This window comes from uncultured Nocardioides sp. (assembly GCF_947489365.1).
GTDB lineage: Bacteria > Actinomycetota > Actinomycetes > Propionibacteriales > Nocardioidaceae > Nocardioides.
On sequence record NZ_CANLDB010000003.1, the window covers coordinates 332,357 to 387,695 of the forward strand.

Below are 55,339 nucleotides of genomic sequence, written 5' to 3' on the forward strand. Positions count from 1 at the left end.
GCTTGCTCGAGAAGGACGCCGAGCTGGCCAACGCACTGCTCCTCGCGCTCTGCAGCAGGCTGCGCGAGGCCGAGGCCCGCCGCTAGGAGGCGGCGGTCACCGCATTCACGCTGACCGCCTGCAGCACGGCCTTGACCTGGTAGGGCGCCAGCCACGGGTGCTTGCTGCGCAGCAGCGCGACCATCCCCGCCACGTGAGGCGCGGCGAAGCTGTTGCCGGTCGCCACGATCGAGGTCTCGCCGTCGCCGCTCCAGGCCACCTCGACGTCGATGCCGCGGGCACCGAACTCGACGGGTGGGCGCGGGTTGCAGGCGAGGCCCCAGGGGTCGTCACCGGGCCGGGCCGCGACGGAGACGACCGAGGCGAACTGCGACGGGTACGTCGGCCCGGGCACGTTGTTGGCGGCACAGACCAGCGTGCTGCCGGCGAAGTAGGCGTCGTCCGCGACCTCGTGGAGGGTCGCGAACATCGCCCGGCTCTTGCTCGACAGGCTCAGGTTCAGCACCTCGACGCCCCGCTCGACGGCCCAGTCGACCCCCGCGACCAGCAACCCGCCCTGCCCCTTCAGGTTGGCTCCGAGCACGCGTACCGACCACAGCTCCGCCTCGGGGGCGAACAGGCGGATGATGCCCGCGCAGGCGGTGCCGTGCCCGACGAGGTCGTCGTGGGGGCCCTCGTCGAAGCGGATTCCGTCGTCCCCCTCGGGCGGGTCGGGGACCCGGCGGACGGCGACGCTGCGGGCCACCTCGCCGACGGCCGGGTGGGCGGCGTCGACACCGGAGTCGACGACCGCGACCCGGACCCCGGCGCCGGTCGCGCCGTCGAAGGCCCACTCCCGGACGTCGGCCAGGGGCAGCGCGCGGACCGCCGACACGCCGTCGAAGGCGTCCGCCCAGGCGGGGGGGTCGTCGAGGTCCGCGGGTGCGTCGCTCACGAGCGCTCGACCAGAGCCTCGAGCAGCGCCCGGGCGAGCGGCGCCTGGTCCGGACGCACGCGGCGGACGACGGCGGCCAGAGCGGGGTCCACGCCCTCGTCGTCGGTGCTCGCGGTGTGACGGACGACGGCCTCGAGCTGGCTGGCCACGACGGCCAGCACCGCCAGGCCGAGGTGCTCCGCCGTGGGGTCGAGCACCTCGACCACCCCCACGACCTCGCCGTCCGGGTCGACCATGGGCACAGCGAGCAGCGAGGTGGGCACGTAGGAGGTGGCCTCGGCGACGTCGCGGGCGAAGCGGGCGTCGCGGGCCACGTCGGCGATCCCGGTGGGCTGGCCGGACAGGGCGACCCACCCCGCGACGCCACGGTCGACGGGCAGCGTGACGCCGCGGACGGCCTCGGCGCCGGCCCCGTCCGCGGCGACGAAGGTGAGCCCGGTGCCGTCGTCGTCCACGAGTGCGCAGGAGCAGGCCGCCGCCGCGTACAGGGTGCGGGTGCTCGCCAGGATCCTGGTCAGGTCGGGCGGGGGGTTCGCGCTCACTGCTCGGCTCCGGTCCTGGGGGTGAGGGTGGCGGTGGGGTGGGTGCGACGCAGCCGCAGCGCGGCGCCGTCGAGCGTGGCCGCAGAGGGACGGTACGAGGTCAGGGCGTCGAGGAACGCCTCGCCCGGCACGCGCAGCAGCCGGGTGGGCTCGACGGCGAAGACGGTGGCGGTGCGCGTCGAGCGCTGCAGCAGCCCGATCTCGCCGACGTGGTCGCCGGCGTGGAGGTCGGGGACGACGACGTCCCGCCCCTCGTCGTCACGGTTGACCACCGCGAGGCGGCCGTCGAGGACGACGTAGAACGCGTCGGCCTCCTCACCCTGCCGGACGACGACCTGGCCCGCGGCGACGTCCTCGGTCGTCGCCGTGCCGGCCAGCTCGATCAGGTCGCCCTCGCCGACGTGCTCGAACAGGTCGCCGGCCTCGAGCAGGGCGACGTACGGCGCGAGCTCCGCGCGTCGGGCCGCGGCGGCCCGGTCGGCGCGCAGGAGGCGGGGCAGGCCCAGCAGGCTGACCGCGAAGGTGCCGGCGCCGCTGATCCAGACCGTCGCCTCCGTGCCGAGGGCGGCCAGGGACCAGGAGGTGAGGCCGGAGGCGACGAGGATCGCACAGATCATCAGGGTGTCGAAGGCCCCGAAGACCCGACCGAGGACGTCGGTGGGCAGGGCCCGCTGCAGGGCGGTCACGGCGAGGACGTCGACGACCAGGGTGCCGGCGCCGCGGACGACCTGCGCGGCGAACGCGACGGCGGGCTCGCCGCTGACGAGCACGACGAGCATCGGGAGGCAGAAGGCCGCCATCCCGCCGACGATGACCGGCGCCAGCCGCGGCAGCGCCTCGGCGCGGGTCACCAGGGGAGCGGCGAGCAGGCCGCCCACCCCGAGGCCGACGAGGAGGTAGCCGTAGCCGTCGGGGCCGGTGCCGAGCAGGTCGTCGGACACCGCGACGAACAGGATGGTGTCGATGCCGAAGATCGCGGTGGCGAGCACCGAGTAGCCCACGAGGACGGCGCTCGCGGGCTCGGCGAGGATCGTCCGGAGGCCGGTGGTGAGCTGTGCGAGCGCGCCGAGCTCACCGCCCGCGGAGGTGTCGACGGTGCTGCTGCGGGTGCGGACCAGCGACAGCATCACGGCCGAGACGGCGAAGCTCGCTGCATTGGCCCACACGGCGTTCTGCGGTGGCCCGAGGAGGAGCAGCAGGGCCCCGAGGGCGGGCCCGGCGATGACCGTGAGGTCGTCGACGGTGTTGCGCAGGGCGTTGGCGGAGGCGAGGTGGCGCTCCGGCACGACCTGGGGGGTGAGACTCGCGGCGGCGGGCTCGAACGTCGTCCCCAACGTCGAGCCGGCGGCGGCGAGGGCGAGGACGACCCAGACCGACGACTCGAGGGTCATCGCGACCGCGGTCGCGGCCGTGACCGCGAGCAGCAGGAGGTCGACGGTCCGCAGCACGCGGGCCTTGTCGCGCCGCTCGACGAGGACGCCGGCCCAGGCGCTGAACAGCAGCGCGGGCCCGAAGCGGCAGGCGGTGGCCACGGCGAGCCAGGACACCGAGCCGGTCACGTCGACGATCCAGACCGCCACCGCGACGGTGGAGGCCCAGTTGCCGATGTCCGAGAGGGTGAAGGCGCCCAGCATCAGCCGGTAGTCGCGGTGGCGCAGGGCAGCGGTCAGGCCGCGATCACGAGCCATGACGGGTCAGGCCCGGTCCTCGAGGTCGTGCGCGGGTGCGGTGGACGTCGAGCCGGGTTGCTCGTCGCCGGGCAGGTCCCGGCGGCCGTGGCCCTCGACGTCGTCGAGATCGGCGGCGGCGGGGTCGTCCTCGCGGACCCGCTTCTCGCGGTCGGGCATGGCGTTCTCCTCCGAAGCTGCGGCGGATCGGGTCGACCGGGGCGGTGCCGGTCGGGCGGACGTCACGACGCGCCCGCCCGACCGGCGGTCCTCAGCCCCGGATGGAGCGGCGCTTGTGGCCCTCGACGTCGTCGTCGTCGCCGTCGTCGGTCTCGTCGGCCACGAACAGGTTGCGGCGCTTGTGGCCCTCGACGTCGTCGGTCTCGGGCTGGGGGTTTTCGTCGGTCATGGTCTGCTCCTTCGTCGGTGTGCGGCTGTCGGAGGGAACTCTCGTGCGGCCGTGCGTCCGGGTCTGTCGGCGGGCCGACACAGCCGGCGTCGGTCCGCGGACCCTGCGTCCGAGCCGCCACAGGAGACTCCGGGAGCCATGGGGCCGCCACGATGTCCGGGCCGCGGTCTAGACCACGGTGCTCCCGGCACGCCCCGTTTGCTTCACTGCCCGCATGGGGAACGTGGGGGGCGCGGTGCTGCCGACCGGCACGGTGACGTTGGTGTTCTCGGACATCGAGGCGTCGACCGCGATGGTGCACGCCCTGGGTGACGACTGGGCCCGGGTGCTGGAGCAGCAGCGGCGGTTGTGCCGTCGCGCGTGGTCGCGTCACGGCGGCCACGAGCTCGCGACCGAGGGTGACTCGTTCATGGTCGTCTTCGCCTCCCCGCGGGACGCGGTGGCGGCGGGGCTGCGGGTGCAGGCGTCGATCGCCCAGGCGACCTGGCCCGAGGGTGCGCGGGTGCGCGTCCGGGTCGGGGTGCACACGGGGACGCCGACGCGCCACGCGGACGGGTACGTCGGCATGGACGTCCACCGGGCCGCCCGGGTGGCCGCGGCGGCGCACGGCGGGCAGCTGCTGGTCTCGGAGTCGACGATGCGGCTGGTGGCCGAGGCGCTGCCGGACTCGGTCGTGACGCGGGACCTGGGTGAGCACCAGCTGAAGGACATCCCGACGCGGACGCGGCTGTTCCAGCTGTCACCGGCGGGCGCGGACGCCGACTTCCCGCCGCTGCGGACCCTGGGCGGGGCGGGCAGCCTCTCGACCTCGGTCCGCGAGGGGACCGGCTCGCTGGTGGGCCGGGACGGCGAGGTGGCGGAGCTCGTCGCGGCCCTCGACGGGGGCGCCCGGCTGGTGACCCTGACGGGACCGGGCGGGGTGGGCAAGTCGACCCTGGCGACGGCGGTCTCCACGGCTGTCGCCGAAGGGTTCGCGGACGGGGTGTTCGTGGTGCCGATGTCCGGGGTGAGCGCGGCGGTGGGGATGTGGGCGGCGCTGTCCCAGGTGCTCGACGCGCCGCCGGAGGCGCAGGTGCCGCCGGCGTTCCTCGACCACGTGCGCCACCGCCGACTGCTGCTGCTGCTCGACAACCTGGAGCAGATCGCGGACGCCGACCAGGTCGTCGCCGACCTGCTCGACGCCGCGCCCGGCGTCAGCGTCGTCGCCACGTCGCGTCGTCCGCTGCACCTGGCCGCCGAGCACGAGCACGCCGTCCTGGGTCTGGAGCCGGAGGACGCCGAGTCGCTCTTCGCCGCACGGGCGGCGAGGGCCCGCCGCGGCTTCGTGGTGGACGATGGCAACCGGGCGGAGGTCCGTGCGCTCTGCACGGCGCTGGACCGGCTGCCGCTGGCCATCGAGATCGCCGCGGCCCGGGTGCGGGTTCTCTCGCCGCAGGCGATGCTGGCGCGGCTCGACTCCAGCCTCGACCTGACGTCCGCACAGCGGTTGCGTGAGGGCCGGCAGGCCAGCCTGCGCGACACGATCGCCTGGTCCTTCGACCTGCTCGACCCGACGCGCCGTCGGGTGCTGGTGCACCTGGGGGTCTTCGTCGGCGGTGCCTCGCTGAACGCCGTGGCGGCCGTGGTCCCGCCCGACGCCCTGGACGGGGAGGACCTGCTCGACGTCCTCTTCGACCTCGTCGACTGCTCGATGGTCGTCGCCGGCGACACCGACGACGGCGAGCCCCGCTTCGGCCTGATGGAGACGGTGCGCCGCTTCGCCCTGGACCGGCTCGAGGAGGGCGGCGGGCGACCGGAGGCCGAGCGCCGGCACGGCCAGCACCACCTCGACCTCGTGCGACGTCTGCACGCCGACCTGGCCGCCGGTGACTATCGCGGGACCCGCGCGACGTTCGTGCGCGAGCTCGCCAACGTCGACGCCACCCTGGCCAGGCCGCACGTGAGGCTCGTCTGGGACGGCACGGACGTGCCGCCTGCGCACCGGTACGCGTTGGCAGGCTCCCTCGCCCTGGAGCTGCGGTTCGTCGAGGACGCCCGCCAGTGGCTGGGGAGCGGCTTGGCGCTCGCCCGTGACGACCGGCTGGCGGAAGCCTGGTTGCACAGCGAGCTGGGGCGCATCGACTCCCGCCACGGGGACGCGGCCCGGGCACTGGAACGAGCGGACAGGGCGCTGCCCCTGGTGGAGGGGGAGGTGCTCGACGGGACCTCGCCCCCGTGGCGCTCCGGAGCGCTGGTCGCGGTGGAGGCCGCCTACCTCGGTGCCCTGAGCGCCGTCGACCTGGGCCTGGTCGACCGCGCACGGGCGGACCACCAGCGCATGGCGGCGTTCGCGGAGGGTCGGCCGGACCCGTTGCTGGCGTCCCTCGTCGCGGAGATGGGCGCCTACCTCGCCGAGGAGGACGGCGACCTGCCCGCGATGCGCGAGCAACGGGTGACGTCGCAGCGGCTCCGGCGCGAGGCGGGGCTCCCGCCCCGTGTCCACGACCCGAACAACCTCGCCGACGTCGACAACCGGCTCGGGCGCCATGACCGCGCCCACGCCCTGCTCGCCGAGCACGTCGACCTTCCCCTCGAGCGCGGCGACCCCTACCTGCTCGGGGTGTACGCCGAGACGATGGCGGAGGCCGTCGGCCAGGACCACCCGGCGCTGTGCGTGCGGGTGTACGCCGCGTCGGCTGCCCTGCGTGAGGTCGTGGGCCTCGGCGAGGACGACTACGGGATGGCCGAGACCGAGCGTGTGCTGGACGGCGTCCGGCCGCTGATGACGTCCGAGGAGTACGACGCCGCATGGCGGCGCGGCACGACGGAGCCCCTCGACGACCTGCTGCGGGAGATGGCGGCGCTCCCCACCGTTGCACCGGGACCCGGCGCCCCTCAGTAGCGGCAGTACCGGGCGAGGGCCGCGGTGTCGAGAACCTCGACCCGGCCCCGCCCGAGGGTGATCACGCCCTCCTTCACGAGCCGCTGGAGCGCCAGGTTGACCGAGGGCCGGGTGCCGCCGGTGAGCTCGGCGAGCTGCGCCTGGGTGAGCGGGACGACGACGGGCCCGGCTCCGGAGCGGGACTCCTCGCCGTAGCTGCGGGCCAGGCGGTCCAGTCGGCGGTAGACCCGGCGGTCGAGGCCGACGTACAGCAGCTCGAGCACGTCGTGGCTGAGGCTGTCGACCCGGTCGGCGAGCAGCACGCTGAGTGATCGGTGCACGGCGGGGTGCTGCTCGCAGAGCCGGCGGAACCCGGTCTCGGTGACCACCAGCGTGCGGGCCCGCTCGAGCGCGGTGACGGTCGCCGTCCGCCGGCCGTCGGGGCGCAGGAGCGCGAGCTCGCCGAAGCAGTCGCCCGGCCCGAGGTGGTTGACCATGACCGCGTCGCCCGACGGCAGCGACACCCGGACGGCGAAGTGTCCGTCGGCGACCAGGTGCAGGGAGTCGGCGGGGTCGCCCTCGTGGCAGACGATGTCGCCTTTCGCGAAGCTGCGCGTACGGGCCACCGAGAGCAGCTCGGCCCGCTGGGACTCGGCCAGGGACGAGAGCAGCGGCCAGCCGGTGGTCACCGCGGCAGCGTACCGGCGGGCGAGACGCTCAGGACCCGTCGAGCTGGCAGTGCCGGCGGAGCGCCTCCAGGTCGTGCACCGTGATGAGGCCGCGGGCCAGGGACACCGTCCCGTCGGAGACCAGCCGTCGCAGCGCCCGGTTGACCGACGGCCGGGTGCCGCCGGTCAGCTCCGCGAGCTGCGCCTGGGTGAGCGGGACGACGACCGGCGCGCCGGCGTCCGTGCCGGTCGGCGTCCCCAGCGCGAGCTCGAGCAGCCGGCGGTAGACCCGCTCGTCGAGGCTGACGCGCATCAGCTCCAGGACGGTGCGGCTCAGGGCGTCGACCCGGCCCGCCAGCAGCTCCGCGAGCGTGCGGTAGATCGCCGGGTGCTCAGCGCAGAGCAGGCGGAAGGCCGAGGCGGTCACGACCAGGGTCCGGGCCGGCTCGATCGCGCTGACGGTCGCCGTCCGGCGCCGGTCCGTCCGCAGCAGCGCCAGCTCGCCGAAGTAGTCGCCCGGGCCGAGCAGGTTGACCATGCCGGTGTCGCCGGTGGCCAGCGAGACGTGGACGGTGAAGCGCCCGTCGGCGACCAGGTGCATCGAGTCGGCCGGGTCGCCCTCGTGGCAGGCGACCTCGCCGCGCTCGAACGACCGCGGGCGGGCCACCGCCAGGATCGCGTCCCGCTCCAGGTCGCCCAGCGACGCCAGCAGCGGCGAGGAGGACGGGACCGGACGACCCGGTCCCGGCCACCCCCATGGGTGACCGGGTTCCGAGCCGCTCGGGACCTGCGGAGGTCCGTCGGACCGGTCGTGGCGTCCTGGGGGTGCCCCCCGGCACCCCGGACGACGACCGTCGACGAGGTCGTCCGGCAGGTCGTCCCCGAGCTCGTCGTCCATGCTGCCCGAGTCTGTCCTGCCGGAGTGTGCGCTGCACGACACATCGACTGTGTTTCACTGCGCGCGTGACTCGGGACCTGCCCAGCGGTGAGGTCACCCTCCTCTTCTCCGACATCGAGCGGTCCACCCAGATGGTCCACGCGCTCGGCGAGGCATGGCCCCTGGTGCTGGAGATCCAGCGTCAGGCGTGCCGGGAGGCGTGGCAGCGGCACGGCGGGTTCGAGCTGGGCACGCAGGGCGACTCGTCCTTCGTCGTCTTCGACTCCGCCGCGGACGCCGTCGCCGCCGCGGTGGGCGCCCAGCGGTCGCTGGCCGAGGCGGCCTGGCCGGACGACGCCCGGGTGCGCGTGCGGATGGGCCTCCACACCGGCACACCGAGCCGGCACGCCGACGGCTACGTCGGGATGGACGTCCACCGCGCCGCGCGACTCGCCGCGGCCGGTCACGGCGGCCAGCTGCTGGTGTCCGGGGCGACCATGGAGCGGGTGGCCGACGCGCTCCCTGAGGGAGTCACCGCCACCGACCTGGGGGAGCACCGGCTGCGGGACATCCCGACCCGCACCCGCATCCATCAGCTCACGCCGGCCGGGCTGGACGACGACCACCCGCCGCTGCGCGCCCTCGGCGGGGCCGGCAGTCTGCCGACCGCCCTGCGCGAGGGGCTCCGCGAGGTCGTCGGCCGTGACGGCGAGGTCGCCGAGCTGGCCGCGCTGGTCCGGGGCGGCGCCCGCCTGGTCACGCTCACCGGGCCGGGCGGCGTCGGCAAGACGACCCTGGCGAACGCGGTGGCGGCCTCCGTGGCCCCCCTCTTCGGCGACGGCGTGTTCGTGGTGCCGATGGTGGGCGCGACGTCCGCCACCGGGATGTGGACGACCACCGCGCAGGTGCTCGGCGTCCCGCCCGAGGGGCAGGTGCCGCCGGGCCTCTTCGACCACCTGAGCGGTCGCCGGATGCTCCTCGTCCTCGACAACCTCGAGCACCTCGACGAGGCCGACCAGGTCGTCAGGTCCCTGCTCGACGGGGCCGGGGACGTCACCGTCGTCGCCACCTCGCGTCGTCCGCTGCACGTGGCCGGGGAGCACGAGCACGTGGTGCCGGCCCTCGAGCCCGACGACGCGGTGACGATGTTCGCGAGGCACGCCGCGCGGGCCCGCCGCGGCTTCGCGGTGGACGCGTCGAACCGGGCGGAGGTGGAGGAGCTGTGCGCCGTCCTCGACCGGCTCCCGCTGGCCCTGGAGATCGCCGCGGCCCGCGTCAAGGTCCTCTCGCCCCGGGCCGTGCTCGCCCGCGTCGACGGGACCCTCGACCTGCGCCACGGCCGCCGGGACACCGACGACCGGCAGACCTCGCTGCGGGCGACCATCGCCTGGAGCCACGACCTGCTCGACGGCCCCCGGCGGTCCGTCCTGGACCACCTGGGGGTGTTCCTCGGGGGAGCTTCGCTGCCCGGCGTCGCGGCCGTCGTCCCCGGTCCCGACCTCGACGGGGAGGACCTGCTGGACGTGCTGTTCGACCTGGTCGACCAGTCGATGGTGGTGGTCACGGACACCGCCGACGGCGAGCCCCGCTTCCACCTGCTCGAGACGGTGCGGCGCTTCGCGCTGGACCGGCTCGCCGAGCGCGGCGTGCGCGCGGAGGCCGAGCGCCGCCACGCCCAGTTCCACCTGGACCTCGCCCGCGACCTGCACCCCCTCCACCGGCCTGTCGACCTGCGCACGGCCCGGGCGACGATCGTGCTCGAGGTCGCCAACATCGGTGCGGCGCTCGCCCGACCCGACGCCGACGTGGTCTGGGACGGCCACCCGATGCCCTGGCCGCACCGGTGCGCCCTCGCCGCCGACGTCGCCCTGGAGTACCGCCTGCCCGGGGACGCCCGACGGTGGTGCGCGGCCGGCCTCGACGCGCTCGGCCCGGGCACCTCGGACGACGTCCTGGCCCGGCTGGGGCGCGCGTGGCTGCTCGCCGTCGAGGCCCGCCGCGAGGGCATGCACGGGGACGGGGCACGGGCGCTCCTCCGGGCCCGGGAGGCCGCACCCCTGGTGGGCTGGGAGGCGACGGCGGACGACCCGCCGTGGCGGTCGCCGACCCGGGTGATGGCCGAGGTCGCGAACGCCGTCGGCTGGAGCGCGACCGAGCCGGCCGACGTCGAGGAGGCCTGGCGGTGGCAGCGCCAGCTGGCCCAGGTGGCCGCCACGGACCCGGACCCGATGGTCGCCGTCCTGGCGGTGCAGAACGAGTCCTACCTGTCCTACACCTGCGGCGACTTCGACCGGACGCGCGTGGCCATCCTCGAGCTGAAGCGGCTGTTCGCCGCCCGCGGCTGGCCGCTCGAGCTGATCCGCGAGAACGACCTGGCCGACCTGGACGTACGCCGGGGGCGCGAGGACCTGGCGCACGCGCGCCTGGCCGAGCACGCCGGCCTGTTCGCGGAGCACGGGGACCCGCTGCAGAAGTACGCCTTCGCCCAGACCATGGCTGGGACGGTGGCCGTCGCCCACCCGCGCCACTGCGTCCGCATCATCGGCAGCCTGTCGGTCTTCCGCGAGGTGGAGGGGCTGGGGTACTCGGACCGGTTCGGCGAGGACGAGGAGCGCATCCTGGCCCGCAGCCGCCCGCTGCTCCACGTCGCCGAGTGGGACGCGGCGTGGGCCCAGGGGCTCGGGGAGTCATCGGCCGACCTGGTCCGCGAGATCGCCGCCCTGCCGACGCCTCCCCCGACCGCGGCCGTCGGCGGGGCCGGCGCCTGAACGACGAACGCCCCGGCCCCGCCGCCACGAGGGCGGGGGACCGGGGCGACCGGTGTGGCTCGGTGGCGCGGTGCCTGCGTCAGGCGTTGACCTTCTTGCGGCCGGCGAGGCCCTCGGCCACGCCGATCAGCAGGACGGCGGCGACGACCGCGATGACGAACCCGATGACGTTGAGCTCACCGATGCTGCCGGAGCCGATCGCGCTGGCGATGAGACCGCCGATGACGGACCCGGCGATGCCCAGCAGCAGCGTCCACAGGATGCTGAGGTTCTGCTTGCCGGGCTTGATGAGACGGGCGAGGGCGCCGATGATGAGGCCCGCGACGAGGAATCCGATGATGCCCATGGTGTGCTCCTTCTGAGCCGTGGTGCGCGCGAGGCGCAAGTGCTTGGGGAACCCTCGAGGGCCCTCCGGTATTCCTGTGGCGCACGCACCGACCCCGGGCGTCCGGTGGCCGGACCTCGCCCGCTGCGGGTAGACAGTCCCTGTGCCAGCCCCGGAGACCCCCTCGCGGCGCATCGGCGGGTTCCGCCTGCTCCGCGGGCTCGGCGCCGGCGGCATGGGGGTCGTCCACGTCGCCTGGGACGAGGCCCTGCAGCGGGAGGTGGCCCTGAAGGTGCTGGCCCCGCACCTGTCCGCGGACGACGAGTTCCGGCGCCGGTTCGCCCGCGAGGCCCGCACGCAGGCGGGTCTCGACTCCGACCACGTCCTGCCCGTGCTCGCGACCGGCGAGGACGCCGGTCGGCTGTGGATCGCGACGCCCCTCGTCCGGGACGGGGACCTCGGATCGCTGGTCGAGAAGCAGGGCCCGCTGCCCCCGGCGCTGGCCCTCGACGTCGTCTCCCAGGTGGCGGAGGGCCTCGAGGACGCCCACCGCGCGGGCCTGCTGCACCGCGACATCAAGCCCGCCAACGTCCTCGTCCGACGTCGCGGTGACGCCCTGCACGCCTACCTCGCCGACTTCGGGATCGCCCGCGGCGTCGACGACCGGTTCACCCGCACCGGCGTGCTGGTCGGCAGCCCGACGTACATGGCCCCCGAGCTGCACCGCGGCGAGGTCGCCGGTGTGGGCTCCGACGTGTACGCCGTGGGGCTGCTGCTGTGGATCCTGCTCGTCGGGTCGCCACCCTGGACCGGCACCGACTACGAGGTCGCCCGCGGCCACGTCGAGGGGGCCGTGCCGCGGCTCGCCGGGCGGGGTCCGCTGGTCGAGGGTCTCAACCGGCTGCTCGGCCGTGCCCTCGCGAAGTCCCCGGCCGACCGGCACCCCGACGTGGGCGCGCTCCGCGCCGACCTGCGCGAGGTGACCGCCCTCGTCGCCGAGGGGACCCCGACCGCGGCGCCCGCCCCGCGGCCCGTCGTCCGCCCGGAGCCCCGAGGTCCCCGCCGCGGCCGGAGGGCGGCGCTGGTGGTCGCCGCGGTCCTCGTGGTCGTGGTGGTGGCGGCGACCGGGGTCGCGCTGTGGCCGTCCGACGACGGCGAGCCGGGCGGGGAGGCCGGCCCCTCCGACGGCTCCCCGAGCGCCACCGACGCCCCGACGTCCGACCTGACCGCCGCCGGCGAGGACCCCGCGCGGCGGCAGCAGGCGATCGACAACCTCACCGCCGCGTTCGAGACCGAGACCGGCGACGAGAGCACCGCCCGGTGCACCGCCGAGCAGTGGGTCGACGACGTCGGCGTCGACCGGCTGGTCGAGAACGACGCCCTCGACGACGACCTGCAGCCCACCGACACCGACGTCTCCGAGTACGACGCCGATGTCCGCAGCTCCCTCACCCTCGCCGGGATCGGCTGCGGCCTCAGCGGGTGAGCGGTCGCTCCGGGGCGCCGGGCCCGTGGGCGCGCAGCAGCGCCGCGACGCCCGGGGCGACGTCGTCCAGCGCGGCGGCCGCCCGGTCGAGCTCCTCGGGCGACGCCGCGGCACGCAGGAGCGCGGTCAACGTCTCCGCCGGCGTCCGCGCCGTCACGGTCGTCGCCGCGGTCACCGGCCGCTCCCGGGTGGTGAGGTCCGCGTTGGCGCGGCCGATCTCGGCGAGGCGCCCCGCGAGCGTGCGCCGGGTGAGCCGTGGCGACTCCTCGGCGAGGTCCAGCAGCAGCCGGAGGCGGTGCAGCACCCGGGGGTTCCCGATCCTCACCCGGTGGCCGGTGACGAGCTGCGACAGCATCGCGGGGCTCAGCCCCAGGATCCGGGCGACGGCGGCCTGCGACAGGCCGAGCGGACGGGTGACGCCCGCGAGCAGCTCGCCCACGCCGGCGCCGTACAGGGCGGTCTGCTCGGCGAGGTTGTCGCGCAGCCTGGCCTCGTCCACCCGGTGCCCGCCCCCGCCCCGCCCTCGTCACGGCGTTCGCGATCGCGAACGCGCGGACGATACCCGCCCCGGAGGGGTTGAAACCGGCGAGGACGGGTAGACACTTCCTCCGTGGAGGGCGGATTCCCGGAGGACGGCGAGTCGATCGGCCCGTTCACCGTGCGCCGACGACTGGGCGCCGGGGGGATGGGCGTCGTGTACGCCGCGTGGGACGACGGGCTGCAGCGCGAGGTCGCGCTGAAGGTGCTCGCGCCCGGGATGGCCGAGGACGAGGCGTTCCGCACCCGGTTCACCCGCGAGGCCCGCACCCAGGCGGGTCTCGACTCGAGCAACGTCGTCCACGTCTACTCCTACGGCCAGGAGGAGGGGCGGCTCTACATCGCCACCCAGCTCGTTCCGGACGGCGACCTCGGCGGGCTGCTGCGCGCCGACGGTGCTCCGCCGCTGGCGACGGCGCTCGACATCGTCGCCCAGGTCGCCGCCGGCGTCTCCGACGCCCACGAGGCCGGGCTGATCCACCGCGACATCAAGCCCGCGAACGTGCTGGTGCGACGGCGGTCCGACGGCGTCCGGGCGTACGTCGCGGACTTCGGCATCGCGCGGATCGTGGACGCCGAGGTCACCTCCTCGGGCGGCCAGATCGGCACACCGGCGTACATGGCGCCCGAGCTGCACCTCGGCGCGGACGCGGGCGTCGCGTCCGACGTGTACTCGGTCGGCTGCCTGCTCTGGGCGACCCTCGTCGGCCAGTCGCCGTACGGCGGGACGAGCGAGTACCAGGTCATCCGCGGCCACATCGAGCAGCCCGTGCGGCAGCTGGCGGCCACGGAGCCGATCCTGGAGACCACCAACCGGGTCCTGCTCAAGGCGATGGCCAAGCAGCCCCAGTTCCGCCACCCGAGCGCCGCCGCGCTCCGCGACGAGCTGCGCCGGCTGGCGGAGTGGGCGCGCAAGACGTCGGAGCCGATCGTGGTCCCCATCGGCCCCGACGGCACCGTCCCCGCGGGCCAGCCGAGCGGCCCGAGCGGCCCGAGCGGCCCGAGCGGCCCGAGCGGGTTCGGCGGGCCGAGCGCGCCGCCGAGCGGCCCGAGCGGTCCCGGGGGCCTCGGGGCGCCGAGCGGTCCCGCCGGGATGGGTGCGCCGTCCGGCCCCGCCGGGATGGCGGGTCCGAGCGGACCCAGCACCCCGACCCCGCAGTACGGCGTGCCCCCGGGGCCCCCGCGGGGTCCGATGGGTCCGATGGGCCCGACGGGTCCGCCGGTGGGACCCCCGCGGAAGCCGTCGTCGGGCTCGGGGATCAGCACCGGGACCTGGCTCGCGATCGCCGGTGGCGCCGTCCTCGTCGCCCTCGCGATTCTCCTCGGCGTGCTCGCCGGCACGAGCGGCAGCAGCAGCGGCAGCGGCACGGGCACCGAGGAGGAGGCCTCGCAGGAGGTCGCGGCGCCGTACGACAGCCCCGCGGAGCGGCAGCTCGCGATCGACAACCTCACGGCCTACTTCGAGGAGTCGTCCGAGGACGACCCGAGCACGGACGCCGACGACGAGATCTCCTCCTGCACCGCCGAGACCTGGGTCGACGACGTCGGGGTGGACGCCCTCGTCGAGGGCGGCGTGCTCTTCGACGACCTGACCGTCGACGCCGACAACACCGAGGCCGACGACCCGGAGATGAACAACGCCGGCGTCGGCGCCGCGTTCAGCTGCGGCCTCGACGGGCTCGACCTGCCCTGACGTCTCCCGGAGATCGAGGTGCGAGGGCCGCCAGGCCCGAGCCACGAGATCCCCGCACCTGGCCGACCTCCTTCCACCGGGTCTCGTCGATGCGTCGACCGCCTCAGGTCAGTGCGGCGAGCAGCGCGCGTTCCTCCTCGCGGGTGAGGCCCTCGGGCGGTGACGGATCCGGCTGCGTGGCGAGCCACGCCGCGGTGTCCGCCGCGGTCTGCTCGGGTGGGCGGGTGCGGAGGCCGGCGGCGCGGGCGGGCTCGGGGTCGTGCGCCATCAGCCCGGCGTACTGGGGCAGCGGGAGCCACAGCGGCAGCGACCGAGGGCCGGCCCAGGGGGCGACGTCGTGGGCGAGCAGGGTGTCCTGGTCGACCCGGGTCCACCGGACGTCGGCACCGACGCCGCGGGCGATCGCGGCCAGGGCCTCGCCGCGGCCGACCACCGGCCCGACGCCGTCGACGACGCCGGTGCGACGCTGCTCGGCGCCGTCGACCAGCCACTCCGCGAGGTCGCGGACGTCGATCACCTGCACCGGGTCGTCGGGGTGTCCGGGGGCGAGCACCTCCTCGCCGGGTGCCGCGTCGACGAGGCGTCGTACCCACCACGGATAGCGCTGCGAGCCGTCGCCCGGGCCCACGATCAGCCCGGGCCGCACCACCCAGCTGCTCGCCGCCGCGCCGACGGCGAGCTCGCAGCCGACCTTGAGGGCGCCGTACGCTTCCGCCTCCGCCTCGCCTTCGTCCGGGACGTCGTGCAGCGGCTCGTGCAGCGACAGCGCCGACGGGCCGCCGCCGGGCGTGGAGGTGTCGGGGTAGACGTTGATCGTCGAGACGAGCACGTGGTGCGCCGACGGCGTCGCCGCCACCGACGACCGCACCCAGGCGGGGTCGCGGGCGACGTCCACGACGGCGTCGAAACCGTCGTCCAGCACCGCGCCGGCGCCGGTGGTCGACCGGTCCAGCACGACGTGGCGGACGCCGTCGGGCAGCGACCCGCTGGCGCCCCGGCAGGCGCAGGTCACGTCGTGGCCCCGTCGTACGGCGGCCTCGGCGACCGCACGGGAGAGGAAGACGGTCCCGCCCAACACCAGCAGCCTCATGGGCTCCACCCCAGCCCCCCGGCACCGGACGGCGCAAGAGGGGTCCGCCGACAGCGGTCAGGTCAGCGGCGGCGGGTCCGGCAGCGGGACGGGGTCGAACCGCGGCAGCTCCCGGTCGCCGAGCCAGGTGTCGAAGAACGCCGGCAGGTCGGTGTCGGTGTCGCCGGCGAGGCGGTCGACGAGCCAGGCGAGGTACTCCTCGCGGTCCGCGCTCGGACCACCCTCCGCCGGCCACGCCCGGACCGCGGACCAGAAGGCGTCCTCGCCGACGTCGGCGCGCAGCGTGTGCCACATGAGCGCGGGGCCGTAGTAGACGGTGGAGCTGCCGTACTGGCGCGGGTCCGGGTCGCCCGGCGGCCCGGCGAGCGCGCGGCTGTCGCGGGCGTACTGCTGCGCCTCGCCGAGCACCGCGCGCCACGAGCGGCCGGTGACCTCCACCTCCCAGCACAGCTGCAGGTAGGTCGTCATCCCCTCGCTCATCCACAGGTCGCGCCAGTCGGTCGGCGTGACCGCGTCGCCGTACCACTGGTGCACCAGCTCGTGGAGGACGACGAGCTCCGAGCGGGTGTACTCGGTGTCGCCGTACGTCGGCAGGGTCTGGGTCTCCATCGCGCTGTCGGCGTCGACCAGCACGCCGCCGACGGTGGCGAACGGGTAGGGGCCGAGGGTGTCCTCGATCCAGTCGACCGCCTCCGCCGAGAAGGCGAGGTCGGCCGCGGCGGCCCGGTCACCGCGAGGAGTCCAGGTGGTCACCGGCAGCCCGGACGCCGTCTCGCGCTCGGTCGCCACGTAGTCGCCGACCGCGAGGGTGGTCAGGTACGCCGCCGCCGGCTCGTCGAGCTCCCACGTCGTGACGCGGCGGCTCCCCGAGTCGCCGCGGACGACCTCGGACGAGACGAGCGCGCCGCCCGAGACGCCCGTCCACGGCGCCGGGACGTCGACGCGGACGTCGTACAACGCCCGGTCGGAGGGCTGGTCGTGGACCGGGAACCACGTGAAGGCGCCGTACGGCGACTGCAGCGTCCACAACCACCCGTCGGCGGTGACGCGCATCCCGGCCTCGGCGAGGTCCGTCCGGGCGCTGGGCGCCGGCACCGGGGCGGGGGTGCCGGCGTAGGTGACGACGAGGCGGTGGACCTCGTCCGCGCGGACGCCGCCGAGCCCGGACGCGTCGACGACGAGGTCGCGCCGCAGCTGGGTGTACGGCGCCGCCTGCCCGTCGAGGGTGACCTCCTGGACCCCCATGGCACGGGCGAGGTCGAGCCGGACCTCGTCGGCGTCGGCGGTCGCGCGGAAGGTGACCGCGGCGGTGCCGGACAGCTCCCGGTCCTCCGGCGCCCAGCGGAGGTCGAGGCCGTAGTGCAGGGCGTCGACGACCGGGTCGCCGACGCCGGGGTAGAAGCTGTCGCGCCGGGGGTCGTCCTCGGCCGCGGCGAGCTCGTCGGCACCCGGGGCGGCGAGGGGGTCCGCGGTCGGGGCCGGGGTCGGGCTCGCCGCGGGGGTCGGGGCCGAGGCCTCGCCCGTGCACGCGGACAGCGGCACGACGAGGAGCAGCGCCGCGAGGCCGCGCCGCCCGGTCATGGTGTCGGTCAGGCCCGGCCGCGGCGCGGCAGCTCGAGCGCCATCAGCTGCACGCGCTTGCCGTCGGCGCTGGGGTAGTCCGACACCGGACGGAACGCGCGACCGCGGTGGAACGCCAGCGACGGCTCGTTCGGCGGGTCGAGGTTGACCTCCAGCACCAGCCGCCCGTACGGCGTCGCGGTCAGCTCGATCTCGTCGTACGCCGCCGCCGCCACGCCGCGTCGGCGGAAGCGGTCGTCCACGACGATGCGGTCGAGGTAGTAGAAGTCGTTCCCGAAGTGCTCCGCGTGGGCGCGGTAGTGGGTCGAGTCGTAGTCCGTGCCCGGCGCCATGGTGAGCACGAAGCCCGCGAACTCGCCGTCCAGCTCGATGACCTCGGCGCGGTCCGACCAGGCCAGCAGCCGGTCGAGGCGCTCCTCGTCCATCGGCGACAGCAGGTCGACGTTGCGCTCGTTGAGCTCGAGGACGGCGGCGTGGTCGCGTCGCTGGACGGGACGGAGGACGGTGCCGAGACCGGGCAGCACGGTGTCGGACATGATCTCTACCCTCCCACAGCGCTCCTCATACGTGGTCGTAGCGTGCGGCCCATGGCGATGATGCTGCTGCGCGACGTCCGGCTGGTGCCGCTCGCCGCGCGTCGGACCGGACGCTGGGGTGCACCGGTCCCGCCGGCCCCCGTCGCGGCCGACCCGGTCGACGTGCTCGTGCGCGACGGTCTGGTCGTGGACGTCGGTCCCGGACTCCGTCCGGGGGTGCTGGCGCCGACCATCGACGCCGGCGGCCGCTGGCTCGTCCCGGGTCTGTGGGACCAGCACGTGCACCTCGGGCAGTGGACCGTCACCGCCGCCCGCCTCGACCTCTCGGGCGCCCGGTCGGCCGAGGAGGCCGTGCGGATGGTCGCCGAGCGCATCGCCGAGGGACCCGAGGGCGCCGTCATCGGGTGGGGCCACCGCTCCGCCCACTGGCCCGACGAGCCGCTCGTGCCGCTGCTCGACGCCGTCGCCCCGCACACCCCGGTGATCCTCATCTCCGGCGACGCCCACCACGCGTGGATGAACACCACCGCGCTGATGTGGCTGGCGCTGCCGGTCCGCGAGGCCGTCGTCCGGGAGGCCGAGTGGTTCCGCGCCTACGGCCGGCTGATGACGATGTTCGGCGACGACTCCACCTCGCCCGCGGCGTACCGCCGCACGATGGAGGCCAGCGCCGAGCGCGGCGTGGTCGGCCTGGTGGACTTCGAGTTCGGCGGCGGGCCCGGCGACTGGACCGACCGGTACGACGGCGGCGCCGACCTGCTGCGCGTCCGCGCGGCGACGTACGCCGACGGCCTCGAGGACGCCATCGGTGCCGGCCTGCGCACCGCTGACCCCCTCCCGGGTTGCGACGGCATGGTCACGATGGGGCCGCTGAAGATCATCTCCGACGGCTCGCTGAACACCCGGACGGCGTGGTGCTGCGCGCCGTACGCCGACGCGCACCGCCTGGAGTACCCGGCGGGCCAGCCCAACCTCGACTACGGCGAGCTGCGCGCGCTCCTGGCCCGCGCCGACGCCCACGGCCTCGAGGTCGCCACCCACGCCATCGGCGACGCGGCCGTCGAGGCCGCGCTGCGGGCGTACGCCGAGACCGGCGCCGCGGGCGCCATCGAGCACGCCCAGCTGGTCGCCCGCGCCGACGTACGACGGATGGCCGAGCTCGGCCTGCGCGCCAGCGTCCAGCCCGCGCACCTGCTCGACGACCGCGACCTCACCGAGCGGGTCTGGCCCGACCGGACCGAGGGCTGCTTCGCGTGGCGCTGGTTCGCCGACGCCGGCGTCGACCTGCGCTTCGGCTCCGACGCCCCCGTCGCGCCGCTCGACCCGTGGCTCGCGATGGCCGCCGCCGTGCACCGCAGCGCCGACGACCGCCCGGTGTGGCACCCCGAGCACACCCTCACACCCGCCGAGGCCCTGGCCGCCTCCGTCGACGGGCTCGGCACGGTCGCCCCCGGCCACCCCGCCGACCTGGTCCTGCTCGACGCCGACCCGCTCGCCCTCGGCCCCGCCGACGGCGCCCCGATGGTCGACGACGGCGGCGAGGTCACCTGGGACACCGCCGCAGCCGCCACCGCGCTCCGCGACATGCCCGTCGCGCTGACGATGGTCGACGGCCGGGTCGTCCACCCGGTCTGAGCCACTCCGGGCCCGCCCCGGGCCCGCCCCGGGCCGGACCCGCGCCGGGTCATGTAACGCGGTGTTGTTGCCACTGAACACGTCCCTGGCGGGCCGTTTCGCACCACCAGACCGCGGTAGATCCACGAGACCGCGGTAGACGGCCCCGGTGAGGGGCCGCCGGCTCGATCGCGGGATCTCGTGGCTCGGCCGTGGCCGGCCTCGCACCTCGATCTCCGGTCCGAGCTCAGGGGGTGGCCGCCTCCACGACCAGTGCCGCCACCTCTTCCTGGCCCCGCGCGAACGGGTGCAGTGCGAGCGCCTCACCCGGCACCGTGGTGGTCCCCGCGACCCATGGCCGCTCGCCGCAGATGTCGTGGCCGGCCGAGGCGGCGTACGCGTCGACGAAGCCGACACCCGCGTCGTCCGCGGCCGCCCGCAGGGTCGTGTCGAGGTCGTCCGCGAGGCCGCGGGCGTACGCGACGTCCTCCGCCGCGAGCGGCACGAGCGCGTCGCAGGTGCCCCGAGGCGGCGCGGTCTGCGGGTAGCCGACGAGCAGCACCTCGGCCTGCGGGGCCAGCCGCCCGATCCGACGCAGCGCGTCACCCAGGTCGGTGCGCAGCGCGGCCAGCCTCGCGGCGGAGTCCGAGCGGGGGAGGTCGGCACAGGTCCCGCCGACGAGGCACCCGCCCAGCAGCGGACCGAGGACGTCGTTGCCGCCGATGCCCACCGTCACCAGGTCCGTACGGCGATCCAGCGGCGCCGTCTGCGCCGGCACCTCGCCCCCGCGCACGGTCTGCGGCGCGAAAAGGTCGGCCACGTCCGCCTCCACGCAGCTGCGGTCGACGACCCGCACCGGCGTCCCGTCCTCCGTCAGGGCCTCGGCCACGATCGCCGGGTAGTTGCCCGTCGAGCGCACGCACGGCCCGCTCGCCCCGTCGACCCGCGGGACCAGTGGCGCGGCCGTGTAGGAGTCGCCGAGCGCGACGTAGCGCAGCGGCCGGGGGGACGGCTCGGCCGAGGTCGCACCGGTCCCGGGCTCGGCGTCCGGAGCTGGCGGGCCTGAGCACCCCATGATCAGCAGGGCCGCGAGCAGGACGGGCAGGACACGGCGCAGCACTCCGTCACCGTAGGCAGGCGGTCCCGCCCGAGCGCCTCAGGCCAGCGCCAGCGTCAGCTCCAGGACGGTGCGCGGGTCGTCGAGGGCGTCGCCGTACAGCTCGCGCAGCCGGCCCATCCGGTAGCGCACGGTCTGGGGGTGGCAGAAGAGGTCCGCGGCCACGGCGTCGCGCCGGCCCTGGTGCAGCAGCCAGGACCGCAGGGTGTCCTGCAGCTTCTCGGCGGTGTCGCCGCGGACCCCGGCCAGCGGCGCGAGGGCGCGCGCCCGCAGGTCGCCCAGCGCGACGGGGTCGGCGTGCAGCACGAGCTCGGCGAGGTGCTCCTCGGTGTCGACCAGCCCGTCCGCGAGCCCGAGCCCCAGCGCACGCGCGGCCCGGTCCCACGACGCGCGCACCTCGAGCGCCGGGCGGGCGGGCCCGACGACGGCGTCGCGCCCCGCCAGCGCCTCGAGCAGCGTCGTACGACGGGCCCCGGCGGCGTCGGGCACGAGCAGCAGCGCCCGCCCCTCCAGCCCGGGCAGGTCGTCGACCGGCTGGAGCGTCGCGGGGCTGACGACCCCGAGCACGGCGCGGCGCTGCGAGTCCGGGACGACGACCGCGGTCAGCGTCTCGGGCACCACCCACTCGACCCGCTCGGCGGCGGCGAGCACCTGCTCGCGCGACGCCCCGGCGAGCAGCAGCCCGCCGAGGCGTTCCAGGAACCGGCGGCGGACCCGGCCCGACGTCGCGAGCTCGTCGGTGTGGCCGGCGGCGCTGGAGGCGGACAGCTCGTCGATGTAGGCGAACACCAGCCCCGCGAAGTCGCCGAGGGTCCCGGCGTCGATGCCGCTCGCGACCGCGGCCGACGACATCTCGCGCCACGACGCGCGCGCCCCGATCCGGTACGCCGCCAGCAGCGCCTCCATGGAGCGTCCGGCGCGGGCCTCGCCGCGGCCGAGCTGGTAGGCGCCGTCCACGGCGGGGGCGGTCGGCGTCCGCGGTGCCTCGCGGGTGCGGGCGGCCAGCGAGATGAAGCCGCCGAGCGCGAGCTGCACGGCCTGGCGGATCTTCTCGCCCATGGGGCCGCTCAGCGCGCCGGCGTAGCTGGGGACCTCGGAGATGATGGCGTCGACGGTCCGCTCGGCGACCAGGGCGAGGCGGCCCCGCATCTCGGACAGGACGTCCGCGGGCAGCACCAGATCGGGTGGCTCCAGCGCCGGCGAGTCGCTCATCGGGTCCCGTCCCTTGTTCGCAGTGAACAACTTGCGGCGCTCGATTCACGTCCGCTGGTCAGGAAGTTACTCGCTCGAGCCAGCATGATGGAAGCATGTCGAGTGCTGCACTCCCCGTACGACGCGTCGCCTCCCGCTCCGGTGAGGCCGGCGGTTGGCGCGACTCCCTGCGCCGCCGCGCCCGGTCCGTGGCCGACGCCGCCGTGACCCCCCTCGACCTCGACGACGTCCTCGACGTCTTCCACCCGCTCCGCCGCGGTCGCGACGGCCTCCAGGGCCGCATCGTGGCGATCCAGCCCGAGACGACCGAGTCCGCGACCGTCGTCGTGAAGCCCGGCCGTGACTGGGACGGCCACCTGCCCGGCCAGTACGTCCGCGTCGGGGTCGACGTCGACGGCGTCCGGCTGTGGCGCACCTACTCCCTCACGCACGGCCCCCGCGCCGACGGCTGCATCAGCCTCACCGTGAAGGCCATCCCCGGCGGCGTCGTGTCGAACCACCTGGTGCACGCCGCCGAGCCCGGCCAGATGATCCAGCTCGCGCAGGCCGAGGGCGAGTTCACCCTGCCCCAGCCGCTGCCCGAGAAGCTGCTGCTCGTCACCGCCGGCTCCGGGATCACCCCGGTCATCGGGATGCTCCGCAACCTCTTCTCGCGCGCCGAGCCGGTCACCACCGACATCGTGCTGGTCCACGTGAACGTGAACGCGGACACCGCGATCTTCCGCGACGAGCTCCGTGCCCACGCCCGCGACGGCCACATCACGCTCCTGGAGCGGTACGACGAGGTGCACGGCCTCCTCGACGTGAACCAGCTCGTCGACCTCGTGCCCGACCTCGACGACCGCCTGGCCTACGCCTGCGGCCCCGCCGGGCTGCTCGACGCCCTCGAGGCGCACCACGCCGACCGCGGCCTGGTGCTGACCACCGAGCGCTTCCGCGCCACCACCGTCGAGCCCGGCGAGGGCGGCACGGTGACCTTCGGCTCCGGCACGGTCGTGGTCGAGGCCGACGGCGCCACCCCGATCCTGGACGCCGCCGAGTCGGCCGGCGTCCTCATGCCCAGCGGCTGCCGCATGGGCATCTGCATGGGGTGCGTCCTCCCGATGCGCTCCGGCGCCGTGCGCGACCTGCGCAACGGCGCGATCACGACGGCCGTCCCCGGCGAGACCGACCCGGGCGGCGTCCCCATCCAGACCTGCATCAGTGCTGCTGCCGGCGCCTGCGACATCGACCACGCCACAGCCTGACCCCGAGCTCTTCCCATCCCCCCGCACGCTCCCCTGACGCACAGCCCAGGAGGCACCGCATGACCACGATCACCAAGAAGCCCGAGAACCCCACCGCGCACCTCACCGAGGCGGACATCGAGGCCATCGGCGTCGAGCTCGACGCGATCCGCCAGGACGTCATCGACGACCGCGGCGAGAAGGACGCGGCGTACATCCGCAAGGTCGTCGACGTGCAGCGCAAGCTCGAGCTCGGCTCGCGTGCGGTGCTCCTCGGCTCCGCGCTGCCGCCGCTCTGGGTGCTCGGCACCGTCGGCCTCAGCATCGCCAAGATCCTCGAGAACATGGAGATCGGGCACAACGTCATGCACGGCCAGTGGGACTGGATGCGTGACCCGAAGATCCACTCGACCACGTGGGAGTGGGACAACGCCTCCACCGCCGAGGGCTGGAAGCACTCGCACAACGAGATCCACCACACGTACACGAACATCGTCGGCCAGGACAACGACCTCGGCTACGGCATCATGCGCGTCGACGAGGACCAGAAGTGGGTCCCGCTCTACCTCGCGCAGCCGGTGTGGAACTTCATCAACGCCTGCTTCTTCGAGTACGGCATCGCGGCCTACGACCTCGAGCTCGGCAAGAACCTTCGCACGCCGAAGGAGAAGCGCAGCGAGGAGTTCACCCGCCGCGCCAAGAACACGATCCGCAAGATCCGCAAGCAGGCGACCAAGGACTACGTCGTCAACCCGGCCCTGGCGCTGCCGTTCGGCGCGTTCCTGCCGGCGCTGGCCGCGAACTTCACCGCCAACCTCGTGCGCAACGTGTGGTCGCACTCCGTGATCATGTGCGGCCACTTCCCCGAGGGCGTTGAGACCTTCGAGCGCAACGCGATCCCCGAGAAGGAGACGCGCGGCGAGTGGTACGTCCGCCAGATGCTCGGCTCGGCCAACATCTCGGGCTCGAAGTTCATGCACCTGATGACCGGCAACCTGTCGCACCAGATCGAGCACCACCTGTTCCCCGACCTGCCGTCGAGCCGGTACGCCGAGATCGCGCCGAAGGTGAAGGCGCTGTTCGACAAGTACGAGCTGAACTACCACTCGGCCCCGCTGCCGCAGCAGGTCGGGAGCGCGTGGCACAAGGTCGTCCGGCTCTCGCTGCCGAACAACTTCCTCGCGACGACCCACAAGGGCAACCTCGTGGAGCAGGGCAAGATGCTGTGGGCGATGACGACGGGCGACCGTCGTACCCGCCGCGTGGCGCAGGCCCGCCTCAACCAGATGGCCGCCCGCGCCAAGCGCGAGCAGTCCGAGGTCACGAAGGCCGCCTGACCGACGCCCGCTGACCGCGACCGACGCCGGTCGAGCAGCGCGAGCGCGCATGGTCGAGACCCGGTGAGGGGCAAGATGCCCCTCACCGGGTCTCGTCACGTCCGGGCGACCGCCCTTCCTGAGGAGGTCGAGCAACCGCGCCGGCGACGACTGCGTCGAGGCCGCCGGTCGGTGGGGAGCACCGCGACCATGGCTCCCGACCACCTCAGCGCGGCGTCACGAGCGATACCCGGGCTTCACGGAAGCGCCAGGCCACGAAGGTGCCGCAACCGATCTCAGCTGGTGCGGTCCAGGATCAAGCGCGTCGCTTCACGCGGCGAGTCCCACTGCGGGAAGTGACCGCACCGCTCGAACCAGTGCAGCACCGCGTCGGGGAACAGCTCCGTGGCGCGTGTGGCCTGTCTCGGCAAGGTCACCAGGTCACGTCGACCCCAGCCGATCGTGACCCGCCCGGGCACGGTGCCCGCCGGGGCGCCCTCCTGCTTGGGGCCCTTCGTCAGAGCGTCCAGAGCGTCGCCCGTGGACGGGGAGTCCGCCAGCCCGAGCACGTCCGGCAGCACCGTGTCGCGGGAGAGAGCCCAGGGCCGCGCTGACAGCTGCGCCAGCAGAAGAGTCCTGCCGGCCGGGTTGCCGAGCAGCGTGGGGAGCGCGCCCCGAAGCGCACGGACCAGGGCGATCGACGGCCGCAGCGTCGCACTGAAGACAGCCTGCTCGCGGTCGCTCCAGAAGCCGCCCGGGTCCAGAGCCACGGTGTCGCCGCCGACTCCGCGCCGCGCGAGCTCGAGCACGATGCGGCCACCCATCGACTGGCCCACGGTGGAGACGCCGTCCAGCCCCTGCTCGCGGATGAAGTCCGCCACGGAATCGGTGAGGGTTGCGACGGTGACGTCGCCGGTCAGTGCCGGTGTCTCGCCGAACCCCGGCAGGTCGACAGCGATGACCTCGCGGTGCTCGGCCAGGTCCTCGACGAGGGGAGCCCAGGACCGCGACCCTGCGCCCAGACCGTGCACCATCAGCAAGGGACTGCCGCTCCCGCGTCGAACACTGTTCAAGGTCATGTCCTCGACGCTACCCGTGGGGGGGTTCGGCGGCGGGCGCTACCGACCCGCCCGCGAAGCTCCTGTTCTGCAGCGCTTCCCATCGCACGCCGCCAGGGTTGGATCCGACCGGGGTAGCTGCACCGTCAGCACCGCAGCCAGGATCGCCACCGCTCCTGCCTGCCTGCTGGGGCGACTCACCCGAGGCACGGCCACTCCGGCGAGCACGAGCTGCCCGCGCGAGCGGGTCACCGCCAGCCGAGCCCCGGCGCCACGTGCTCGACGATGGACTCCAGCAGGTGCGCGTTGTAGTCCACGCCCAGCTGGTTGGGGACCGTGAGCAGCAGCGTGTCCGCGGCGGCGACGGCCTCGTCCTCCGCGAGCTCACGGATCAGCTGGTCCGGCTCCCCGGCGTACGTCTTGCCGAAGCGGGCGATGCCGCCGTCGATGTAGCCGACCTGGTCCTTGCCGGCCGCGGTGCCGAAGTAGGCCCGGTCGGACTCGGAGACGATCGGGAAGATGCTGCGGCTCACCGAGACCCGCGGCTCCCAGTCGTGGCCCGAGGCCGCCCACGTGTCGCGGAAGCGGGCGATCTGCTCGGCCTGCAGCTGGTGGAACGGCACGCCGGTGTCCTCGCTGAGCAGGGTGGAGCTCATGAGGTTCATGCCCTGCTGCGCCGTCCACTCGGCGGTGGCGCGGGTGCCGGCACCCCACCAGATCCGCTGGCGCAGGCCGGGGGAGTGCGGCTCGATCCGCAGGAGCCCGCCCGGGTTGGGGAACATCGGGCGCGGGTTCGGCTCGGCGAAGCCCTCGCCCCTCAGCACCTCCAGCAGCTGCCGGGTGTGCTCGCGCGCCATCGCGGCGTGGTCGCCGCCGTCGGGCTCGAAGCCGAAGTAGCGGAACCCGTCGACCACCTGCTCCGGTGATCCGCGGCTGATGCCGAGCTGCAGCCGCCCGCCGGAGAGCAGGTCGGCGGCGCCGGCGTCCTCGGCCATGCGCAGCGGGTTCTCGTAGCGCATGTCGATCACGCCGGTGCCGAGCTCGATCCGCGAGGTGCGCGCGCCCATGGCGGCGAGCAGCGGGTACGGCGAGGCGAGCTGGCGGGCGAAGTGGTGCACCCGCACGTAGGCGCCGTCGACGCCGAGCTCCTCGGCCGCGACGGCCAGCTCGACGGTCTGCAGCAGCGCGTCGGCCGCCGTCCGCACCTGCGAGTGCGGGGACGGCGTCCAGTGTCCGAAGTTCAGGAAGCCGATCGTCTTCTTCATGGTGCGAGAACAGTAGGTGATACGTCACCATTCCCGCGAGTGCCCGGCTCAGGTTCGGCGGCGGGTCGTCCCCGCGCCCGGCATCGTCGCGGCGGCCTCGCGGTGGCGGGCGGCCGCCTCGGTGTCGCCGCGGGCCGCGGCCAGCAGGGCGAGGTAGTGGTCGACCGGCCCCAGGGCGAGGGCTCCGTTGAGGGTGAGCGCGAGGTGCCCGGCCCACGGGGCGAGGTCGTCGTACAGGCGGGGGAGGAGGACGTCCTCCCCGAGGCGTACGGCGATCCAGGCGCGCACGCAGGTCCGGAACAGCCAGGTGCCGTCGCGCTCCCAGTCCGCGGGGTCCCAGGCGGCGCGGGCGGCCTCGACGTCGCCGGAGTCGAGCATCGCGGTGACGAGGACGTCGTTCAGCTCGCGGGGGATACGCGGCACCTGCGCGCGGATGAGCGGAATTAGCGGCGCCGTGTCGCCGGCGACGAAGCCGACGGTGAACCCCGCCCAGAGCTCGATCTGGGGACCGTTCGGGTCGCCGGCGAGCGTGATCTGGCGGCACACCTCGTCGAAGGTGGCGCGTGCGGCGCCGAGCCGGTCGGCGAGCAGGTCGTCCGTGGCGGCGAGGACGGCGCCGACGAGCAGCATCTCCCCGAGCTGGCCGGGGGTGCTCACGCGCAGCGCGTCGGCGGCGTGGGCGTGCGCCGCGTCGACGTCGCCCGCCCGCAGCGCCGCGGACTGCAGCATGAGGTGCCCGGCCGCCTCGTAGGCGTCGAGCCCGGCGCCGCGGGCGACGTCCACCAGCCGGGCGGCGAGCCGCGGCAGGAAGTCGACGTCGCGGGAGAAGGACGCGAGGTACTGCGCGTTCAGGGCCCGGCAGAGCAGCTCCGGGTCGCCCAGCCGCTCGGCCGTGCCCAGGGCCTCGTCGGCCGCGGGCAGCAGCAGGTGCTGACCGCCAGGCTCGCACTCGAACGCCATCGCGCACAGCAGCTCGACCCGCACGGGGGCGTCGGCGGGATCGGCGAGACCGTCGAGCAGGGCCTCGATCTCGACGACGGTCGGCTCGTACGACGTCTCGACCGGCCGGCGTGACCACAGCAGCGGCGCCGGCCACGCCCAGGCCCGGGCGACGTCCCGCGCCGCGCCGTGCGCGCGCGCCTCGGCGACGGCCAGCTCGCGCTCGGCCCGGGCGGCCAGGGTGTCCCCGGAGCGTGCGAGCGCGCGCACGAGCGCCCGCCGTACGTCGAACCACTCGGTGCGCGGAGCCCCGGACAGCTCGAGGGCGCGCAGTGCGGCGCGGAGGTGGACGACGGCGGCGGCCTCGCCGGCGCGCTCGGCCGCGGCCAGGAGGTGGGGCAGTGCGTGGGCCGCCGTACGCCGGTCCAGCGCCGCGGCGGCGTGGTGGGCCAGCTCCTCGAGGGCGTCGGGTCGGTCGCGCTCCAGGACGGCGAGCGCCGCCCGGTGCAGCCGTCGGCGGCGCAGCGGGGCGAGCAGGTCGGCGAAGGTCTCGGCGACGAGGGCGTGGACGAAGCGGAGGTCCCCGGGCCCGTCGGTGACCACGAGCCCGGCGACCAGCGCGGCGTCCAGGTGGTCGGCGACGTCGTCCTCGCCGAGGCCGCTCCAGTCCTCCTCCAGCGCGACCAGCAGGTCCAGGTCGATGTCGCGCCCGAGCAGGGCGGCGTGGGCGAGGACCTCCACGGTCGGCTCGGGGAGCCGCAGCAGCCGTCGGCGCAGCAGGTCGCGGATGGCGACCGGCAGCTGCTCGGCGGCCGCCGGGCCCTCCGCGGCGACGAGCGTGCCGAGCTGGCGCAGGAAGAGCGGGTTGCCGGCGGCGCGGTCGACGAGACGCCGCCAGACACGGTCCGGGAGGTCGCTCTCGACGTGCTCGCCGAGCAGCGCCCGCGCGTCCCGGTCGGACAGGCCACCGACGGACAGCCGCGCCAGGGTGCGGTCCGTCGTGACCGCGAGGGTGGCGGCGAGGTCCCGGCCGACCTCGTGGCTGCGGTACGTCGCGACGACGAGCAGCGGGACCTCCGACTGCACGAGGTGCCGCAGCACCTGGAGGGTGAGCTCGTCGGCGCGGTGGACGTCCTCGACCCCCGCCACGACCGGCCGCCCGTCGGCCTCGACGGCGTCACCGACCGTGGCGGCGAGAGTGAACGCGTCGGGTGACCCGGCGGTGGAGTCGGCCTCGACGCCCAGGGTCCCGAGCGCCTCGTGCCACGCCCACCCGGGGGGCGTCCCGGCCATCTCGGAGCAGCGGCCGCGCGCCACGGCCCAATCCTGCGACTCCTGTTGTGCGCAGAAGGCGTCGAGCAGGGTGGACTTGCCGAACCCCGCGTCGCCGTCCAGCCACACCACGCCGCCCCGCCGGCCCGACCGGACGGCGTCCGCGGCGGCGCCGAGCCGGGCCAGCTCGGCCTCGCGGCCCACCAGCGTGGGGTCCGGTGCGGGTTCCTGTGCGGGTGCCGGCGGTGGTGTCTCGGCGGTGGGCGGTACGGCGACCACCGGCTCGGGCGCGACGACGGCCGCGAGGTGGTCGGCGTGCTGGAGGATGTCGGTCTCCAGTCGCCGCAGCTCCGGTCCGGGGTCGAGGCCGAGCTCGTCGGCGAGGCGCTCGCGCAGGGAGGCGAGGGCGGCGAGCGCGTCGGCCTGCCGCCCGGCGGCGTACAGGCCCCGGGCGAGCAGCCCGACGCCCTGCTCCCGCAACGGGTGCGCCCGGACGTGCGCCTCGAGGTCGCCGAGGGTGTCGGCGGCCCGACCGAGCCGGAGCGCCGCGGCGGCCCGGAGCTCGACGGCGGTGGCCCGCAGGTCCACGAGCCGGGTCGCCTCGGTCGTGGCCCACTCCTCGTCCGCGTACTCGGCGAACGGGTCGTCGCGCCACAGCCCGAGCGCCTCCTCGGCGCGGGCGAGGGCCGTCGTCGGGTCCTGCGCGGCGACGGCTCCCGCCCGGCGGAGCAGGCCGGCGAGGTGCCAGGTGTCGACGGCGTCCTCGGGGAGCGTGAGCGCGTAGCCGGGGGGCGCGCTCACCAGCACCCGGGCGGGCTCGCGGGGACGGCGGTCCGGCTCCAGCGCCGACCGCAGCCGTGAGACGTACGCCTGGAGGGCGCCGGTCGCGCTCGGTGGTGGCTCCCCGGACCACACCCCGTCGAGCAGCCGGTCGGTGGAGACGGTCCGGCCCCCGGCCGCCACCAGCATCCCCAGCACGGAGCGCTGACGGCGGCCGCCGAGGTCGACCGCGGCGCCGTCGACCTCGGCGCGCACGGTGCCGAAGCACGCGACGTGGAGCATGGCGGGCCCTCCTGCCTACCGTCGGGTGATCCTCACCGACCGCGGCGCGGACGTCGAGCCGCTCACGAGGTCGGTGCCGGCGAAGCGGGCGGTGAGCCGGTGGCTGCCCACCGCGAGCCCGCGCAGGACGGCCTTGCCGGAGGCCCCGGCGCCGTCCCTGCGCAACGGCACGGTGGCGATCCGCCGGGGGCCGTCGAGGAGGGTGGCCACGCCGGTCGTCGCGCCGGTCAGCCGGACGGTGACCGTGACCGGCCTGCCCTGCTGCGCGCTCGCGGGCGCCGCGACCACGAGGCGGCTCGCGGCCTTCGGCAGTCGGTGCAGGACGAGCTCGTGACGCCCGCCGGCGGCGATCGCGCCGAACGGGGCGTGGCGGCCCACGGCGGCCGGGACCGGCTCGGCGCTGTCGCCCCAGGTGACGACCCGGCCGCTGTCGGTGAGCGCCATGGCGGTCTCGGAGCCCATCGAGATCTCGACGACGCGCTGGCGGGCGAGCTGCGGCGGCACCTCCGTGGTCGCCGTCCCGCTGTCGCCCCAGCCGTGGACCCGGCCGTCGGTGGTCAGCGCGAGGGACGCGGCGCCGTACGCCTCGACGTCGACGACGTCGCCGTCGCGGACCGCCTGGGGCACCTCCCGCTGCCCGTGGCGACCCGATCCCCAGACGTGGACGTCGCCGGCGGCGTCGGCCGCGAGCGAGTGCCGGTCGCCGGCGGCGACGTCGACGGCCCGCAGCGACCCGCCCGGCAGGAGGGGGTCGGGCACGTCGGTCTGGCCCTCGTTGATGGCCCCGAACCGGCCCAGGGCGCCCCAGGCGACGACGGAGCCGTCGGTGCGCACGACGAGCGAGTGGTACCGGCCGGCCACGATCCGCGTGACGGGTCCGAGGTCGGACGGGACGTCGAGCTGGCCCTCGTCGGTGTCGCGGAGCCCGCCCCAGGCGACGACACCGCCGTCGGCGGTCAGCGCCAGGGTGTGGTGCTCGCCGGCGTCGACGTCGACGACGCGGGTGGTGCCGTCGGTGAGGGCGACCGGGGGAGTGCTCTGGCCGTAGGCGTCGTCACCCCACGCGGTGACCCGGCCGTCGCGGCCGACGACCACCGAGCTCTCGTCGCCGGCGGAGACCGCGACGAGGTCGGTCGTGGCGAGCGAGGCCGGACGGCGGGACTGGCCGGAGGCGAAGCCGCCCCAGCCGGAGACGGTGGTCCGGTCGGTGTACTCGGTCGGGTCGGCCGTGGTGGCGCCGATGGCGCCGGTGGCGGCGGACGTGGGGCCGGGGACGGCGACGAGGCCCGCGAGCAGCCCGAGGGCGAGCAGGCGGGAGGGTGGGCGGGGCATGGGGGTTCCTCTCGGGCGGCCCGATCGGGCCTGACGGGTGCGCGCACGGGCCGACTCGGCGTCGTACGCGGGGACGTTCGGGCCGACTCGGCGGTCCTGAGGGGTGCGTTCGGGCCGACTCGGCCTAGAGGTCGACGGCGCGGTTGACCCAGGTCGACGTCACGCGCATGCCGACCTTCTCGTAGAGGCCGAGGGCGCCGGTGCGGCTGTCGGTGGAGAGCGAGGAGCGGACGGCGCCATGGGCGCGGCCGAGGGCGAAGGCGTCGACGAGCAGCGCCTGGCCGAGGCCGAGGCCCCGCCGGTCGCGGCGTACGCCGACCCGGTGGACGTGGGCCTCCGGCTCCCCGTCGGGGTCGTCGAGGCCGCCGAGCGTGACGTGGGTGGCGCCGACGGCCTCACCGTCGGCGTCGAGCAGGACCCGGAGGTTCCAGGGGGCGGCGCCCTGCCGGCCGAGGGTCTCCGAGGTGAAGTCGGCCAGCGACTGGCGCTCGCGGTCGGACCACTCGAGGAAGGCGTCCTCGAGCACGGTACAGGCGGCCCGCACGAGGGTCTCGTCGGCGGCGTCGACCAGGACGTGGCCGTGCGGGAGCGGACGGTCGGGGATGGTCGCGCCGGGCGGGAGGTCGAGGATCCACGAGCTCCACCGCACCCGGTAGCCCTGCGCGGCCATGAAGCGGTCGGCCGTGCTGCCCTCCGGGGCGGGCATGCCGATGACGGTGGAGCCCGCGGCGCGGGCCCGCTCGCGGAGCCACCGCGCCAGGGCGGTGCCGATCCCGCGGCCCTGGGCGTCCGGGTGGACGCCGACCTCGACCCGGTCGGCGCCCGTGAGCTCGGCGAAGGCGACGAGCCGGTCGCCGTCCAGGACACCCAGCGACAGCGACGCGAGGTCGTGGCTGGGCCGCTGCCAGTCGGCGAGCACGTCGGCCGTCTCGATCTCGGAGACCCCGATCGCCGCGATCTCCTCCGCCGCGACGATCGCGGTGACCGCGTCGGCGTCCTCCAGCCGCAGCGGGCGGTGGTGGTGGCCGTCGGGGAGCCCGACGAGCGGCGGCGTGCTCACAGCACGGGACCGTACGACGTCGGCGGGCGGCGGGACCAGGGTCGTCATCGCGCCACCCCCGCGGGGAGGTGGGCGAACGCCCGGCGGGCGCGGCGGGCGTACGCCGGCCGGACCAGGCGCATCATCACGGCGACCGGGGTCCCGGCGGCGGCGAGGAACGGGGCGAGGTCCTCCTCGGGGAGTCCGTCGGCGACCCACGGCAGCAGGAAGAACAGCAGCGGCGGCGCCGGCTTGTGCGCCAGCCCGTCCTCCTCGAGCTTCTTCCACTCCGCGGCGCTCAGGTGCGCCTGGATCAGGGCGACGGCGTCCCGCTCCTCGTGCGCGAGGTGCTCGTCGAGCAGGGCGGCGAGGTCGCGGAACGCGGCGACGGCGCGGTCGCGGGCGGCGACGACGTCGGTGCCGGAGGTGAGGTCGCCCAGCGCCGCCGCGACGGCGTCGAGCGCGGGGTCGATGCGGTGGTGCTCGGCCTCCATGGCGGCCAGCACCGCGCGTCCGGCGTCGTCGGCGCGCTCGAGCAGGACGGGCCACAGCAGCTCGTCCTCCTTCGTGTGGTGCTCGCCGAGCAGGGCCGCGACGTCACGCCACCAGCGGGCGAGGGCCTTCCACGTCCGGCGGTCACCCGGCGGGGTCACCGCGGCGGCGCGCACGAGGCGGTCCAGGTCGCGGCGGAAGCCGTGGTGCATGAGGTACATGCCGGTCAGGTCGCACGGCCCCGGGGGCGCGGCGGCCTGGCCGGGGAACAGCGGCGCGGGGGCGAGGGTCGGGTCGGTGGGGCGGGATGTCGTGGTCATGGCACCACCGTGGACGGCCCCGCTTGCGAGCCGGTTGCACGTGGCTTGACGAGGTCCTCAGGCCACGAACACGCAGAACGGGTGCCCGGCGGGGTCGGCGAGCACGTGCAGGGGTTCGTCCGGGTCGTCCGTCCGGTCCAGCAGCGGCGTCGCGCCCAGCGCGAGGGCACGCTCCCTCACCTCCTCCAGCTCGGCGACCGTGGCCACCGTCAGGTCGAGGTGCAGCTGCATCGGCACGTCGGGCTCGGGCCAGGTGCTCCGGTGGACGACCTCGGTCCCCTGGAACGCGAGCTGCCGGGTGCCGTCGTCGGCGCGCAGCACCAGCCAGTCCGCGTCGTCCGGCTCCCCGGCGGCGGGCGGCTCGTCGCCCGACCGGTAGGTCAGCCCCAGCAGCTCGCGGTAGAACTCCGCCAGACCGCGCACGTCCGTGGTGTCGAGGACGGTCTGCAGCAGCCGCGGGTACGTCGTCACCCGCCCAGCGTCACCCCGGTGGGGCGGACCAGGCAACCGCCGTACGATCCGGACGGTGAGCGCACTCGAGACCGACCAGGCCGCCACCGGCTCCCCGCAGGCCCCCCGCGGCGACGGGCGCGTGACCTGCACGGTCAACGACGGCGTGGCCCGGGTGACGCTGACGCGGCCCGACAAGCTCAACTCGCTGACGATGGACACCCTCGACTCCCTGGTCGCGACCGCGCGGGAGCTGCGCGCGGACCGTGACCTGCGGGCCGTCGTGCTGACCGGTGAGGGCCGCTCGTTCTGCGCGGGCCTGGACTTCGCGACCGTCGGCAAGGAACCCCGTCGCATCGCCGCGGCGTTCCTGCCGCGTCCCTGGCGCGGGACGAACCTGTTCCAGGAGGCCTGCTGGGCGTGGCGGCGGCTCCCCGTCCCGGTCGTCGCCGCGGTGCACGGTCACTGCCTCGGCGGCGGGGTCCAGATCGCGCTGGGCGCGGACTTCCGGATCACGACCCCCGACGCGCAGTGGTCCGTGCTCGAGGCCAAGTGGGGCCTGATCCCCGACATGAGCGGCGTCCGCGCGCTGGCCGACCAGGTCGGCATGGACGTCGCCAAGCGCCTCACCATGACCGCCGAGACCGTCTCCGGGGACGAGGCGGTGCGGCTGGGGCTGGCGACCGCGGTCGCCGACGACCCGGTCGCCGCCGCCGAGGACCTCGTGGCCACCCTCCGCACGCGGTCACCGGACCAGCTCGCCTCCGCGAAGCGGCTGTTCGAGCGCACCTGGACGTCGGGTCCCCGCGCCACGTTCGCGCGGGAGCGGCTCGAGCAGCTGTGGCTGTTCACCCGCGCGAACACGAAGGTGGCGCGCCGGGCGGCGACGACGCGCACGGAGCCGTCGTACCGCCCCCGCGGCAGTCGCTAGGCGAGCCGCCGGACCGAGCCGGACGGCTCAGCGGTCGTAGCGACGCTCCTCGACGTGGGTCGTCTTGTTGCGCTGGCGGTTCATCGCGAGGCTGAGGCCGATCGCGATGATCGAGACGATGATGAAGATCCAGCCCAGGGCCTCACCGTTGATCGCGTTCTCGATGCCCTGCGGCAGCTGGACCGCGTCGGTGACGAGGATCAGGCCGAGGACCAGCAGGACGATTCCCAGTCCGATACCCATGGTGACTCCTTCGACGTCGTGTGTTGAGCAGACCGTAGCCCGAGGTCGGGGGGCTCGTGGCGTCAGGGCGCGCCGCGCGGCTCGTCGGAGCCACCGCGCGTGTCGCTGAGCTCGTCGACCACGAGCAGGTCGTCGCGCACCTGGCCGGCCCGGAACGCCGCGCGACCGATCATGTGGCCGGCCACCGGCGCGGTGGTCATCTGGAAGAGCACCACCAGCAGCAGGACCGCCAGCACGGACGCGTCGCGCAGGTGCAGAGCCAGGCCGAGGACGACCAGCACGACCCCCAGCACCTGCGGCTTGGTGGCCGAGTGCATCCGGGTCAGGACGTCGGGGAAGCGCAGCATGCCGATGGCCGCGACCAGGCTCAGCAGGGCGCCCAGCAGGATCAGGACGCCGGCGGTGACGTCGGCCACGGTCGACAGGACGGCCCAGCTCACAGTCGGTCCCCCGTCCTCGTCTGGTCGTCGTCCAGGTCGTCCACGTCGTCGCTGCCCGGGCTGAAGCGGGCGATGCTCACCGAGCCCACGAAGCCGAGCAGGGTGGCGACGAGGATCAGCGGGACGGCGTCCGTGCTGTCGTCGACCGCGGCCTGGACCACGATGCCGCCGATGGCGATCGACACCAGCACGTCGAAGGCGATCGCCCGGTCGAGCATGGTCGGGCCGCGGGTGATGCGGACGACGACCAGGAGGGCGGCCACGCCGAAGACCACGCCCGAGGCGGTGAGCAGCGCGGTCATGCGGCCCCCTCGCCGGTCCCGGCGGGCGAGGTGAAGGCGCGCAGCACCCGCTGCTCCTGCTCGAGGACCCGCTTGCGGGCGTCGTCGACCTGGGTCTCGTCGGTGACGTCCAGGACGTGCAGGAACAGGGTGTGGGTGGAGCGGCGGGCCTCGACGATCACGCTGCCCGGCACCAGCGACACCAGCTGGGCCGTGAAGGTCATGACCAGGTCGGAGTCCGTCACCAGGTCGACCTCGATGACCGCGCTGCGCGCCGTACCGGGCCGCAGGGTCACCCACACCACCTGGGCGCTGGCGACGACGAGGTCGACGACGAACCGGCCGAGCAGGACCAGCACCCCCCAGAGGTGGACGCGCGGGGCGGCCCGCAGCGGCGGCAGGGGGAAGACCAGGGAGACGAGCACCCCGACCAGGACCCCGGAGACGAGGATCAGCGGGGCGACGCTGCCCCACAGCGCGGCCCAGACGAGGGTCAGCCACAGGACCATGGGCCACTGCAGCAGCTGGCGCGGACCCAGGCGTCGACCGTGCTGCTCGGGGACGGCCGCCGTGCTCCCGGTCTTCTCGGTGCTCACTCGAACCCCTCCGACAGGACCGCGCTGAGGTACGGCGCCCGGTCGAGGATGTCGGCGGCGGCGCGGTCGGTGAGGTCGTACATCGGGCCGCCGATGACGGTGAAGGCGAGGCTGACCCCGACGAGGGCCGCGGCGGGGGCGACCATCAGCGCCGGCAGGCGGCTCGGCAGCGACCCGGCCTCGAGGAGCTGGTGGAGGTCGCGGTCGGTGCTGTCGGCGGACCGGAGTTCGTGGGCGGTCCTCAGGTCGCGCTCGCCGAACGTGGCCGGCCCGATGTGGACGTGCCCGCGGTGGTGGACGATCGAGGTCGGCTGACCGCCGGGGGCCTCGCCGCCGGGAGCGGGCAGGACCACGCGCTCGTCCTCGGGCTCGGGCAGTGCTGCGGCCATCGCGTGCGCCTGCTCGGGGGAGCGCCAGAAGGCGAGGCCCCACGTCTTGGCGACGGCGTACAGGGTCAGGAGGCTGGTCACGACGCCGGCGGCGACGAGCACCAGTGCCAGCGGCGAGCCGTCCGCGAGCCCGGCCTCGAGGAGGCCCACCTTGCCGATGAAGCCGGACATCGGCGGGATGCCGGCGAGGTTCATGGCGGGGACGAAGAACAGCACCCCGACGACCGGGGCGAGGCGGGCGAGGCCGCCCATGCGCAGCAGGGCCGTGCTGCCGGCGCGCGCCTCGATCAGTCCGACCACGAGGAACAGCGAGGTCTGGATGGTGATGTGGTGCGCGACGTAGAAGATCGCGCCCGAGAGCCCGGCCTCGGTGGCCAGGCCGATCCCGAAGATCATGTAGCCGATGTGCGAGACGAGCGTGAAGGACAGCATGCGCTTGATGTCCGACTGCGCGATCGCCCCGAGGATGCCGACGATCATCGTGGCGAGCGCCGCCCCGAGCAGCAGGTTCGTCAGCGGGCTGTCGGGGAAGACGAGGGTCTGGGTCCGCAGGATCGCGTAGACGCCGACCTTGGTGAGCAGGCCGGCGAAGACGGCGGTGACCGGTGCGGGGGCGGTGGGGTAGCTGTCCGGGAGCCACAGCGACAGCGGGAACACCGCGGCCTTGATGGCGAACGTGACGAGCAGCAGCAGCTGGATGACCAGGGCCACCGGGTCGGGGAGCTCGTCGACCCGGACGGCGATCTCGGCGAGCCCCAGGGTGCCGACGGCGGAGTAGGTGACCGCGATCGCGATGAGGAAGAGCATCGACGACAGCAGGTTCACGACGACGTAGATGGTGCCCGCGCGGACGCGGGCAGCGGTCGCGCCCAGCGTCAGCAGGACGTAGCTGGAGAACAGCAGCATCTCGAACGAGACGAACAGGTTGAACAGGTCGCCGGACAGGAAGGCGTTCGAGACGCCGGCGACGAGCACGAGGAACGTCGGGTGGTAGATCGAGACCGGCGCCTCGCGGTCCTCCTCGGTGATGCCCTGGCCGAGCGAGTAGACGAGGACGGCGAGGGTCACGATCGCGGAGACCAGGAGCATGAGGGCGGCCAGCCGGTCGGCGACCAGCGAGATGCCCAGCTCGGCGGGCCAGCCGCCGAGGCGCAGCACCAGCGCCCCCCGGGTGTCGACCGCCCAGAGCAGCACCGCGGCGATCACCACGACGGAGCCCAGGACGACCACGCTCACGGTGCGCTGCAGCGACGGTCGGCCGGACAGCATGAGTGCGGCGCCCGCCCCCAGCAGGGACAGCAGCACGGGCAGCGGCACGAGGGCGGCGAAGCCGAGGTCGGTCATCGTCGGTCCTCCCCTCGGTCCTCGTCGTGGGTGTCGGCGGGTCTGTCCTCGTCCTCGGCCTCGTAGCCCTCCGAGACGTCGTCGGCGAGCGCGAGCCGGCGGATGGCTGCGTCCTCGATGTCGTCCTGGACGTCGTCGTTGCCGTTGAGCTGCCAGCTGCGGTGGGCCATCGCCAGCAGGAACGCGGTGGTGCCCAGCGTGATCACGATGGCGGTGAGCACCAGGGCCTGCGGCAGCGGGTCCGCCATCGTCTCGGCGTTCGACCCGTCGTACAGGGGCGGGTCGCCGGGGCGGCCTGCGGCGACGAGGAAGCTCACGTTGACGCCGTTGCTCAGCAGGACCAGGCCGACGAGCACGCGGGTGAGGCTGCGCTCGAGCATGAGGTAGACGCCGGTGCCGACGAGCACGGCCGCGGTGATGACCAGGGGGAGGCTGACGCTCATCGGAAGGCCCTCCGGTCCCGGTTCTCGCGCTCGGAGTCGGTGTCGCCGCCGCGCTCCTCGCGGAGGATGTGGCGGTCCAGGCGCGAGCCGAAGGTCCGCAGCAGGTCGAGCACGAGGCCGATGACCACCAGGTAGACGCCGACGTCGAAGACCACCGACGAGACCAGGTGCAGCTCGCCGAGCAGCGGGACCGTCAGGTAGGTGTCGTAGGTGCGCTGGACCTCCCCGCCGAGGAGCAGGGGGCCGAGGCTGGCGAGGGCGCCGATGAACAGGCCCGTGCCGATCAGCACGCCGGCGTCGACGGGGGCGGCCTCGTCGAGCTCGTACCGGCCGCCGGCGAGGTAGCGCACCATCAGCGCCAGGCCGGCCACGATGCCGCCGGCGAACCCGCCGCCGGGCAGGTTGTGGCCCGCGATCAGCAGGTAGACCGAGAAGACCATGATCGTGTGGAAGACGAGGCGGGTGACGACCTCGAAGATGATCGAGCGCCGGTCGGGGCTCAGGGTCCGGGGGCCGGGCAGCCAGACCCGTCGTCCGCCGGACGACGGCAGCTTCTGGACGTCGGTCGGGTAGGGGATGTCGCGCACGCGCCGGATGCCGGAGGTGCGGCTGTCGAGGAAGATCAGGCTGGCGACGCCGGTGGCCGCGGCGACGAGGACGGCGATCTCACCGAGGGTGTCCCAGGCGCGGATGTCGACGAGGGTGATGTTGACGACGTTGCGGCCGTAGCCGTACTCGTACGCCGCCTCGGCGAACGCCTGCGAGATCGGCGTCGAGGACCGGGCGTTGGCCGCGACCAGCAGGAAGCCGGCGACGGCGATCCCGACGCCCGCGCCGAGCGCCATCCGCCAGTAGCGGCTGCGGCTCAGCGGGCGGTCGCTGAAGAACGGGGGCAGGCGGCGCAGCACGAGGACGAAGACGACGAGGCTGACGGTCTCGACCAGCACCTGGGTCAGCGCGATGTCGGGGGCGCCGTGGATCAGGAAGAGGAGCGCGGTGCCGTAGCCGGTGACCCCGGCCAGCGTCACGGCCCGCAGGCGCCGGCGCGAGCGGGCGGCCACGACGGCGGCCAGGACGAGGACCGCGGCCAGGATCACCTGCGCGGGTCGGTCCCACATCACGACGTCGACCCCTCCCGCGGCGCCGAGGGCGAGGATCGTCGCGCCACCGGGCAGGACGAGCACCACGACGAGGATGACCGCGAGGTAGCCGGACACCGAACCGCGCTGGAAGGCGCCGGTGGTCTCGATCGCGGCGCGGTCGAGCAGGCGCATCAGGAACCGGTAGGCGCCCTCGGCGGACAGGCGGTCCGAGACCAGCCCGCCCGCGCGGCAGACGGTGGCCCGGGCGGCGAAGAGCGCGGCGCCGCCGGCCAGCGTCAGCGCGCTCAGCAGCAGCGGGAGCTCGAGGCCGTGCCAGAGGGCGAGGTACTCCTCGGCCGGGCCCGGCAGCGCGTCGGCGTACAGCCCGAAGGCGTCGGTGAGGGCGTAGCCGCTGAACCCGAGGACGACGGTCAGGGCGGCGAGCAGCACCGGGGCGGCGGCGAACGGTGGCGGGACCGGGGTGACCGGGGTGGGCTCGAGGCCGCGCTTGGTCCAGAAGGCCCCCCACAGGAACCGCAGCGTGTAGCCGGCGGTGAAGGCGGACCCGACCATCAGCCCGGCGAGCACCAGCCACCCGGCGTACGGCGGGACCCCGGCGACCTCGCCCTCGGTGAGCTCGAGGACGGCGGCCCACACCGTCTCCTTGCCGACGAAGCCGAGCAGCGGCGGGACGCCGGCCATGGAGGCGCCGGCGATCGTGGCGGCGACGGCGACGACCGGCATCGCGCGGCCGACCCCGGACAGCTCGCGCAGGTCCCGCGTGCCGGTCTGGTGGTCGATGATGCCGACGCTCAGGAAGAGGGTCGCTTTGAAGAGCGCGTGGGCCACCAGCATCGCGAGGCCCGCCAGCGCGGCGGTGCGCGTCCCGATGCCGAACAGCACCATGAGGAAGCCGAGCTGGCTGACGGTGCCGTACGCGAGGAGGAGCTTGACGTCCACCTGCCGCAGCGCGCGCCAGCCGCCGAGCAGCATGGTGACGGTGCCGAGGGTCAGGATCACCAGGTGCCAGCCGGGGACGGTGGCGAACACGGGCGCGAGCAGGGCGACGAGGTAGACGCCGGCCTTCACCATCGACGCGGCGTGCAGGTAGGCGCTGACCGGCGTGGGCGCCGCCATCGCGCCCGGCAGCCAGAACTGGAACGGGACGAGCGCCGACTTGCTGAGCGCCCCGACCAGGATCAGGAGCACCGCGACGACGAGCGTGGCCGACTCCGGCGGCGGGTCCGCGAGGATCTCGCTGATCCGCAGCGTGCCGGCCTCGCGGCCGAGGAGCAGCATCCCGACGAGCATCGTCAGCCCGCCGAGGGTGGTGACGATCAGCGCCTCCATCGCCGCCAGACGGTTCGCTCGCTTGAGCGGGTCGAAGCCGATCAGGAGGTAGGAGAAGACGGTGGTGAGCTCCCAGAACACGTAGAGCAGGAGCAGGTCGTCGGCGAGGACGAGGCCGAGCATCGCGCCGACGAAGCCCATGAAGGCCGTGCTGAAGGCGACCAGGCCGTCCTCGCCGGTGTGGAAGTACCAGGAGCAGTAGGCCAGGACGAGGGCCCCGATGCCCGCGACGACGAGCACCATCACCCACTGCAGCAGGCCCATCGAGAGGGCCAGCTCCATGTCGATCGCCGGCACCCAGTCGACCGTGGTGCTGACCGCGCCGCCACTCAGGACGATCGGGGCGGCGGTGAGCGCCCAGGCGAAGGTGACCGCAGGGACGATCGCCAGGACGGCGAAGGTCCACCGTCCGACCCGGCGCACGAGCACCGGAGCGGCCGCTGCGGCAACGAGGTGCGCCAGGACGAACGCGAGCAAGGTCGGCCTCTCGGGGAGAAGGTGAGGTCGGCTCTCTCATCCTAGTGGCTCCCGCCTGACCGCCGACCACGCCAGGAGGGACCCAGCCCTTGACGAGTTCTGTCACGCGTGATGGATTGTCACCACGAGGTGTGACACACGTCACGCGGAGGGCGGTGCGTCATGGGGACGCCGAGCGGGGACCAGCCGGACGGCGCCGGGCTGCGGCTCGACGACCAGCTCTGCTTCGCTGTGTACGCCGCCTCCAACGCGATCGTGCGGAGCTACCGGCCGCGGCTGGCCGAGATCGGTCTGACCTACCCGCAGTACCTCGTGATGCTCACGCTGTGGCAGGACGGCGACACACCGGTCGGTCGCATCGCGACCCGGCTCGAGCTCGACTCGCACGCGGTCAGTCCCCTCGTCGCCCGGTTGGAGGCCGCCGGCCTGGTCTGGCGCGAGCGAGGTCCCGACCGGCGCGTCGTCCTCGTCGGGCTCACCGACCGGGGCCGCGAGCTCCAGGCCGCGGCGTCAGGCGTGCAGAGCGCCGTCCAGTGCGACACCGGCCTGTCGGAGTCCGACCTGGCCGCCCTCCGCGGCGAGCTCCGCGCCCTCGCCGGGCGCCTCGCCGACCCCGTTCCTCCACCGACCACGCCCCCAGGAGAAGGAGAAGTGTCATGACCACCACCCGACCCGAGCCCGACCTCGCCGAGGCCGCCGCCGAGACCCCGTCCGACGCCTCGCTCTACGAGCGCCTCGGCGGCACCTACGGGATCGCCGGCGCCGTCGACATCCTCGTCGACCGGCTCTTCGACAACATCGCGGTCAACGCCAACCCCGCGGTGCACGCCCACCACGGCGACCCCGCCAACGCGGCCGGCTACAAGTTCCTCGTCACGGGGTGGTCGATCGAGGCGGCGGGCGGCCCGAAGTGCTACCCCGGCAAGGACATGGTCACCGGCCACGAGCACCTCTCCATCGACCAGGCCGGCTTCGACGCCGTCTACACCGAGATCGACGCGACCCTGAACTTCCTCGGGGTGCCGGACGCCGAGCGCGGCGAGTTCATGGCCATCATCGAGAGCTACCGCTCCCAGGTCGTCCAGGCCTGAGGCCGTCACCCGCCGTCAGGCGGGTGCGTGCAGGGCGAGACCGGCGGCGAGCGCGAGCATGACCACGCCGACGCCGGTCTCGACCCAGCGCCAGGTGACGGGACGGGCGAGGAACGTCCGCACCCGACCGGCGCCGTACCCGATCACGGCGAACCAGGTCAGGCTGCCCAGCGCGGCGCCGATGCCGAACCACCAGCGGCCGTCGGGTCCGTGCGTCTGGGCGAGCGAGCCCAGCAGCAGGACGGTGTCCAGGTAGACGTGCGGGTTCAGCCACGTCAGCGCGAGCGTGGTGAGGACCACGCGCCCCAGCGAGCCGCCCTGCTCGGTGGCGGTGGTGAGGGCGTCCCCGCGGGCGGCCCGCCGCAGCGCCAGGACGCCGTACGCCGCGAGGAAGGCGACGCCCGCCCACTGCACCACCCGCAGCGCCAGCGGAACCTCGGTGACGACCGCCCCGAGGCCCGCCACCCCGAGCATCACGAGGACGGCGTCGGACAGCGCGCAGATCGCGACCACCGCCCCCACGTGCTGCTGCAGGACGCCCTGGCGCAGCACGAACGCGTTCTGCGCGCCGACGGCGACGATCAGGGCCATCAGGGTCAGGAAGCCGGTGGCGAGGGGTGCGATCACGCCTCGACGGTAGGAACGTCCACAGGCTGAGGGAAGCGAAAGAATCTGCAGATGCCTTAGCGTTGCTTCATGTATGCGCCCGACCGGCTCGCCGCCCTCGCCGCCGTCGTGGACGGCGGCACCTTCGAGGCCGCGGCCCGCGCGCTGCATGTGACACCGTCCGCGGTCAGCCAGCGCGTGAGGGCCCTCGAGCAGCAGGTCGGGCAGGTCGTCGTCACCCGGGCGGCGCCCTGCCGGCCGACCGCGACCGGGGAGGTCCTGCTCGGCCTCGCCCGCCAGACGGCCCTGCTCGCGGCCGAGACGTCGGAGCGGCTCGGCGAGGCGGGCGGCGTACGCCGGGTGGCCGTGGCGGTCAACGCGGACTCGCTGGCCACCTGGTTCCGCACCGTGATGGCCGAGGTCGCCGGCTGGGAGGGCGTGGCGCTCGAGCTGCACGTCGCCGACCAGGACCGCACCACCCGGCTGCTGCGCGAGGGGCGGGTGCTGGCGGCGGTCACCGCGGACGCGGCACCGGTGCAGGGCTGCTCCTCGCAGCCGCTCGGGGCGATGCGCTACCACCCGGTCGCGGCGCCGTCCCTGCTGGACGCCGCCCGCGACCCGTCCGGAGGCCTCGACTGGCGGCGGGTGCCGATGGTGCGCTTCGACGAGGACGACGCGCTGCAGCACGACTGGCTCGCCGACCGCGGCCACGCCCCGCCGGACGTCGTCCACCGCGTGCCGACCACCGCGGACCTGTTCGCGGCCATCCGCTGCGGCCTGGGGTGGGGGATGCTGCTGGACCACCAGCTCCGCGAGGCCCGCGACCTCCTCCGGCTCGCCGAGGAGCCGGTGCTGGTCGGCCTGCACTGGCAGCGCTGGCGCGTCGACTCACCCACCCTCGCCCGCCTCACCGACGCGGTGGTCGCGGCGTCGGCCCCCGGAGGTCGAGGTGCGAGCGTCGCGCAGCGACCGAGCCACGAGACCCGGTGAGGTGGTCGATCACCTCAGCTCGGGGCTCGAGCACTGCTCGACCACCCCGAAACCACGGATGGAGTGCGATCCCAGCGCTCAGGGCGCTGGGACCACACTCCATCAGGTGGTGCGGTCAGGCGTGGGTCAGAACGACGCCTCGTCCAGGTCCATCAGGGACAGGTCGACCGACTCGGCGATGGCGCGCTCGGCGGAGACCTTGGGCAGGACGTTCGCGGCGAAGAACTTCGCCGCCGCGACCTTGCCCTCGTAGAACGCCTGGTCCTTGGCGGACACCTCGCCGCCGAGGGCGTTGAGCGCCACCTCGGCCTGGCGCAGCAGCAGCCACGAGCAGACGACGTCGCCGAGCACCATCAGCAGGCGGGAGGTGTTGAGACCCACCTTGTAGACGTTGCGCAGGTCGCCGCCCTCGGCGTTCGGGTCGGCCGACATGAGGTCGTTGATCATGTGGCCGACGAGGGCGTTGGCGTCGTCCAGCGCGGTCTGGAGCAGACCCCGCTCGACCTTGAGGCGACCGTTGCCCGCCTCGGAGGCGACGAACGCGCCGATCTCCTTGGCGACGTGGCCGAGGGCCTGGCCCTGGTCCTTGACGATCTTGCGGAAGAAGAAGTCCTGGCCCTGGATCGCGGTCGTGCCCTCGTAGAGGGTGTCGATCTTGGCGTCGCGGACGTACTGCTCGATCGGGTACTCCTGCAGGAAGCCCGACCCGCCGAACGTCTGCAGCGACTCGGTGCCGAGCAACACCCACGAGCGCTCCGAGCCGTAGCCCTTCACGACCGGCAGGAGCAGGTCGTTGACCTTCTCCGCGAGGTCGTCCCGCTCGCCGGCGTACGTCGCCTGCTGGACCTTGTCCTGCCAGGTGGCGGTGTAGAGCACCAGGGCGCGCATGGCCTCGGCATGGGCCTTCTGGGTCATCAGCGACCGGCGGACGTCGGGGTGGTGGGTGATGGTCACGCGCGGCGCGGTCTTGTCGGCGGCGCGGGTGAGGTCGGCGCCCTGGACGCGGGACTTCGCGTAGTCCAGCGCGCTGAGGTAGCCCGTCGAGAGCGTGGCGATGGCCTTGGTGCCGACCATCATCCGGGCGTTCTCGATGACCTGGAACATCTGCGCGATGCCCTGGTGGACCTCGCCGACCAGCCAGCCGCGGGCGGGCTCGCCGTTGCCGACGGACGGGTCGCCGAAGGTGACCTCGCAGGTGTTGGAGACCTTCAGGCCCATCTTGTGCTCGACGTTGGTGACGTGGGCGCCGTTGCGCTCGCCGGTCAGCTCGCCGGTCTCGGGGTCGAAGTGGTGCTTCGGCACGATGAACATCGACAGGCCCTTGGTGCCCGGCCCGCCGACGCCCTCGACGCCCACGGGGCGGGCGAGGACGAGGTGGATGATGTTCTCCTGGAGGTCGGACTCGGCCGAGGTGATGAACCGCTTGACGCCCTCGATGTTCCAGGTGCCGTCCTCGTTCTGCGTGGCCTTCGAGCGGCCGGCGCCGACGTCGGAGCCGGCGTCCGGCTCGGTGAGCACCATCGTGGCGCCCCAGCCGCGCTCGACGATGATCTCGGCGATGCGCTTGTCACGGTCGGTGCCGTTGCGGTGCACCACCGCGGCGAAGCTCGGGCCGGCGGCGTACATCCAGACCGGCGCGTTGGCGCCGAGGACCATCTCGCCGAGCGCCCAGTTCAGCGAGGACGGCGCCGGGGTGCCGCCGAGCGCCTCGGGCAGCTGCAGGCGGAACCACTCGGAGTCCATCCACGCCTGGTAGCTCTTCTTGAACGACGCCGGCACGTCGGCGGTGCCGGTGCTCGGGTCGAACGTCGGGGGGTTGCGGTCCGCGTCGACGTACGACGCCGCGAGGTCCTCGCGGGCGAGCCGCTCGACCTCGGCGAGGATCGACCGCGCCGTCTCGCCGTCGACGTCCTCGAACGGGCCGGTGCCGAGCACCTCGTCGCGTCCGAAGACCTCGAAGAGGTTGAACTCGATGTCGCGCAGGTTGGTCTTGTAGTGCGTCACAGGCGTGCCTGTCCCCTCGGGAGTGCGGAAGTTACCGGTGAGTCTACCCGTCAGTAACTTCGCGGCAAGACCTCGCCGACACGCCGCCGCCCCCGCCGAAGTTGACATCGCTCATGTCGTCAATCTCTACTAAGTCAGTAACTTGACCCAACCGATCAACTTTGCGGCCTCGGGACCCGCCGATCGGACGAGACCCGAAGGAACTCCCCCATGCGCAAGATCATCGTCGTCGCGGTCGTCGGACTGCTCGCGCAGCTCGTCGACGGCTCGCTGGGGATGGCGTACGGCGTCACCTCCACCACGATCCTGCTGGCGGTCGGCATCGCGCCGGCCGCGGCCTCGGCCGCCGTGCACTTCTCCGAGATCGGCACGTCGCTGGTCTCCGGCGTCTCGCACGCCAAGTTCGGCAACGTCGACTGGCGCACCGTCGGGATCCTCGCGGCGCCCGGCTTCATCGGCGCCTTCGCCGGTGCGACGTTCCTGTCGAACCTGGACGGCGACGCCGCCAAGCCCCTCGTCGCCTTCATCCTGTTCAGCCTCGGCGTCTACGTGATCTACCGCTTCCTGCGCCTCGGTGGCCGCCGTCCGCAGTTCAAGTCGCGGCCCTCGGTGTTCTTCCTCGCCCCGATGGGTCTCTTCGGCGGCGCGCTCGACTCCATCGGCGGCGGCGGCTGGGGTCCGGTCGGGACGACGTCCCTCCTCTCCTCGGGTCGCCTCGAGCCCCGCAAGGTCGTCGGCTCGATCGACACCTCGGAGTTCGTCGTCGCGATCGGCGGCTCGCTCGGCTTCATCCTGGCGCTCGGCTCGCAGGGCATCCCGTGGGAGTACGCCATCGCGCTCCTCGTCGGAGGCGTGATCGCCGCCCCGATCGCCGCATGGCTGGTCAAGCACCTCGCCGCCCGCGTCCTCGGCGTCGCGGCCGGTGGCCTGATCGTCCTCACCAACGTCAAGACCCTCTCCGAGGCCGCCGGCGCCTCCGGCCTCAGCCTCTGGTCCGGCCTGGCCTTCCTCGCCGTCCTCTGGGTCGTCGGCATCACCTGGGCCGTCAAGCAGGAGCGCGTGGCCCGCGAGACCGCGCGTCTCGAGGAGGCGTACGCCGCCTCCTGAGCCTCCGCGTCCCGGGCCCTGTCGCGCCTTGGCGAGTTCCTCGACTGGTCGGCTCGACTTCTCTGACAGACTTGGGCCATGCGCGTCTCAGCAAAGGCCGACTACGCACTGCGGGCGTTGATCGAGATGACGCGCAGCGACGGCAGCCGCCCCGTCAGTGCCGAGGAGCTGGGCCGCCGCCAGGAGATCCCCCACGGGTTCCTCCAGGCGATCCTGGCCGACCTGCGCCGCTCGGGGATCGTCGTGTCCCAGCGCGGCCAGTCCGGCGGGTGGCGGCTGGCCCGCAAGCCCGGTGACGTCTCGGTCGCGGACGTGATCCGCGCCGTCGACGGGCCGCTCGTCTCGGTCTACGGGCTGCGCCCGGAGGCCGTGACCTACAACGAGTCCGCCGAGGTCCTCCAGCACGTCTGGATCGCGGCGCGCCGCTCCCTGCGCGACGTCTTCGAGCAGGTGAGCATCGAGCAGCTCTCCGCCGGCGAGCTCCCGGAGGCGGTCACCAAGCGGACCGCCGACGAGGACGCCTGGGCGCCCCACTGAGTCACTGACGACAGCGGAGCCCGCGAGGCTGCGAGGTCGAGCGCGCGTCAGCGGGTCGAGACCCGGTGAGGCAGGAGTCGGCGGCGGGTCGACTCCTGGGCACCCACCCTGAGCCGCGCGTTCTCCCGCCGCAGGCCCTCGACCTGCGCCAGCGCGTCGGCGAGGGCGTCCCCGGCGAGGTGCAGGCGGTCGTCGGGGCTGAGGTCGGCCAGGGACGCGGCCTCCTCCTCGGCGGTGCCGGGGAGCGGCGCGACGAGGTCCGCGGGGTCGCCGTGGACGTCGTACGACGACGCGCGGAGCGCCTCGGCCTGGTCGCGCCCCTCGGTGCGCATCGCCGCCAGGACCGTCGACGGCAGGGCGCGGGGCGGCGTGGTGGTGGTCGTGGCCAGGGTGCCGAGCATCGCGCGGGTGCCGAGCAGGGTGCCCAGCGCGCGCCCGACCTGCTGGACGCGGTGGCGCTCGTCGCCGGAGGCCACGATCACGTGGACGCGCTCGGCCGGGACGTGGGCGCCCCAGCGCTCGAGCAGGTCGGTGAGGCGGTGGGCGGACCACCAGCGGCGGGCCTGCTCGTGGTGCGGCGCGGACGCCTGGAGGCGGTCGCGGAACCGCAGCAGCGGCATCGGCCGCCCCTGGGCCACGGCGTCGGTCCAGGCGCGGGCCAGGAGGTCGGCGGGGTCGGCGGCGACCACGACGAGGTGCACCTGGAAGCCGGCGAGGGCGTCGAGCGTCAGAGCCACCTGGTCGGGGGTGGCCGCGGCGAAGCCGTCCTCCGCGAGGACGGCGTTGCGCGGGCGGGAGCGGTAGGCGTCGCGCCACACGCCCTCCCACGTGCCCTCGACGTCGCGGCGGGTCAGGCCGGCGGTGTCCAGGGCGGCGGCGTCTCGGGTGAGCTCCCACACCGCGCGGCGGCTCGTCCCGGGCGTCGCGGCGATGCGGTGCCCGGCGACGGACAGCGAGTCGGCGTGCTCACCGAGCAGGTCGGCGACCGTCCCGGCGCCGAGGGCGCCCGGGAGGCCGAGGCACAGGAAGGCGGTACGGCGGGCCATGCCGCCAGCGTCGGCGGGGCGGGTGAACAGCGGGCGACGACGGTCTGACCCGGGGTGGATGCCTCCGCGAACGAGTTATCCACAGGGGGGTGTGGAGAAGTGGCCGGACCGAGACGGCGCCTGTGGACAACCGGGTCCCGTGCGGAGGGCGACGGTGTCGGTGCGCGGTGGGAACCTGGGTGACGTGGAGGCGGAGACCGGCGAGGCGACGATCCTCCACGCCGACCTCGACGCGTTCTACGCCTCGGTCGAGCAGCGCGACGACCCGCGCCTGCGGGGCCGGCCCGTGATCGTGGGCGGGGGAGTCGTGCTCGCTGCGAGCTACGAGGCCCGCGCCTGCGGGGTCCGGACGGCGATGGGCGGGCGCGAGGCGCTGCGGCTCTGCCCCGACGCCCTCGTCGTCCCCGCCCGGATGGACGCCTACTCGGCGGCCAGCAAGGAGGTCTTCGCGGTCTTCCGCGACACCACCCCGCTGGTCGAGCCGGTCTCGATCGACGAGGCCTTCATGGAGGTCGGCGGCCTGCGCCGCAGCGTCGGCACCCCCGTCCAGGTCGCCGCCGTCCTGCGACGGCGGGTCCGCGCCGAGGCGGGCCTGCCGGTGAGCGTGGGGATCGCCCGCACGAAGTTCCTCGCGAAGGTCGCCAGCGGCAGCGCCAAGCCGGACGGCATCCGCCTCGTGCCACCCGACGGGGAGGACGCCTTCCTGCTCCCGCTGCGCGTCGAGCGCCTGTGGGGGGTGGGGGAGAAGACCGCGGCCAAGCTGCACCGGCTCGGCCTCGCGACGGTCGCCGACGTGCTCGCGCTCGACGAGTCGACGCTCTCGGCGACCGTCGGCCCGGCCGCGGCACGCCACCTGCACGCGCTGGTCCGCCACCGCGACCCGCGCTCGGTCTCGTCGGGCCCCAGCCGTCGCTCGATCGGCTCTCAGCGCGCCCTCGGGAGACGGGCGCGCAGCCCCGAGGAGCTCGACGTCATCCTCGCCGGCATCGTCGACCGCCTGGCCCGGCGGCTCCGCGGCGGGGACCGGGACACCGGGACGGTCGTCCTGCGGCTGCGGTACGGCGACTTCACGCGCGCCACCCGATCGCACACGCTGCCCGTGCCCACCCGTCGTACGACGACGCTGCTGGCGGTGGCCCGCTCGCTGCTGGCCGCCGAGCAGCCGCGGATCACCGAGAAGGGGCTGACGCTGCTCGGGCTGTCGCTCTCCAACCTGGCCGTCGGGGTGGGGGAGCAGCTGGAGCTGTCCACCGACGACGAGGTGGACCCGTCGCAGGCGTCGCTGGACACCGCGCTCGACGCCGTCCGCGACCGGTTCGGCCAGACCAGCGTCGCCCGCGCGACGCAGATCGGCCGCGACCAGGGGATCTCGAGCCCGGTGCTGCCCGAGCACGAGTAGGGGGCGGGTACCTCCACCCCATGAGGACGAGAGCGGTCGCGGGCCTGCTGCTGCTCGCCACCGTCGCGGTCGGCTGCGGTGGCGACGATCCGCCGTCCGGCGACGGCGCTCCCGGCGTCGCGTGGGCCAGCGGCGACCGGGTCCGCCTCGCCAGCGGTGCCGAGCGGGTGCTCGACAGCGAGGTCACGTGGTTCGCCGAGACGGTCGAGGGCGTCGCCTACCTGCCGGTGACGGAGCCGTCGTCCACCGAGGACGGGAACCCGCTCGGCTCCCCGCTGCTGCTCGACGACGGGTCCGGCGAGCCGGTCGAGCTCGCCGGGGACGCCTCGGGACCCGTCGCCTCACCCGACGGGCGGTGGCTGGCGTGGAACGAGCTGGACACGGCCGAGCGCCAGGTCCGGCTCGGCCTCGTCCTGTACGACGTCACGACCGGTGAGCGCACCTCGCCGTTCCCACCCGACACGGGGCTGGTCGCGGACCGGCTGACGGACGTCACGCTCCACGTCACCACCTTCCGCGGGCCCCGCGTGCTCGACCTGGCCACGGGCCGCAGCCGTCCCGCCCGTGCCGTCGACCGCGTCGCCGCCGACCCGCGGCTCAGCAGTCCCGACGGCCGCCGCCTCACCGCCGACCTCGACCTCCCCGGCGACGTCCGCGTGGTGCGGTGGGTCGACGACGAGACCGTCGCGGGCGTCGTACCGGACGGCGACCTCGTCGCCTGCGACGTCCCCGCCGCCGACTGCACCGTCGTCCCCGACGTCCCCGCCCCACCCACCGAGGTCCTCCTCGCGGGCAGCGCGGAGCCGCTCGTCCGGGACTAGGCCGGTCGGCCGAGTCGGCACGTCTGCGCAGCTGTACGGGGTCGAGTCGGCACGTCTGCGCAGCTGTAGGGGGTCGAGTCGGCACGTCTGCGCACCGGACAGCAGGTCAGGGTCTCGACAAGCTCGACCACCGGTGGTCGAGCTCGTCGAGACCGTCGTACGCGCCACCCACGCCGCACACCCGCGCCGGCTCGAGCCTTCTGAGGCGCGCAGACGTGCCGACTCGAGGCCTCTGGGGTGCGCAGACGTGCCGACTCGAGCCGTCTGAGGTGCGCAGACGTGCCGACTCGGCAGCTAGCCCAGGGCCTCGAGCCGCTCCGCGACCCACGCGACGAGGGGGCGGAGGCGGCGCCAGTCCTCGCGGACGCGGTCGGCGAGCTCGGGGGTGTGGATGACGGGCTCGAAGCCGTACGAGCGGCCCATGGCCAGCGACTTGTGGCGCAGCAGGTCGATCCGGGGGTGGTCGGCCGACCAGCCGCGGGGCGTCGTCTTCAAGCGCTCCCCGGACCGTTCGAAGCCGTACGCCTCGAGCGAGGTGAGCATCCGCTCGAGCTCGCGCCCGGAGTGGTCCAGGTCGATGGCGTCGCGGATGCGGGCCAGGTTCGGGGCCTCCGCCTGGTAGAAACCCCCGCCGACCCGGACGCCGGGGGCACCGACCTGCACGTACCAGCCGCACGACGGCCCGGCGGCGACGAACGCCCCCTGGTGGGTCTTGTACGGCGTCTTGTCCTTCGCGAACCGCACGTCGCGGTAGGGACGGAAGATCTTCGCCGCGCCGAACTCCCCGGCGAGCTCGTCGCACAGCGCCCGCATCGGCGCGGCCACCGACTCGTCGTACGTCGCGCGGTGCTGCTCCCAGAACGCGCGGGTGTTCTCGACCTCGAGGTCGTCGTAGAAGTCGAGGGCGGCGACCGGGAAGCCGGCGAAACTCACGCGGTGCGCCTCAGGAGCCGGCGGCCCGCGGGTAGCCCCGGCGCACGGTCCGGTCGAGGATGCCGAGCGTGCCGCGCAGGGCGGTGGTGGTGACGATCGGGAAGACGTGCTTCCAGTCGTCGCGCGCCTCGCTCCAGTCGCAGTACGACGTCACGCGCGTCCCGCCCCCGTCGGACTCCGGCGCCGGCTCCAGCTCGTAGCCGAACACGTGCCCGATGCCGGGCCTGACGGTGCCGACGATGGACCAGGAGATCCGCCGGTCGGGCTCGAAGGAGCGGATCGTGACGTCCACGTCGTACCGCCCCATGTCGGGCCGGTCGCCGAGCGCCTCGCGATCCATGTGGACGACGAACGTGTCGCCCGCCGCGGTCACCGGCGAGCCGGTGGCGTCCTGCAGCATCCCGGTCGCGTCGATCGCGACGTGGCCCTGCGGGTCGCACAGGACGGCGAAGATCGCGGCCGGGTCCGCCGGGATCAGACGGGTGGCCTCGGTGCGGGTCTCGCTGCCGGTCTCACTGCTGGACATGGAGCGGACGACGAGACTCGAACTCGCGACATCGACCTTGGGAAGGTCGCGCTCTACCAACTGAGCTACGTCCGCACGACCCTGACGGGTCGCAGGCGATGCTACTCGACCCGGGTGACGACCGGCTCCAGGGTGGGACGGCGCGCGGTCACCGTGTCGCCCGACGAACGGCCGGTCAGGCGCCGCTGCACCCAGGGGACGGCGTGCGAGCGGGCCCAGCTCAGGTCGGCCGTCACGGCCTCGCGACGGGTGGGCGAGGACGCGTCGGGCAGCTCGAGCGCCGTCAGGTCGTGCGGGACGCCGAGGACGTCGAGCACCTCGACGGCCATCCGCCGGTGGCCGGCGGGGCTCATGTGCATCCGGTCGGCGTCCCACATCCGCCAGTCCCGGTAGTCGCGCAGCCGCCAGAAGTCGACGAGGGACGCGCCCCGGCCCTCGGCCACCTCACGGACGAGCTCGTTGTAGAGGGCGAACCGCCCCCGGACGGGTCGGTAGACCGCGGAGCCGCCCGGGTCGAACGCCGTCCAGACCAGCAGCCTCGCCCCGGTGGCGGCGAGCCGGCCGAGCGCGTCGTCGTACCGCGCGACGAGGGCGTCGAGGTCCACCGAGGGCCGCAGGATGTCGTTCGCCCCCGCGTAGATCGTCACGAGATCGGGAGCCATCGCGACCGCAGGGTCGAGCTGCTCGGCGACGACCTGGTCGAGCTTGCGGCCGCGGATGGCGAGGTTGGCGTACCGCAGCCCCTGCTCGTGGACGGCGAGCGCCTCGGCGACCTGGTCGGCCCACCCGCGCAGCCCGTTGGGGCGGCTCGGGTCGGGGTCGCCGACGCCCTCGGTGAAGGAGTCGCCGAGGGCGACGAAGCGCGTGACCATGCGTCCATCCTCCTCTTGACAGCATTCTGTCAATCATGACAGTCTCCTGTCATGAAGCGGACGACCACACGACACCTGCACCTCGCCCTCGTCGACACCCTCGCCGACTGGGAGATCGGCTTCCTGACCGCCCACCTGACCCAGGGCGGCGCCGACCTCCGCGTCGTGACCGTCAGCGCCGACGGCGGCCCCGTCACCACCATGGGCGGGCTGCGGATCGCGGCCGACCTCGCGCTCGCCGACCTCGACCCCACGGACAGCGCGATGCTCGTGCTGCCCGGCGGCGAGACGTGGGCCGAGCCCGAGACGCAGGGCGTGGTCGAGGCCGCCCGCCGGTTCGTCGCCGCCGGCGTCCCCGTCGCCGCGATCTGCGGCGCCGTGTGGGCCCTGGCCGCGGCCGGCCTGCTCGACGACCGCCGTCACACCAGCAACGACGCCGGCTGGCTCGCCTCCTCGGGGTACGCCGGCGGCGCGCTGCACGTCGACGCCCCCGCGGTCACCGACCGCGGCGTCGTCACCGCCACCGGCATCGCGCCCGCCCACTTCGCCGCCGAGGTGTTCCGGACGCTCGGCAGCCACCCCGAGCCGATGGTCGACTCCTGGCTGAAGCTGTACGGCGACCGCGACCCCGCCGGCTTCCACGAGCTGATGGCGATGGCGGGCGCGTGAGCGACGAGCCCGCCGTCCTCTCCGACGTCGCGCTGACGACGTTCCGGCTCAGCTCCCAGGTGCTCGCGCTCGCCGAGGACCTCGCCCGGCCCGCCGGCCTGACCGCCGCCTGGTGGCAGGTGCTCGGCGCCGTCCACGAGACCCCCGACACCGTCTCCGGCGTCGCCCGCGCGATGGGCCTGACGCGGCAGAGCGTCCAGCGCATCGCCGACCTGCTGGTCGGCCGCGGCCTGGCGCGATGGGAGGACAACCCCGCCCACCGCCGCGCGAAGCTGCTGGTGCCCGAACGCGCCGGCGTCGACGCCGTACGACGGATCGCGCCGCAGCACGCCGCCGCGGCGCGCGCCCTGGTCGCCGAGCTCGGTCCCGATCGCGCCGCGGAGGTCCTGGCGGCGCTGCACGACCTGTCCGCGGCCCTGGCGGTCGTGCACCCCGACTGAGACCCTGGACGCGTGGACCCCGACCGGGTGGCGTCGTCCGAGTGGCGCACCCGCCTCACCGTGCTCGCTGCCGTCCTGGCGGTGGCGGGGGTCGTGCTCGCGCCCGGGATCGTCGACCGCCTCGTGACCACCGCTCCCGCCCTGCCCTCGGCGCAGGCCGCGCCCGACCCGGACGGCTTCCTCGCCGGCGACGCCGTGTGCCCGGCCGAGCAGGGCGACCTCGTCGGGCCGGACGCCGGCCCCGCGGGCGCCGTCCTCGCCGACCTGCGCGACGAGACCCGCCGCCTGCCCGGGTACGCCGGCGACACCGTCGCCGCTGCGGACCGGGTCGTCCTCTACTGGCGCGACCCCGTGCCGCCGGTCGTCCGTGACCTCGCCGGCCCGCGACCCGACGGCGTCGAGGTCGTCGTCGCCCCGACGGCGTACTCCGCCAGCGACATCGCCAGCGGCCTCGCCCTGGTCGGCAGTGCCCTGGCGTCCGGGGACGACGCCTGGACGGCGGTCGACTCCTGCGCCGACTCCTCCGGGCTGCGGGTCGAGGTCGCGGCGTCCGTCCAGGACCCGGCCGGGCTCGGCGCGGACCTGACGGCGATCGCGGCGATGCCGGTGACCGTCGTGGTCACGGACGAGACCGCCGCCGTGGGTCGGTAGGGTCGGCGCGTGCTGCTGAGCGATCGCGACATCCGCGCCGAGGTCGACGAGGGTCGGATCGTCCTCGACCCGTGGGACCCGGAGATGGTGCAGCCGTCGTCGGTGGACGTGCGGCTCGACCGGATCTTCCGGACCTTCGAGAACCACCGCTACCCGCACATCGACCCCGCCGAGGACCAGCCGGACCTCACCCGCGAGGTGAGCTGCATCGGTGACGAGCCGTTCATCCTGCACCCGGGCGAGTTCGTCCTCGGGTCGACGTACGAGTCGGTGCGGCTGCCGGACGACGTCGCCGCGCGCCTCGAGGGCAAGTCCTCGCTGGGCCGCCTCGGGCTGCTCACCCACTCGACCGCCGGCTTCATCGACCCCGGCTTCACCGGCCAC

At 74.6% G+C, this 55,339-nt stretch carries 54 protein-coding genes and 1 tRNA gene (2 of these 55 cut by a window edge); 20 read left to right on the plus strand and 35 right to left on the minus strand.

Annotation, left to right across the window (positions count from 1 at the left end):
- A protein-coding gene (locus Q0858_RS10720) for a cyclic nucleotide-binding domain-containing protein (RefSeq protein ID WP_299053791.1) crosses the window boundary here: on the plus strand, positions 1-86 show its final stretch. It extends 328 nt beyond the left edge of the window; only the last 86 of its 414 coding nucleotides appear in the window; its start codon lies off the left edge, out of view; it ends in the stop codon at positions 84-86.
- On the opposite strand, the gene Q0858_RS10725 is transcribed toward Q0858_RS10720, so the two are convergent.
- The 5 genes from Q0858_RS10725 to Q0858_RS10745 form a co-directional block, all read right to left on the minus strand.
- Entirely contained in the window at positions 83-934 is an 852-nt protein-coding gene (locus Q0858_RS10725) for a S8 family serine peptidase (protein ID WP_299053792.1), read from the minus strand. The two genes, Q0858_RS10720 and Q0858_RS10725, sit on opposite strands and share 4 nt — an antisense overlap.
- Positions 931-1,476 carry a GAF domain-containing protein gene (locus Q0858_RS10730; RefSeq protein WP_299053794.1) on the minus strand — a complete coding sequence of 182 codons (546 nt, stop codon included), beginning with the start codon at positions 1,474-1,476 and terminating at the stop codon, positions 931-933. The genes Q0858_RS10725 and Q0858_RS10730 overlap by 4 nt, the downstream gene beginning before the upstream one ends.
- Positions 1,473-3,164: an MFS transporter gene (locus Q0858_RS10735; protein ID WP_299053796.1), complete on the minus strand. Its 1,692-nt coding sequence runs from the start codon at positions 3,162-3,164 to the stop codon at positions 1,473-1,475. Before Q0858_RS10735 ends, Q0858_RS10730 begins: the two co-directional genes overlap by 4 nt.
- A gap of 6 nt (positions 3,165-3,170) precedes the next feature.
- Complete coding sequence (locus Q0858_RS10740; protein WP_299053798.1) at positions 3,171-3,323, minus strand: hypothetical protein; 153 nt, start codon at positions 3,321-3,323, stop codon at positions 3,171-3,173.
- A gap of 91 nt (positions 3,324-3,414) precedes the next feature.
- Positions 3,415-3,552: a hypothetical protein gene (locus tag Q0858_RS10745; protein WP_299053801.1), complete on the minus strand. Its 138-nt coding sequence runs from the start codon at positions 3,550-3,552 to the stop codon at positions 3,415-3,417.
- A gap of 214 nt (positions 3,553-3,766) precedes the next feature.
- Here Q0858_RS10745 and Q0858_RS10750 point away from each other — a divergent pair, with 214 nt between their 5' ends.
- Positions 3,767-6,433: an adenylate/guanylate cyclase domain-containing protein gene (locus Q0858_RS10750; RefSeq protein WP_299053804.1), complete on the plus strand. Its 2,667-nt coding sequence runs from the start codon at positions 3,767-3,769 to the stop codon at positions 6,431-6,433.
- Here the strand turns inward: Q0858_RS10750 and Q0858_RS10755 are convergent.
- Both Q0858_RS10755 and Q0858_RS10760 read right to left on the minus strand, forming a co-directional pair.
- Complete coding sequence (locus Q0858_RS10755; protein ID WP_299053807.1) at positions 6,427-7,101, minus strand: Crp/Fnr family transcriptional regulator; 675 nt, start codon at positions 7,099-7,101, stop codon at positions 6,427-6,429. The two genes, Q0858_RS10750 and Q0858_RS10755, sit on opposite strands and share 7 nt — an antisense overlap.
- Before the next feature lie 28 nt (positions 7,102-7,129).
- A complete protein-coding gene (locus Q0858_RS10760; protein WP_299053810.1) occupies positions 7,130-7,978 on the minus strand; it encodes a Crp/Fnr family transcriptional regulator in 849 nt (282 codons plus the stop codon).
- 65 nt (positions 7,979-8,043) lie between these two features.
- On the opposite strand from Q0858_RS10760, the gene Q0858_RS10765 reads away from it, so the two are divergent.
- Positions 8,044-10,725 carry an adenylate/guanylate cyclase domain-containing protein gene (locus Q0858_RS10765; RefSeq protein WP_299053813.1) on the plus strand — a complete coding sequence of 894 codons (2,682 nt, stop codon included), beginning with the start codon at positions 8,044-8,046 and terminating at the stop codon, positions 10,723-10,725.
- Positions 10,726-10,804: 79 nt separating this feature from the next.
- Here Q0858_RS10765 and Q0858_RS10770 read toward each other — a convergent pair whose 3' ends face one another.
- A complete protein-coding gene (locus Q0858_RS10770; RefSeq protein ID WP_299053815.1) occupies positions 10,805-11,071 on the minus strand; it encodes a hypothetical protein in 267 nt (88 codons plus the stop codon).
- A 142-nt stretch (positions 11,072-11,213) separates the two neighbouring features.
- Here Q0858_RS10770 and Q0858_RS10775 point away from each other — a divergent pair, with 142 nt between their 5' ends.
- On the plus strand, positions 11,214-12,536 hold the full coding sequence (locus Q0858_RS10775) for a serine/threonine-protein kinase (protein WP_299053816.1): 1,323 nt from the start codon (positions 11,214-11,216) through the stop codon (positions 12,534-12,536).
- Here the strand turns inward: Q0858_RS10775 and Q0858_RS10780 are convergent.
- Positions 12,526-13,035 carry a DNA-binding protein gene (locus Q0858_RS10780; protein ID WP_299053819.1) on the minus strand — a complete coding sequence of 170 codons (510 nt, stop codon included), beginning with the start codon at positions 13,033-13,035 and terminating at the stop codon, positions 12,526-12,528. The genes Q0858_RS10775 and Q0858_RS10780 overlap by 11 nt on opposite strands.
- Before the next feature lie 111 nt (positions 13,036-13,146).
- Between Q0858_RS10780 and Q0858_RS10785 the strand changes: the two genes are divergently transcribed.
- Positions 13,147-14,766: a serine/threonine-protein kinase gene (locus Q0858_RS10785; RefSeq protein ID WP_299053821.1), complete on the plus strand. Its 1,620-nt coding sequence runs from the start codon at positions 13,147-13,149 to the stop codon at positions 14,764-14,766.
- 103 nt (positions 14,767-14,869) lie between these two features.
- Here the strand turns inward: Q0858_RS10785 and Q0858_RS10790 are convergent, their stop codons facing one another.
- From Q0858_RS10790 to Q0858_RS10800, 3 genes are read right to left on the minus strand one after another with little or no spacing between them, the layout of a single operon-like run.
- A complete protein-coding gene (locus Q0858_RS10790; protein ID WP_299053824.1) occupies positions 14,870-15,856 on the minus strand; it encodes an NAD-dependent epimerase/dehydratase family protein in 987 nt (328 codons plus the stop codon).
- Between the two features lie 57 nt (positions 15,857-15,913).
- On the minus strand, positions 15,914-17,437 hold the full coding sequence (locus tag Q0858_RS10795; RefSeq protein ID WP_299053827.1) for a M1 family metallopeptidase: 1,524 nt from the start codon (positions 17,435-17,437) through the stop codon (positions 15,914-15,916).
- Positions 17,438-17,445: 8 nt separating this feature from the next.
- Positions 17,446-17,973, minus strand: coding sequence for a GNAT family N-acetyltransferase (locus Q0858_RS10800; protein WP_299053829.1), 528 nt, complete (start codon positions 17,971-17,973; stop codon positions 17,446-17,448).
- 51 nt (positions 17,974-18,024) lie between these two features.
- On the opposite strand from Q0858_RS10800, the gene Q0858_RS10805 reads away from it, so the two are divergent.
- Entirely contained in the window at positions 18,025-19,608 is a 1,584-nt protein-coding gene (locus Q0858_RS10805; protein WP_299053831.1) for an amidohydrolase family protein, read from the plus strand.
- A 226-nt stretch (positions 19,609-19,834) separates the two neighbouring features.
- On the opposite strand, the gene Q0858_RS10810 is transcribed toward Q0858_RS10805, so the two are convergent.
- Both Q0858_RS10810 and Q0858_RS10815 read right to left on the minus strand, forming a co-directional pair.
- Entirely contained in the window at positions 19,835-20,707 is an 873-nt protein-coding gene (locus Q0858_RS10810) for an SGNH/GDSL hydrolase family protein (RefSeq protein ID WP_299053833.1), read from the minus strand.
- A 36-nt stretch (positions 20,708-20,743) separates the two neighbouring features.
- Complete coding sequence (locus Q0858_RS10815) at positions 20,744-21,916, minus strand: CdaR family transcriptional regulator (protein ID WP_299053835.1); 1,173 nt, start codon at positions 21,914-21,916, stop codon at positions 20,744-20,746.
- Positions 21,917-22,011: 95 nt separating this feature from the next.
- Between Q0858_RS10815 and Q0858_RS10820 the strand changes: the two genes are divergently transcribed.
- Both Q0858_RS10820 and Q0858_RS10825 read left to right on the plus strand, forming a co-directional pair.
- Positions 22,012-23,163, plus strand: coding sequence for a ferredoxin reductase (locus Q0858_RS10820; protein WP_299053837.1), 1,152 nt, complete (start codon positions 22,012-22,014; stop codon positions 23,161-23,163).
- A 59-nt stretch (positions 23,164-23,222) separates the two neighbouring features.
- The gene (locus Q0858_RS10825) at positions 23,223-24,479 is read left to right on the plus strand and encodes an acyl-CoA desaturase (RefSeq protein ID WP_299053840.1); all 1,257 of its coding nucleotides are present in this window, start codon (positions 23,223-23,225) and stop codon (positions 24,477-24,479) included.
- A 275-nt stretch (positions 24,480-24,754) separates the two neighbouring features.
- On the opposite strand, the gene Q0858_RS10830 is transcribed toward Q0858_RS10825, so the two are convergent.
- The 7 genes from Q0858_RS10830 to Q0858_RS10860 form a co-directional block, all read right to left on the minus strand.
- Positions 24,755-25,537, minus strand: coding sequence for an alpha/beta fold hydrolase (locus Q0858_RS10830; protein ID WP_299053842.1), 783 nt, complete (start codon positions 25,535-25,537; stop codon positions 24,755-24,757).
- Positions 25,538-25,764: 227 nt separating this feature from the next.
- Complete coding sequence (locus tag Q0858_RS10835; protein WP_299053845.1) at positions 25,765-26,781, minus strand: LLM class flavin-dependent oxidoreductase; 1,017 nt, start codon at positions 26,779-26,781, stop codon at positions 25,765-25,767.
- Positions 26,782-26,829: 48 nt separating this feature from the next.
- Entirely contained in the window at positions 26,830-30,054 is a 3,225-nt protein-coding gene (locus Q0858_RS10840; RefSeq protein ID WP_299053848.1) for a BTAD domain-containing putative transcriptional regulator, read from the minus strand.
- 15 nt (positions 30,055-30,069) lie between these two features.
- Positions 30,070-31,386, minus strand: a complete 1,317-nt coding sequence (locus Q0858_RS10845) for an Ig-like domain repeat protein (protein ID WP_299053850.1) — start codon at positions 31,384-31,386, stop codon at positions 30,070-30,072.
- A gap of 124 nt (positions 31,387-31,510) precedes the next feature.
- On the minus strand, positions 31,511-32,446 hold the full coding sequence (locus tag Q0858_RS10850) for a GNAT family N-acetyltransferase (RefSeq protein WP_299053853.1): 936 nt from the start codon (positions 32,444-32,446) through the stop codon (positions 31,511-31,513).
- Positions 32,447-32,490: 44 nt separating this feature from the next.
- Entirely contained in the window at positions 32,491-33,237 is a 747-nt protein-coding gene (locus Q0858_RS10855) for a hemerythrin domain-containing protein (protein WP_299053856.1), read from the minus strand.
- Positions 33,238-33,294: 57 nt separating this feature from the next.
- Entirely contained in the window at positions 33,295-33,708 is a 414-nt protein-coding gene (locus Q0858_RS10860) for a VOC family protein (RefSeq protein WP_299053859.1), read from the minus strand.
- Positions 33,709-33,763: 55 nt separating this feature from the next.
- Between Q0858_RS10860 and Q0858_RS10865 the strand changes: the two genes are divergently transcribed.
- On the plus strand, positions 33,764-34,618 hold the full coding sequence (locus Q0858_RS10865; protein ID WP_299053862.1) for a crotonase/enoyl-CoA hydratase family protein: 855 nt from the start codon (positions 33,764-33,766) through the stop codon (positions 34,616-34,618).
- Between the two features lie 27 nt (positions 34,619-34,645).
- Here Q0858_RS10865 and Q0858_RS10870 read toward each other — a convergent pair whose 3' ends face one another.
- From Q0858_RS10870 to Q0858_RS10900, 7 genes are all read right to left on the minus strand, one after another.
- On the minus strand, positions 34,646-34,861 hold the full coding sequence (locus Q0858_RS10870) for a DUF6458 family protein (RefSeq protein ID WP_299053865.1): 216 nt from the start codon (positions 34,859-34,861) through the stop codon (positions 34,646-34,648).
- A 62-nt stretch (positions 34,862-34,923) separates the two neighbouring features.
- Positions 34,924-35,301, minus strand: a complete 378-nt coding sequence (gene mnhG / locus Q0858_RS10875; protein WP_299053868.1) for a monovalent cation/H(+) antiporter subunit G — start codon at positions 35,299-35,301, stop codon at positions 34,924-34,926.
- Complete coding sequence (locus tag Q0858_RS10880; protein WP_299053871.1) at positions 35,298-35,603, minus strand: monovalent cation/H+ antiporter complex subunit F; 306 nt, start codon at positions 35,601-35,603, stop codon at positions 35,298-35,300. The genes mnhG and Q0858_RS10880 overlap by 4 nt, the downstream gene beginning before the upstream one ends.
- Positions 35,600-36,178: a Na+/H+ antiporter subunit E gene (locus tag Q0858_RS10885; protein WP_299053874.1), complete on the minus strand. Its 579-nt coding sequence runs from the start codon at positions 36,176-36,178 to the stop codon at positions 35,600-35,602. The genes Q0858_RS10880 and Q0858_RS10885 overlap by 4 nt, the downstream gene beginning before the upstream one ends.
- Entirely contained in the window at positions 36,175-37,911 is a 1,737-nt protein-coding gene (locus Q0858_RS10890) for a Na+/H+ antiporter subunit D (protein WP_299053877.1), read from the minus strand. The genes Q0858_RS10885 and Q0858_RS10890 overlap by 4 nt, the downstream gene beginning before the upstream one ends.
- Positions 37,908-38,354, minus strand: coding sequence for a Na(+)/H(+) antiporter subunit C (locus Q0858_RS10895; RefSeq protein ID WP_299053879.1), 447 nt, complete (start codon positions 38,352-38,354; stop codon positions 37,908-37,910). The genes Q0858_RS10890 and Q0858_RS10895 overlap by 4 nt, the downstream gene beginning before the upstream one ends.
- Positions 38,351-41,263 (minus strand): Na+/H+ antiporter subunit A, encoded by a 2,913-nt coding sequence (locus Q0858_RS10900; protein ID WP_299053882.1) that lies wholly within the window; start codon positions 41,261-41,263, stop codon positions 38,351-38,353. Before Q0858_RS10900 ends, Q0858_RS10895 begins: the two co-directional genes overlap by 4 nt.
- Before the next feature lie 162 nt (positions 41,264-41,425).
- On the opposite strand from Q0858_RS10900, the gene Q0858_RS10905 reads away from it, so the two are divergent.
- Together Q0858_RS10905 and Q0858_RS10910 are read left to right on the plus strand one after the other, a co-directional pair.
- Complete coding sequence (locus Q0858_RS10905; protein ID WP_299053885.1) at positions 41,426-41,923, plus strand: MarR family winged helix-turn-helix transcriptional regulator; 498 nt, start codon at positions 41,426-41,428, stop codon at positions 41,921-41,923.
- Positions 41,920-42,354, plus strand: coding sequence for a group 1 truncated hemoglobin (locus Q0858_RS10910; protein WP_299053888.1), 435 nt, complete (start codon positions 41,920-41,922; stop codon positions 42,352-42,354). Before Q0858_RS10905 ends, Q0858_RS10910 begins: the two co-directional genes overlap by 4 nt.
- A gap of 15 nt (positions 42,355-42,369) precedes the next feature.
- On the opposite strand, the gene Q0858_RS10915 is transcribed toward Q0858_RS10910, so the two are convergent.
- Positions 42,370-42,981, minus strand: coding sequence for a LysE/ArgO family amino acid transporter (locus tag Q0858_RS10915; RefSeq protein ID WP_299053892.1), 612 nt, complete (start codon positions 42,979-42,981; stop codon positions 42,370-42,372).
- A gap of 69 nt (positions 42,982-43,050) precedes the next feature.
- Between Q0858_RS10915 and Q0858_RS10920 the strand changes: the two genes are divergently transcribed.
- The gene (locus tag Q0858_RS10920; protein WP_299053895.1) at positions 43,051-43,950 is read left to right on the plus strand and encodes an ArgP/LysG family DNA-binding transcriptional regulator; all 900 of its coding nucleotides are present in this window, start codon (positions 43,051-43,053) and stop codon (positions 43,948-43,950) included.
- 126 nt (positions 43,951-44,076) lie between these two features.
- Here Q0858_RS10920 and Q0858_RS10925 read toward each other — a convergent pair whose 3' ends face one another.
- The gene (locus Q0858_RS10925; protein ID WP_299053898.1) at positions 44,077-45,954 is read right to left on the minus strand and encodes an acyl-CoA dehydrogenase; all 1,878 of its coding nucleotides are present in this window, start codon (positions 45,952-45,954) and stop codon (positions 44,077-44,079) included.
- Between the two features lie 210 nt (positions 45,955-46,164).
- On the opposite strand from Q0858_RS10925, the gene Q0858_RS10930 reads away from it, so the two are divergent.
- Together Q0858_RS10930 and Q0858_RS10935 are read left to right on the plus strand one after the other, a co-directional pair.
- Positions 46,165-47,061, plus strand: coding sequence for a sulfite exporter TauE/SafE family protein (locus Q0858_RS10930; RefSeq protein ID WP_299053900.1), 897 nt, complete (start codon positions 46,165-46,167; stop codon positions 47,059-47,061).
- A 78-nt stretch (positions 47,062-47,139) separates the two neighbouring features.
- The gene (locus Q0858_RS10935) at positions 47,140-47,598 is read left to right on the plus strand and encodes an Rrf2 family transcriptional regulator (protein WP_299053902.1); all 459 of its coding nucleotides are present in this window, start codon (positions 47,140-47,142) and stop codon (positions 47,596-47,598) included.
- Positions 47,599-47,645: 47 nt separating this feature from the next.
- Here Q0858_RS10935 and Q0858_RS10940 read toward each other — a convergent pair whose 3' ends face one another.
- The gene (locus Q0858_RS10940) at positions 47,646-48,644 is read right to left on the minus strand and encodes a hypothetical protein (RefSeq protein WP_299053905.1); all 999 of its coding nucleotides are present in this window, start codon (positions 48,642-48,644) and stop codon (positions 47,646-47,648) included.
- A 184-nt stretch (positions 48,645-48,828) separates the two neighbouring features.
- Between Q0858_RS10940 and dinB the strand changes: the two genes are divergently transcribed.
- Together dinB and Q0858_RS10950 are read left to right on the plus strand one after the other, a co-directional pair.
- A complete protein-coding gene (dinB, locus tag Q0858_RS10945) occupies positions 48,829-50,043 on the plus strand; it encodes a DNA polymerase IV (RefSeq protein WP_299053908.1) in 1,215 nt (404 codons plus the stop codon).
- Positions 50,044-50,063: 20 nt separating this feature from the next.
- On the plus strand, positions 50,064-50,864 hold the full coding sequence (locus tag Q0858_RS10950; protein ID WP_299053910.1) for a hypothetical protein: 801 nt from the start codon (positions 50,064-50,066) through the stop codon (positions 50,862-50,864).
- A 294-nt stretch (positions 50,865-51,158) separates the two neighbouring features.
- On the opposite strand, the gene Q0858_RS10955 is transcribed toward Q0858_RS10950, so the two are convergent.
- The 4 genes from Q0858_RS10955 to Q0858_RS10970 form a co-directional block, all read right to left on the minus strand.
- Positions 51,159-51,797 carry a DUF2461 domain-containing protein gene (locus Q0858_RS10955; protein WP_299053913.1) on the minus strand — a complete coding sequence of 213 codons (639 nt, stop codon included), beginning with the start codon at positions 51,795-51,797 and terminating at the stop codon, positions 51,159-51,161.
- Between the two features lie 10 nt (positions 51,798-51,807).
- Positions 51,808-52,323: a polyketide cyclase gene (locus Q0858_RS10960; RefSeq protein WP_299053916.1), complete on the minus strand. Its 516-nt coding sequence runs from the start codon at positions 52,321-52,323 to the stop codon at positions 51,808-51,810.
- Positions 52,323-52,398: transfer RNA gene (locus Q0858_RS10965), tRNA-Gly, on the minus strand. The genes Q0858_RS10960 and Q0858_RS10965 overlap by 1 nt, the downstream gene beginning before the upstream one ends.
- A gap of 26 nt (positions 52,399-52,424) precedes the next feature.
- A complete protein-coding gene (locus tag Q0858_RS10970) occupies positions 52,425-53,195 on the minus strand; it encodes an SGNH/GDSL hydrolase family protein (protein WP_299053919.1) in 771 nt (256 codons plus the stop codon).
- 51 nt (positions 53,196-53,246) lie between these two features.
- Here Q0858_RS10970 and Q0858_RS10975 point away from each other — a divergent pair, with 51 nt between their 5' ends.
- The 4 genes in view from Q0858_RS10975 to dcd are tightly spaced (at most 12 nt apart) and all read left to right on the plus strand, a layout consistent with a single transcriptional unit that may run on beyond the window.
- Entirely contained in the window at positions 53,247-53,864 is a 618-nt protein-coding gene (locus Q0858_RS10975; RefSeq protein ID WP_299053922.1) for a DJ-1/PfpI family protein, read from the plus strand.
- On the plus strand, positions 53,861-54,304 hold the full coding sequence (locus Q0858_RS10980; RefSeq protein ID WP_299053925.1) for a helix-turn-helix domain-containing protein: 444 nt from the start codon (positions 53,861-53,863) through the stop codon (positions 54,302-54,304). Before Q0858_RS10975 ends, Q0858_RS10980 begins: the two co-directional genes overlap by 4 nt.
- 12 nt (positions 54,305-54,316) lie before the next feature.
- Positions 54,317-54,955 (plus strand): hypothetical protein, encoded by a 639-nt coding sequence (locus Q0858_RS10985; RefSeq protein WP_299053927.1) that lies wholly within the window; start codon positions 54,317-54,319, stop codon positions 54,953-54,955.
- A 9-nt stretch (positions 54,956-54,964) separates the two neighbouring features.
- Positions 54,965-55,339, plus strand: the 5' portion of a protein-coding gene (gene dcd, locus Q0858_RS10990; protein ID WP_299053929.1) for a dCTP deaminase. It continues 201 nt past the right edge of the window; only the first 375 of its 576 coding nucleotides appear in the window; its start codon is at positions 54,965-54,967; its stop codon lies beyond the right edge, outside the window.

Excerpts from the sequence above, each read along its gene's own strand:
- Q0858_RS10735 (WP_299053796.1), bottom strand. The coding sequence starts at position 3,164 with ATGGCTCGTGATCGCGGCCTGACCGCTGCCCTGCGCCACCGCGACTAC.
- Q0858_RS10740 (WP_299053798.1), bottom strand. The coding sequence starts at position 3,323 with ATGCCCGACCGCGAGAAGCGGGTCCGCGAGGACGACCCCGCCGCCGCC.
- Q0858_RS10745 (WP_299053801.1), bottom strand. The coding sequence starts at position 3,552 with ATGACCGACGAAAACCCCCAGCCCGAGACCGACGACGTCGAGGGCCAC.
- Q0858_RS10750 (WP_299053804.1), top strand. The coding sequence starts at position 3,767 with ATGGGGAACGTGGGGGGCGCGGTGCTGCCGACCGGCACGGTGACGTTG.
- Q0858_RS10760 (WP_299053810.1), bottom strand. The coding sequence starts at position 7,978 with ATGGACGACGAGCTCGGGGACGACCTGCCGGACGACCTCGTCGACGGT.
- Q0858_RS10770 (WP_299053815.1), bottom strand. The coding sequence starts at position 11,071 with ATGGGCATCATCGGATTCCTCGTCGCGGGCCTCATCATCGGCGCCCTC.
- Q0858_RS10790 (WP_299053824.1), bottom strand. The coding sequence starts at position 15,856 with ATGAGGCTGCTGGTGTTGGGCGGGACCGTCTTCCTCTCCCGTGCGGTC.
- Q0858_RS10795 (WP_299053827.1), bottom strand. The coding sequence starts at position 17,437 with ATGACCGGGCGGCGCGGCCTCGCGGCGCTGCTCCTCGTCGTGCCGCTG.
- Q0858_RS10800 (WP_299053829.1), bottom strand. The coding sequence starts at position 17,973 with ATGTCCGACACCGTGCTGCCCGGTCTCGGCACCGTCCTCCGTCCCGTC.
- Q0858_RS10805 (WP_299053831.1), top strand. The coding sequence starts at position 18,025 with ATGGCGATGATGCTGCTGCGCGACGTCCGGCTGGTGCCGCTCGCCGCG.
- Q0858_RS10815 (WP_299053835.1), bottom strand. The coding sequence starts at position 21,916 with ATGAGCGACTCGCCGGCGCTGGAGCCACCCGATCTGGTGCTGCCCGCG.
- Q0858_RS10820 (WP_299053837.1), top strand. The coding sequence starts at position 22,012 with ATGTCGAGTGCTGCACTCCCCGTACGACGCGTCGCCTCCCGCTCCGGT.
- Q0858_RS10825 (WP_299053840.1), top strand. The coding sequence starts at position 23,223 with ATGACCACGATCACCAAGAAGCCCGAGAACCCCACCGCGCACCTCACC.
- Q0858_RS10830 (WP_299053842.1), bottom strand. The coding sequence starts at position 25,537 with ATGACCTTGAACAGTGTTCGACGCGGGAGCGGCAGTCCCTTGCTGATG.
- Q0858_RS10835 (WP_299053845.1), bottom strand. The coding sequence starts at position 26,781 with ATGAAGAAGACGATCGGCTTCCTGAACTTCGGACACTGGACGCCGTCC.
- Q0858_RS10840 (WP_299053848.1), bottom strand. The coding sequence starts at position 30,054 with ATGCTCCACGTCGCGTGCTTCGGCACCGTGCGCGCCGAGGTCGACGGC.
- Q0858_RS10845 (WP_299053850.1), bottom strand. The coding sequence starts at position 31,386 with ATGCCCCGCCCACCCTCCCGCCTGCTCGCCCTCGGGCTGCTCGCGGGC.
- Q0858_RS10855 (WP_299053856.1), bottom strand. The coding sequence starts at position 33,237 with ATGACCACGACATCCCGCCCCACCGACCCGACCCTCGCCCCCGCGCCG.
- Q0858_RS10870 (WP_299053865.1), bottom strand. The coding sequence starts at position 34,861 with ATGGGTATCGGACTGGGAATCGTCCTGCTGGTCCTCGGCCTGATCCTC.
- Q0858_RS10880 (WP_299053871.1), bottom strand. The coding sequence starts at position 35,603 with ATGACCGCGCTGCTCACCGCCTCGGGCGTGGTCTTCGGCGTGGCCGCC.
- Q0858_RS10890 (WP_299053877.1), bottom strand. The coding sequence starts at position 37,911 with ATGACCGACCTCGGCTTCGCCGCCCTCGTGCCGCTGCCCGTGCTGCTG.
- Q0858_RS10895 (WP_299053879.1), bottom strand. The coding sequence starts at position 38,354 with ATGAGCGTCAGCCTCCCCCTGGTCATCACCGCGGCCGTGCTCGTCGGC.
- Q0858_RS10905 (WP_299053885.1), top strand. The coding sequence starts at position 41,426 with ATGGGGACGCCGAGCGGGGACCAGCCGGACGGCGCCGGGCTGCGGCTC.
- Q0858_RS10910 (WP_299053888.1), top strand. The coding sequence starts at position 41,920 with ATGACCACCACCCGACCCGAGCCCGACCTCGCCGAGGCCGCCGCCGAG.
- Q0858_RS10920 (WP_299053895.1), top strand. The coding sequence starts at position 43,051 with ATGTATGCGCCCGACCGGCTCGCCGCCCTCGCCGCCGTCGTGGACGGC.
- Q0858_RS10930 (WP_299053900.1), top strand. The coding sequence starts at position 46,165 with ATGCGCAAGATCATCGTCGTCGCGGTCGTCGGACTGCTCGCGCAGCTC.
- Q0858_RS10935 (WP_299053902.1), top strand. The coding sequence starts at position 47,140 with ATGCGCGTCTCAGCAAAGGCCGACTACGCACTGCGGGCGTTGATCGAG.
- Q0858_RS10940 (WP_299053905.1), bottom strand. The coding sequence starts at position 48,644 with ATGGCCCGCCGTACCGCCTTCCTGTGCCTCGGCCTCCCGGGCGCCCTC.
- Q0858_RS10950 (WP_299053910.1), top strand. The coding sequence starts at position 50,064 with ATGAGGACGAGAGCGGTCGCGGGCCTGCTGCTGCTCGCCACCGTCGCG.
- Q0858_RS10960 (WP_299053916.1), bottom strand. The coding sequence starts at position 52,323 with ATGTCCAGCAGTGAGACCGGCAGCGAGACCCGCACCGAGGCCACCCGT.
- Q0858_RS10970 (WP_299053919.1), bottom strand. The coding sequence starts at position 53,195 with ATGGTCACGCGCTTCGTCGCCCTCGGCGACTCCTTCACCGAGGGCGTC.
- Q0858_RS10975 (WP_299053922.1), top strand. The coding sequence starts at position 53,247 with ATGAAGCGGACGACCACACGACACCTGCACCTCGCCCTCGTCGACACC.